At 69.1% G+C, this 52,939-nt stretch carries 62 protein-coding genes and 1 tRNA gene (2 of these 63 only partly in view); 19 read left to right on the top strand and 44 right to left on the bottom strand.

What is annotated here, in order from left to right:
• From AC1C2U_RS17445 to AC1C2U_RS17460, 4 genes are all read right to left on the bottom strand, one after another.
• Positions 1–102 carry the start of a carbohydrate ABC transporter permease gene (locus AC1C2U_RS17445; protein WP_495363032.1) on the bottom strand. Its footprint begins 807 nt before the window's first position, so the window shows 102 of its 909 coding nt (coding positions 1–102); the start codon lies at positions 100–102; its stop codon lies off the left edge, out of view.
• Positions 102–1,055, bottom strand: coding sequence for a carbohydrate ABC transporter permease (locus AC1C2U_RS17450; protein ID WP_495363033.1), 954 nt, complete (start codon positions 1,053–1,055; stop codon positions 102–104). The genes AC1C2U_RS17445 and AC1C2U_RS17450 overlap by 1 nt, the downstream gene beginning before the upstream one ends.
• A 63-nt stretch (positions 1,056–1,118) precedes the next feature.
• Positions 1,119–2,405, bottom strand: coding sequence for an ABC transporter substrate-binding protein (locus AC1C2U_RS17455; protein WP_495363034.1), 1,287 nt, complete (start codon positions 2,403–2,405; stop codon positions 1,119–1,121).
• An 80-nt stretch (positions 2,406–2,485) separates the two neighbouring features.
• Complete coding sequence (locus tag AC1C2U_RS17460) at positions 2,486–3,430, bottom strand: N-acetylmuramic acid 6-phosphate etherase (RefSeq protein ID WP_495363035.1); 945 nt, start codon at positions 3,428–3,430, stop codon at positions 2,486–2,488.
• Positions 3,431–3,667: 237 nt separating this feature from the next.
• Between AC1C2U_RS17460 and AC1C2U_RS17465 the strand changes: the two genes are divergently transcribed.
• Positions 3,668–4,549, top strand: coding sequence for a MurR/RpiR family transcriptional regulator (locus AC1C2U_RS17465; protein WP_495363036.1), 882 nt, complete (start codon positions 3,668–3,670; stop codon positions 4,547–4,549).
• Between the two features lie 91 nt (positions 4,550–4,640).
• Here the strand turns inward: AC1C2U_RS17465 and AC1C2U_RS17470 are convergent, their stop codons facing one another.
• Positions 4,641–5,894, bottom strand: coding sequence for a hypothetical protein (locus tag AC1C2U_RS17470; protein WP_495363037.1), 1,254 nt, complete (start codon positions 5,892–5,894; stop codon positions 4,641–4,643).
• A gap of 99 nt (positions 5,895–5,993) precedes the next feature.
• Between AC1C2U_RS17470 and AC1C2U_RS17475 the strand changes: the two genes are divergently transcribed.
• The 3 genes from AC1C2U_RS17475 to AC1C2U_RS17485 all read left to right on the top strand — a co-directional run bounded on the left by AC1C2U_RS17475 (position 5,994) and on the right by AC1C2U_RS17485 (position 8,972).
• Positions 5,994–6,545, top strand: a complete 552-nt coding sequence (locus tag AC1C2U_RS17475; RefSeq protein WP_495363038.1) for a hypothetical protein — start codon at positions 5,994–5,996, stop codon at positions 6,543–6,545.
• Positions 6,542–7,171 carry a DUF1684 domain-containing protein gene (locus AC1C2U_RS17480; protein WP_495363039.1) on the top strand — a complete coding sequence of 210 codons (630 nt, stop codon included), beginning with the start codon at positions 6,542–6,544 and terminating at the stop codon, positions 7,169–7,171. The genes AC1C2U_RS17475 and AC1C2U_RS17480 overlap by 4 nt, the downstream gene beginning before the upstream one ends.
• Positions 7,172–7,403: 232 nt before the next feature.
• Complete coding sequence (locus AC1C2U_RS17485) at positions 7,404–8,972, top strand: DEAD/DEAH box helicase (protein ID WP_495363040.1); 1,569 nt, start codon at positions 7,404–7,406, stop codon at positions 8,970–8,972.
• Positions 8,973–9,052: 80 nt separating this feature from the next.
• Here AC1C2U_RS17485 and AC1C2U_RS17490 read toward each other — a convergent pair whose 3' ends face one another.
• Positions 9,053–9,427: a YciI family protein gene (locus AC1C2U_RS17490; protein ID WP_495363041.1), complete on the bottom strand. Its 375-nt coding sequence runs from the start codon at positions 9,425–9,427 to the stop codon at positions 9,053–9,055.
• A 565-nt stretch (positions 9,428–9,992) separates the two neighbouring features.
• Here AC1C2U_RS17490 and AC1C2U_RS17495 point away from each other — a divergent pair.
• Positions 9,993–10,550, top strand: coding sequence for a beta/gamma crystallin family protein (locus tag AC1C2U_RS17495; RefSeq protein ID WP_495363042.1), 558 nt, complete (start codon positions 9,993–9,995; stop codon positions 10,548–10,550).
• Here the strand turns inward: AC1C2U_RS17495 and AC1C2U_RS17500 are convergent.
• From AC1C2U_RS17500 to AC1C2U_RS17540, 9 genes are all read right to left on the bottom strand, one after another.
• A complete protein-coding gene (locus AC1C2U_RS17500) occupies positions 10,547–11,047 on the bottom strand; it encodes a hypothetical protein (RefSeq protein WP_495363043.1) in 501 nt (166 codons plus the stop codon). The two genes, AC1C2U_RS17495 and AC1C2U_RS17500, sit on opposite strands and share 4 nt — an antisense overlap.
• Positions 11,044–11,682 (bottom strand): RNA polymerase sigma factor, encoded by a 639-nt coding sequence (locus AC1C2U_RS17505; protein ID WP_495363044.1) that lies wholly within the window; start codon positions 11,680–11,682, stop codon positions 11,044–11,046. Before AC1C2U_RS17505 ends, AC1C2U_RS17500 begins: the two co-directional genes overlap by 4 nt.
• Positions 11,683–11,876: 194 nt before the next feature.
• Positions 11,877–13,370, bottom strand: a complete 1,494-nt coding sequence (locus tag AC1C2U_RS17510) for an aldehyde dehydrogenase (NADP(+)) (RefSeq protein WP_495363045.1) — start codon at positions 13,368–13,370, stop codon at positions 11,877–11,879.
• 25 nt (positions 13,371–13,395) lie between these two features.
• Positions 13,396–14,397, bottom strand: coding sequence for a proline racemase family protein (locus AC1C2U_RS17515; protein WP_495363046.1), 1,002 nt, complete (start codon positions 14,395–14,397; stop codon positions 13,396–13,398).
• A 36-nt stretch (positions 14,398–14,433) separates the two neighbouring features.
• Positions 14,434–15,351: a dihydrodipicolinate synthase family protein gene (locus AC1C2U_RS17520; RefSeq protein ID WP_495363047.1), complete on the bottom strand. Its 918-nt coding sequence runs from the start codon at positions 15,349–15,351 to the stop codon at positions 14,434–14,436.
• The gene (locus tag AC1C2U_RS17525) at positions 15,348–16,958 is read right to left on the bottom strand and encodes an FAD-dependent oxidoreductase (protein WP_495363048.1); all 1,611 of its coding nucleotides are present in this window, start codon (positions 16,956–16,958) and stop codon (positions 15,348–15,350) included. Before AC1C2U_RS17525 ends, AC1C2U_RS17520 begins: the two co-directional genes overlap by 4 nt.
• Entirely contained in the window at positions 16,955–17,278 is a 324-nt protein-coding gene (locus tag AC1C2U_RS17530) for a (2Fe-2S)-binding protein (protein WP_495363049.1), read from the bottom strand. The genes AC1C2U_RS17525 and AC1C2U_RS17530 overlap by 4 nt, the downstream gene beginning before the upstream one ends.
• Positions 17,278–18,462 carry an NAD(P)/FAD-dependent oxidoreductase gene (locus tag AC1C2U_RS17535; RefSeq protein WP_495363050.1) on the bottom strand — a complete coding sequence of 395 codons (1,185 nt, stop codon included), beginning with the start codon at positions 18,460–18,462 and terminating at the stop codon, positions 17,278–17,280. Before AC1C2U_RS17535 ends, AC1C2U_RS17530 begins: the two co-directional genes overlap by 1 nt.
• Positions 18,463–18,620: 158 nt before the next feature.
• Positions 18,621–19,292: a GntR family transcriptional regulator gene (locus AC1C2U_RS17540; protein ID WP_495363051.1), complete on the bottom strand. Its 672-nt coding sequence runs from the start codon at positions 19,290–19,292 to the stop codon at positions 18,621–18,623.
• A 271-nt stretch (positions 19,293–19,563) separates the two neighbouring features.
• On the opposite strand from AC1C2U_RS17540, the gene AC1C2U_RS17545 reads away from it, so the two are divergent.
• On the top strand, positions 19,564–20,067 hold the full coding sequence (locus AC1C2U_RS17545; protein ID WP_495363052.1) for a GNAT family N-acetyltransferase: 504 nt from the start codon (positions 19,564–19,566) through the stop codon (positions 20,065–20,067).
• Positions 20,068–20,222: 155 nt separating this feature from the next.
• On the opposite strand, the gene AC1C2U_RS17550 is transcribed toward AC1C2U_RS17545, so the two are convergent.
• Positions 20,223–21,089, bottom strand: a complete 867-nt coding sequence (locus AC1C2U_RS17550; protein WP_495363053.1) for an EamA family transporter — start codon at positions 21,087–21,089, stop codon at positions 20,223–20,225.
• Between the two features lie 94 nt (positions 21,090–21,183).
• Here AC1C2U_RS17550 and AC1C2U_RS17555 point away from each other — a divergent pair, with 94 nt between their 5' ends.
• Both AC1C2U_RS17555 and AC1C2U_RS17560 read left to right on the top strand, forming a co-directional pair.
• Complete coding sequence (locus AC1C2U_RS17555; protein ID WP_495363054.1) at positions 21,184–21,885, top strand: CGNR zinc finger domain-containing protein; 702 nt, start codon at positions 21,184–21,186, stop codon at positions 21,883–21,885.
• Positions 21,882–22,907 carry an aldo/keto reductase gene (locus tag AC1C2U_RS17560; protein ID WP_495363055.1) on the top strand — a complete coding sequence of 342 codons (1,026 nt, stop codon included), beginning with the start codon at positions 21,882–21,884 and terminating at the stop codon, positions 22,905–22,907. Before AC1C2U_RS17555 ends, AC1C2U_RS17560 begins: the two co-directional genes overlap by 4 nt.
• A 165-nt stretch (positions 22,908–23,072) precedes the next feature.
• Here the strand turns inward: AC1C2U_RS17560 and AC1C2U_RS17565 are convergent, their stop codons facing one another.
• The gene (locus tag AC1C2U_RS17565) at positions 23,073–23,654 is read right to left on the bottom strand and encodes an NUDIX hydrolase family protein (protein ID WP_495363056.1); all 582 of its coding nucleotides are present in this window, start codon (positions 23,652–23,654) and stop codon (positions 23,073–23,075) included.
• Between the two features lie 35 nt (positions 23,655–23,689).
• On the opposite strand from AC1C2U_RS17565, the gene AC1C2U_RS17570 reads away from it, so the two are divergent.
• On the top strand, positions 23,690–24,343 hold the full coding sequence (locus tag AC1C2U_RS17570; protein ID WP_495363057.1) for an alpha/beta hydrolase: 654 nt from the start codon (positions 23,690–23,692) through the stop codon (positions 24,341–24,343).
• A 16-nt stretch (positions 24,344–24,359) separates the two neighbouring features.
• Here AC1C2U_RS17570 and AC1C2U_RS17575 read toward each other — a convergent pair whose 3' ends face one another.
• Positions 24,360–24,740, bottom strand: coding sequence for a DUF5997 family protein (locus AC1C2U_RS17575; protein WP_495353247.1), 381 nt, complete (start codon positions 24,738–24,740; stop codon positions 24,360–24,362).
• Positions 24,741–24,842: 102 nt separating this feature from the next.
• On the opposite strand from AC1C2U_RS17575, the gene AC1C2U_RS17580 reads away from it, so the two are divergent.
• Positions 24,843–25,613, top strand: coding sequence for a LysR family substrate-binding domain-containing protein (locus AC1C2U_RS17580; RefSeq protein ID WP_495363058.1), 771 nt, complete (start codon positions 24,843–24,845; stop codon positions 25,611–25,613).
• A complete protein-coding gene (locus tag AC1C2U_RS17585; protein ID WP_495363059.1) occupies positions 25,610–26,359 on the top strand; it encodes a glutamine amidotransferase in 750 nt (249 codons plus the stop codon). Before AC1C2U_RS17580 ends, AC1C2U_RS17585 begins: the two co-directional genes overlap by 4 nt.
• A 69-nt stretch (positions 26,360–26,428) precedes the next feature.
• Here the strand turns inward: AC1C2U_RS17585 and AC1C2U_RS17590 are convergent, their stop codons facing one another.
• From AC1C2U_RS17590 to AC1C2U_RS17610, 5 genes are all read right to left on the bottom strand, one after another.
• Positions 26,429–26,704, bottom strand: a complete 276-nt coding sequence (locus AC1C2U_RS17590; protein ID WP_056011036.1) for a GlsB/YeaQ/YmgE family stress response membrane protein — start codon at positions 26,702–26,704, stop codon at positions 26,429–26,431.
• A gap of 94 nt (positions 26,705–26,798) precedes the next feature.
• The gene (locus AC1C2U_RS17595) at positions 26,799–27,614 is read right to left on the bottom strand and encodes a YidC/Oxa1 family membrane protein insertase (RefSeq protein ID WP_495363060.1); all 816 of its coding nucleotides are present in this window, start codon (positions 27,612–27,614) and stop codon (positions 26,799–26,801) included.
• 104 nt (positions 27,615–27,718) lie between these two features.
• Complete coding sequence (locus tag AC1C2U_RS17600) at positions 27,719–28,012, bottom strand: DUF6412 domain-containing protein (RefSeq protein WP_495352857.1); 294 nt, start codon at positions 28,010–28,012, stop codon at positions 27,719–27,721.
• Positions 28,013–28,097: 85 nt separating this feature from the next.
• Positions 28,098–28,637 carry a GNAT family N-acetyltransferase gene (locus AC1C2U_RS17605; RefSeq protein WP_495363061.1) on the bottom strand — a complete coding sequence of 180 codons (540 nt, stop codon included), beginning with the start codon at positions 28,635–28,637 and terminating at the stop codon, positions 28,098–28,100.
• Between the two features lie 85 nt (positions 28,638–28,722).
• A complete protein-coding gene (locus AC1C2U_RS17610) occupies positions 28,723–29,361 on the bottom strand; it encodes a hypothetical protein (RefSeq protein ID WP_495363062.1) in 639 nt (212 codons plus the stop codon).
• A 113-nt stretch (positions 29,362–29,474) separates the two neighbouring features.
• Here AC1C2U_RS17610 and AC1C2U_RS17615 point away from each other — a divergent pair, with 113 nt between their 5' ends.
• Positions 29,475–30,554: a DNA polymerase IV gene (locus AC1C2U_RS17615; protein ID WP_495363063.1), complete on the top strand. Its 1,080-nt coding sequence runs from the start codon at positions 29,475–29,477 to the stop codon at positions 30,552–30,554.
• A gap of 21 nt (positions 30,555–30,575) precedes the next feature.
• Here the strand turns inward: AC1C2U_RS17615 and AC1C2U_RS17620 are convergent, their stop codons facing one another.
• The 3 genes from AC1C2U_RS17620 to AC1C2U_RS17630 form a co-directional block, all read right to left on the bottom strand.
• A complete protein-coding gene (locus tag AC1C2U_RS17620; RefSeq protein WP_495363064.1) occupies positions 30,576–31,052 on the bottom strand; it encodes a PIN domain-containing protein in 477 nt (158 codons plus the stop codon).
• The gene (locus AC1C2U_RS17625) at positions 31,045–31,239 is read right to left on the bottom strand and encodes a type II toxin-antitoxin system VapB family antitoxin (RefSeq protein WP_495363065.1); all 195 of its coding nucleotides are present in this window, start codon (positions 31,237–31,239) and stop codon (positions 31,045–31,047) included. The genes AC1C2U_RS17620 and AC1C2U_RS17625 overlap by 8 nt, the downstream gene beginning before the upstream one ends.
• A 109-nt stretch (positions 31,240–31,348) precedes the next feature.
• Positions 31,349–31,438 (bottom strand) — tRNA-Ser (locus AC1C2U_RS17630).
• 172 nt (positions 31,439–31,610) lie between these two features.
• On the opposite strand from AC1C2U_RS17630, the gene AC1C2U_RS17635 reads away from it, so the two are divergent.
• Positions 31,611–32,441, top strand: a complete 831-nt coding sequence (locus AC1C2U_RS17635) for an SGNH/GDSL hydrolase family protein (RefSeq protein WP_495363066.1) — start codon at positions 31,611–31,613, stop codon at positions 32,439–32,441.
• A gap of 9 nt (positions 32,442–32,450) precedes the next feature.
• Positions 32,451–33,815, top strand: a complete 1,365-nt coding sequence (gene radA, locus AC1C2U_RS17640) for a DNA repair protein RadA (protein ID WP_495363067.1) — start codon at positions 32,451–32,453, stop codon at positions 33,813–33,815.
• A gap of 79 nt (positions 33,816–33,894) precedes the next feature.
• Here radA and AC1C2U_RS17645 read toward each other — a convergent pair whose 3' ends face one another.
• A complete protein-coding gene (locus tag AC1C2U_RS17645) occupies positions 33,895–34,305 on the bottom strand; it encodes a dehydrogenase (RefSeq protein WP_495363068.1) in 411 nt (136 codons plus the stop codon).
• A gap of 299 nt (positions 34,306–34,604) precedes the next feature.
• Between AC1C2U_RS17645 and AC1C2U_RS17650 the strand changes: the two genes are divergently transcribed.
• Positions 34,605–34,931, top strand: coding sequence for a hypothetical protein (locus AC1C2U_RS17650; RefSeq protein ID WP_495363069.1), 327 nt, complete (start codon positions 34,605–34,607; stop codon positions 34,929–34,931).
• Between the two features lie 188 nt (positions 34,932–35,119).
• Here AC1C2U_RS17650 and AC1C2U_RS17655 read toward each other — a convergent pair whose 3' ends face one another.
• The 3 genes from AC1C2U_RS17655 to AC1C2U_RS17665 form a co-directional block, all read right to left on the bottom strand.
• A complete protein-coding gene (locus AC1C2U_RS17655) occupies positions 35,120–35,755 on the bottom strand; it encodes a hypothetical protein (RefSeq protein WP_495363070.1) in 636 nt (211 codons plus the stop codon).
• Positions 35,756–35,818: 63 nt separating this feature from the next.
• Positions 35,819–36,322: an amino-acid N-acetyltransferase gene (locus AC1C2U_RS17660; protein ID WP_495363071.1), complete on the bottom strand. Its 504-nt coding sequence runs from the start codon at positions 36,320–36,322 to the stop codon at positions 35,819–35,821.
• Between the two features lie 234 nt (positions 36,323–36,556).
• A complete protein-coding gene (locus AC1C2U_RS17665) occupies positions 36,557–39,085 on the bottom strand; it encodes an ATP-dependent Clp protease ATP-binding subunit (RefSeq protein ID WP_495363072.1) in 2,529 nt (842 codons plus the stop codon).
• Between the two features lie 221 nt (positions 39,086–39,306).
• Between AC1C2U_RS17665 and AC1C2U_RS17670 the strand changes: the two genes are divergently transcribed.
• From AC1C2U_RS17670 to AC1C2U_RS17680, 3 genes are read left to right on the top strand one after another with little or no spacing between them, the layout of a single operon-like run.
• Positions 39,307–39,969, top strand: a complete 663-nt coding sequence (locus AC1C2U_RS17670) for a hypothetical protein (RefSeq protein ID WP_495363073.1) — start codon at positions 39,307–39,309, stop codon at positions 39,967–39,969.
• A gap of 35 nt (positions 39,970–40,004) precedes the next feature.
• On the top strand, positions 40,005–40,622 hold the full coding sequence (locus AC1C2U_RS17675; RefSeq protein WP_495363074.1) for a hypothetical protein: 618 nt from the start codon (positions 40,005–40,007) through the stop codon (positions 40,620–40,622).
• Positions 40,622–40,870 carry a helix-turn-helix domain-containing protein gene (locus AC1C2U_RS17680; protein ID WP_495363075.1) on the top strand — a complete coding sequence of 83 codons (249 nt, stop codon included), beginning with the start codon at positions 40,622–40,624 and terminating at the stop codon, positions 40,868–40,870. The genes AC1C2U_RS17675 and AC1C2U_RS17680 overlap by 1 nt, the downstream gene beginning before the upstream one ends.
• On the opposite strand, the gene AC1C2U_RS17685 is transcribed toward AC1C2U_RS17680, so the two are convergent.
• Positions 40,863–41,345 carry a hypothetical protein gene (locus AC1C2U_RS17685; protein WP_495363076.1) on the bottom strand — a complete coding sequence of 161 codons (483 nt, stop codon included), beginning with the start codon at positions 41,343–41,345 and terminating at the stop codon, positions 40,863–40,865. The genes AC1C2U_RS17680 and AC1C2U_RS17685 overlap by 8 nt on opposite strands.
• 56 nt (positions 41,346–41,401) lie before the next feature.
• Between AC1C2U_RS17685 and AC1C2U_RS17690 the strand changes: the two genes are divergently transcribed.
• Positions 41,402–42,454 (top strand): pirin family protein, encoded by a 1,053-nt coding sequence (locus tag AC1C2U_RS17690; protein ID WP_495363077.1) that lies wholly within the window; start codon positions 41,402–41,404, stop codon positions 42,452–42,454.
• Positions 42,455–42,560: 106 nt separating this feature from the next.
• Here the strand turns inward: AC1C2U_RS17690 and cls are convergent, their stop codons facing one another.
• The 13 genes from cls to folE form a co-directional block, all read right to left on the bottom strand.
• Positions 42,561–44,027, bottom strand: a complete 1,467-nt coding sequence (cls, locus tag AC1C2U_RS17695; RefSeq protein WP_495363078.1) for a cardiolipin synthase — start codon at positions 44,025–44,027, stop codon at positions 42,561–42,563.
• 4 nt (positions 44,028–44,031) lie between these two features.
• Positions 44,032–44,208, bottom strand: a complete 177-nt coding sequence (locus AC1C2U_RS17700; protein ID WP_495363079.1) for a hypothetical protein — start codon at positions 44,206–44,208, stop codon at positions 44,032–44,034.
• A 139-nt stretch (positions 44,209–44,347) separates the two neighbouring features.
• The gene (locus tag AC1C2U_RS17705) at positions 44,348–44,497 is read right to left on the bottom strand and encodes a hypothetical protein (RefSeq protein ID WP_495363080.1); all 150 of its coding nucleotides are present in this window, start codon (positions 44,495–44,497) and stop codon (positions 44,348–44,350) included.
• 24 nt (positions 44,498–44,521) lie between these two features.
• Positions 44,522–46,069 carry a lysine--tRNA ligase gene (gene lysS, locus AC1C2U_RS17710; protein WP_495363081.1) on the bottom strand — a complete coding sequence of 516 codons (1,548 nt, stop codon included), beginning with the start codon at positions 46,067–46,069 and terminating at the stop codon, positions 44,522–44,524.
• An 83-nt stretch (positions 46,070–46,152) separates the two neighbouring features.
• Complete coding sequence (gene panC / locus AC1C2U_RS17715; RefSeq protein WP_495363082.1) at positions 46,153–47,019, bottom strand: pantoate--beta-alanine ligase; 867 nt, start codon at positions 47,017–47,019, stop codon at positions 46,153–46,155.
• A complete protein-coding gene (locus AC1C2U_RS17720) occupies positions 47,016–47,771 on the bottom strand; it encodes a Rossmann-like and DUF2520 domain-containing protein (protein WP_495363115.1) in 756 nt (251 codons plus the stop codon). Before AC1C2U_RS17720 ends, panC begins: the two co-directional genes overlap by 4 nt.
• Positions 47,764–49,749: a PH domain-containing protein gene (locus AC1C2U_RS17725; RefSeq protein WP_495363083.1), complete on the bottom strand. Its 1,986-nt coding sequence runs from the start codon at positions 49,747–49,749 to the stop codon at positions 47,764–47,766. Before AC1C2U_RS17725 ends, AC1C2U_RS17720 begins: the two co-directional genes overlap by 8 nt.
• Complete coding sequence (locus AC1C2U_RS17730; protein WP_495363084.1) at positions 49,746–50,348, bottom strand: PH domain-containing protein; 603 nt, start codon at positions 50,346–50,348, stop codon at positions 49,746–49,748. The genes AC1C2U_RS17725 and AC1C2U_RS17730 overlap by 4 nt, the downstream gene beginning before the upstream one ends.
• The gene (locus tag AC1C2U_RS17735; RefSeq protein WP_495363085.1) at positions 50,341–50,814 is read right to left on the bottom strand and encodes a DUF3180 domain-containing protein; all 474 of its coding nucleotides are present in this window, start codon (positions 50,812–50,814) and stop codon (positions 50,341–50,343) included. Before AC1C2U_RS17735 ends, AC1C2U_RS17730 begins: the two co-directional genes overlap by 8 nt.
• On the bottom strand, positions 50,811–51,296 hold the full coding sequence (folK, locus tag AC1C2U_RS17740) for a 2-amino-4-hydroxy-6-hydroxymethyldihydropteridine diphosphokinase (RefSeq protein WP_495363086.1): 486 nt from the start codon (positions 51,294–51,296) through the stop codon (positions 50,811–50,813). The genes AC1C2U_RS17735 and folK overlap by 4 nt, the downstream gene beginning before the upstream one ends.
• A complete protein-coding gene (folB, locus tag AC1C2U_RS17745) occupies positions 51,293–51,679 on the bottom strand; it encodes a dihydroneopterin aldolase (RefSeq protein ID WP_495363087.1) in 387 nt (128 codons plus the stop codon). Before folB ends, folK begins: the two co-directional genes overlap by 4 nt.
• On the bottom strand, positions 51,672–52,463 hold the full coding sequence (gene folP, locus AC1C2U_RS17750; RefSeq protein ID WP_495363116.1) for a dihydropteroate synthase: 792 nt from the start codon (positions 52,461–52,463) through the stop codon (positions 51,672–51,674). Before folP ends, folB begins: the two co-directional genes overlap by 8 nt.
• 79 nt (positions 52,464–52,542) lie before the next feature.
• Positions 52,543–52,939: the 3' portion of a GTP cyclohydrolase I gene (gene folE, locus AC1C2U_RS17755; protein WP_495363088.1), read on the bottom strand. It continues 224 nt past the right edge of the window; the window shows 397 of its 621 coding nt (coding positions 225–621); its start codon lies off the right edge, out of view; the stop codon is at positions 52,543–52,545.

Below are 52,939 nucleotides of genomic sequence, written 5' to 3' on the forward strand. Positions count from 1 at the left end.
GAACGTGACCGGCTTGCGGCGTCGCGACTCGCGGCCGCGCCCGTGACGAGTGGCGGCCGACTCTTCGGAGTCGGTCGCAGCACCGGAGGCGAGCGTCGTCATCAGTACAGCCGCCGTTCAGCACGGCGCATGAGCCAGGTGATGAGCATCGAGACTCCGAAGATGAAGAGGAAGAGCAGGGTCGCGATCGCCGAGGAGGTGCCGATCGCGTTGGAGGAGCCCGACTCGAACGCGGTGCGGTAGAAGAGCAGGCTCAGCACGTCGGTCGCGCCGGCCGGGCTGCCCTGGGAGCCGCCGAGGGCGTACGGAATCGGGAAGGCCTCCATGGCGCCGATGAAGGTCAACACGCTCACCGTGCCGATCGCGGGCACCAGCATGGGCAGGGTGATCGAACTGAACCGCTGCCAGGGGCCGGCGCCGTCGAGCGAGGCCGCCTCGTCGATCTCTTCCGGGATACCCCCGAGCGCCGCGCCGTAGAGCAGCACCGGGAAACCGATCCACTGCCACGCGGTCACGAGCACGACGACCCAGATCGCCGTCGCCGGGTCGCCCAGCCACGGTTGCGCGAGGTCGCCCGGGCCGATCGCTCGCAGCACCGAGTTCACCGGACCGAACAGCGGCGACAGCATGAGCGACCAGAGGTAGCCCACGACGAGGGGCGACACGAGGTAGGGCAGCGTGTACATCGTCTGGAAGAAGCGCTTGAATCGTCGCATCCGGTGCAGCAGGATCGCGAGCCCGAGACCGACGGTGTTCTGGAACACCATGGCCCCGATGAAGAGCATCAGGTTGTGCACGAAGGCGTTCGGGATGTCGGTGCTGTACGGGAGCTGCGTGAACAGGGTCACGTAGTTCTCGACCCCGACGAACCCCTCGCGCAGGATGCCGGTCCACCCGAAGAACGAATAGCTGAGGGCGGTGAGCAGCGGATAGAGGATGAAGACGGCGAAGAGGATGAGGGCTGGGAGGACGAAGACCATGCCCGCCCGTCGCGACAGGGTGATCCCCGTGCGCGTGGCGCGTCGCGGCGTCGCGCGTCGCGTGATGACGGACATGGTCTTCATTCCTCTTCGGGCTTCGGGGATGGGTGCTGGGCGACTGCTACTCGACCAGTTCGATCATTCGCCGGGCACGAACCACTGCGAGACACCCGTCTGCAGCGCGTTCGCGACGCCGGCGGGGTCGGTTTCGCCGAGGAACATCTTCTGCACCTGCTCGCCGAGCACCGCGGTGCCCTGGGGCTCGCCGTACCGGAAGTCGACGAGGAGGAGGTACGGCGCCTCGCCCTCCTGGTAGTTGTCCCACGCCTCCTTCATGACCTCGTCGGAGTACTCGACCCCGGGGATCGCCGAGAACTGGTTGAGCTCATCGGCGACGAGCTGACCGAACTCGGGAGTCGCGAGCCAGTTGAGCAACTCGAACGCGGCGTCCTGGTTCTTCGACTTCGAGTTGATCGCGAAGTTGCCGTCGGCGTACGCCGGGCTGACCGGCGCCTCCGAGACGGCGTTCGGGGGCAGCGGCACCTGGTACGAACCCAGTTCCAGGTCGGGTGCCTGCGTGCGGAAGGTGGCGATCTCGAACGAGCCGCCAGGGAACTGCGCCGCCTGCCCCGAGGTGAACTGGATCTGGCTGTCGGTGTAGCTGACGCCGACGACGTCGGGGGTCAGGTACTTCTGCATGTCGGAGACGATCTGCAGGGAGTCGACGTAGTCGGGGTCTTCGAACGTCGTCGAACCGTCGAGGATCTTCTCCTCGAAGGCCGTGCCGCCGTAGCGCGCAGAGCCGAAGATGTCCGAGAAGATCGGTAGCATCCAGGCGTCTTTCGCGCCGAGCGCCATCGGGGTCACGCCGGCCGCGAGCAGCGACTCGTTGAGCTCGATGAAGTCGTCCCACGTCTTCGGCACCTCGAGGTCGTGCTCCTCGAAGATCGCCTTGTTGTAGAACACCTGCAGGGTCTGTGTCGCAAGGGGCACAGCGTAGAGCTCGCCGTCGGCCTTGCCCTTCGCGCCCGCGAGCACGCTCGGCGCGATCTCGTCGACGCCGTCGACCTTGCCGTCGATCGCCTCGAGTTGGCCGGCCTCGATGTTCGGCTGGAGCTGCCCGTATGCGCGAACCATGGGCACGTCCGGCCCGTCGGAGCCGGCGAGGCCGGTCGTCAGGATCTGGTTGTACTCGGTGTTCTGGAACGCCTCGAACTCGACGGTGATGCCCGGGTGCGCCTCTTCGAAGACGTCGAAGATCGAGTTGTACGCCTCGACGTCTTCGGTGCGCCACGACCAGACCTTCAGTGTGACGTCTTCGCCGGCCGTCTCCGACCCGCCGCTCGGCGCGCTCGGCGCGCAGGCGCTGAGCACGAGGACCGAGCCGAGAGCCGCGGCAGCGAACGTCAGTGTGCGTCGCCTCATGTGTGTACTCCTTCGGTGTGGTGATGGGATTGCGGTGCGGTGATGCGGTGATACGTATGTGCGGTCGGTGTTCGCGGCCGTCAGCCGCGCTCGATCGGGCGAAGCGCTGCGACCGCGTCGCGCACGGAGTCGGCATTGCCGCCGAGCGCCGCGCGCGCCTCGACGATGTCGACGCCCGCGAGGCTCGCGACGATTGCGGTCTTCAGCTCGCCGTCGGCGTCGGCGAGCATTCGCGCCGCCGCATCCGGCTCGACGCCCGTGGCCTCGCCGAGGATGCGCACGGTGCGCCGGCGAAGCTTGTCGTTGGTGGCGACGACGGAGACCATGAGGTTCGACCAGGTGCGCCCGAGCGCGACCATGAGGGCCGTCGAGAAGCCGTTGAGCACGAGTTTCTCGGCGGTGCCCGCCTTCAGCCGGGTGGATCCGGTGATGACCTCTGCGCCGGTCTCGAGCACGATGTCGCGGTCGACGAGGCCACCGAATGCGGAGTTCGGGTTGCAGGAGACGAGCGCCGTGTACGCGCCGGCCCGCTTCGCTGCGGCGAGCGCGCCACCGACGTACGGGGTGTTCCCGGATGCCGCGAGGCCGATGACGAGGTCACGGTCGGTGATGCCCGCGGCCGCCGCCCGACCCTCATCTGCCGAGTCCTCGGCATCTTCGACCGCACGCACGAGGGCGGGTGCACCGCCTGCGATGTGAGCGACGACGACGCCGTCGTCGAGGTTGAAGGTCGGCAGGAGTTCGGCCGCGTCGAGCACGCCCAGCCGCCCGGAGGTGCCCGCACCGAAGTAGTGCACTGCGCCGCCGCGGCGCACCCGATCGGCGGCGTGATCGACGAGCATCGCGATCTCGGGCAGTACCTTCGCGACCGCGTCGACGGCGATCCGGTCGTGGACGTTCAGGAGTTGGAGAAGCTCTTCGATCGACGCGCCATCGAGGCCGATCGATTCATCGAGCCGCCCCTCGGTCGGGGAGGTGTCGATCGCGCCGGCTGCGGCGTCGGCGTGCGATGGGGAGAGTTCCATGGAACGAAGCGGTCCTTTTCAACCTGCGGATGAATCGTGTTTCCGACAGTATGGACAAAACTGTCAGTGAATGGAAGAGAGCTGGTCATTTTTTCCAATGATCGCGAGGAGCCCCGATGGATTGGGTTCGATCGGTAGTATTCCTAGCCAACCGAGTCCACCCGGTGCGGACGTCGACCGCGCGCCTGTCGTTGCGCCGACGTGTCACCGACGCCGCCTCCTCGGGAAAGGGACAGCATGACCAGCGACGTGTTCATCGCCCTCCGCCAGCGCATGCCGGCGCTCAGCAAATCCGAACGGCGCATCGCCGAGATGGTGATCGACGACCCCGCGATCGTCGTCGACTCGACGATCACGCGACTCGCCGAACTGTGCGGCACATCGCAAGCGAGCGTCGCGCGATTCTGCCGCGCGGCAGGCTTCGGCGGGTACAAGGAGTTCCGCATGGCGATCGCGGCCGCGCAGAGCCGTGAAGCCGCCGCCCAGGAGTTGTTCCGCGTCTCGGACGCCGAGATCGATCCCGACGACAGCGCCCTCGACCTCGTGACGAAGGTCGCCTACCAGGAGGTGCGTGCGATCGAGGAGACTGCCCGCAGCCTCGACCTCGTCGCGCTCGACGCGGCGGTGGCGGCGATCAGGGCGGCGCCGCGCATCGAGATCTTCGGCGCGGGCTCCAGCGGCCTCACCGGCGAAGACCTGCACCAGAAACTGCACCGGGTGGGCTTCACGAGCTACTGCTGGTCCGACGCACATCTCGCACTCACCTCGCTCGCGCTCGCTCGCCCGGGGTGGGTGGCCGTCGGCATCTCGCACTCGGGGCTCACCATCGAGACCAACCAGATGCTCGAGCTGGCACGGGCGGGCGGCGCGACGACCATCGCGATCACGAACTACCCCGCCTCGCCGCTCGGCACGAGCGCCGACCTCGTGCTCGCGACCTCGGCGCGCGAGTCCCGTTACCGCACCGGGGCGATGTCGAGCCGACTCGCCCAGATGGCCCTCGTCGACTTTCTGGTCGTGCGCCTACTGCAGGGCGATTTCGAACGCGCGAGTGAATCGCTGCGGCGCACCTACGACGCGGTGCAGGCGCACCGACTCGACGCGGGCCGCGGCGCCTGAACACTCACCTGGCGCGGCGCCTGAGCGCGCACCTGGCGCGACAGAACCCTCACCTGGTGCGACAGAACCCTCACCTGGTGCGCCAGAACCCTCACCTGGTGCGATAGAGCGCCAGGGCCTCGGCGTCGCTCGCCCGCGACGTCGCCCGGCGCGCCGCGTCGAGCGCCGCCACCGGGTCCGGCTCCTGATGGGCGATGACGAGCTGGCGTTCGGCCTCGGCGAGCCTGGTGCGGGCATCCGCGCCGACCGCGTGTCCGCCCCGATCGATCGCTGCACGGGCGACCCGCAACTGGCTCTCGGCGATGGCGATCGCACCGCCCAACGCCCCGCGGGCGCCGTCGAGTCGGCCCTGCGCGTTGCGGGCGGCAGCGCGTGCGACCTCAAGCCGGTCGCGACACGCCCGGAGCCGGTCGCGGTCGGTGAACGGGTCACCGGCCAGTTCGGCACGCTCGGCCATCGCAGCCGAGCCGTCCCCGATCGCCGAACCGAGCGCCTCGGCAGCGTCGGGATCCTCCTGGGCATCGCGCTCGCGCCGCGCCGCCACGAGCTCGCGGTCGAGTGCGGCGGCCTCGCGCGACGCATCCGATTGCGCGGCCGCGAGGGCCTGCTCGACGGCGTCGATCTCCGCTAGGTCGCGGGTCGCGCGTGCGAGTGCGTCCTCCGCGGATCCCAAGCGATCGGCCGCCGGCTCGGCACGTGCAAAGCTCGCCTCGGCCTCGTCGAGCGACACGGTCACCTCGGCGAGCGCGGCGTCGACCCGGGTCGCTGCACCTCGCCCGGCGGCGAGCGCCGACGGCGCGAACCTCGTGCCGAGTCGCTCGAGCATCTCCTCGGCCTCGAGACGACGGCGACCGAGCCGTTCGGCCTGCTCACGCAGCGCAGGCAGCTCCGTGTGCACCCCGCGTTCGCTGCGTCGACGGGATGCGAGAGAAGACTCCGCGTCATCGAGCACCCCGATCACAGAGTTGCAGAGTCCTTCGATTCGGCTGCTCCAGGTCCGTCGTTCGGCCGCAGTATCCGCCTCGGCGTCATCGAGGCGCTGCTGCAGGACGAACGCCTCCCGCAGCCAGCTCCGCGCCGAATCGAGCGCCGTGCGCATCGCGCGCGCCTGTTCCGAGCCGAACTGCGCCTCTGCGTAAGCGACTTCGCGTTCCGCATCGCGCACGGCGTTGTCTGCCTGCACGATGAGCACCTTCGCACGCACCTCAGCAGCGGCGCCCGCGGCGAGCGCCGTGCGCTCCCGGCGTGCACCGCTCCGGCGCAGCGCCACCACCCCAGCCACGAGCGCCGCGGCAGCGGCCCCGAAGACGAGGAGGGAGGGCAACCACCAGAGTCCGTCGGGCATGAGCGGGAGTCTAGGCGTTCGTGGTCCGAGTGAGCCGTGCAACGCCTCGAATCCGGCGCGGCACTTGGCAGGGGCATCCGAGCGCCCTACTCTCGGCTCATGCGGGTGCTGTTGAAACTCAAGCTCGATTGCACTCCGGATGCCGCATGGCGGGCGCTCCGGAGTCCGGCCGTGCTGCGCGAGGTCGTCGCGCCGTGGCTCGACTTCGACTCGCTCGAGCCGGGCGGCCTGCCGACGGTCTGGCCGGAGGGGCCGCACCGCTTGCGGGTGCTCGCCTTCCGCCGCTACCCGATCGGCGAGGAGCGCGTCGAGCTGAGCAGCCCCGGCGGCCTGCCCGTCGGCGTGCGGATGCTGCGCGACGGTGGCGGCGCCGAGACCGGGCCGTTCGCCGCGTTCGAGAGTTGGGATCATCGCATGGCCGTTTCGGCCCTTCCCGACGGTCGCACCCTCTACCGTGACCAATTGCTCGCGAGCGCCGGCGCCCTCGACGCGCTCGCCTGGTATCCGACGTGGGTGTTCTGGCAGTGGCGCGGTATGCGGTTGCGGCAGCTCGCGCCCGGCTGGCGCTACGACCCGCCGGGCACCGCGGATGCCGCGGCATCCGAGAGCGCCGCAGCGGCGGCGCACGCCCCCATGGGGGCGGCGGCATGACCGACTCGATCGGCGCGCTCCAGCTGGCCGACTGGCGGCGACGCGTTTTCGGGCTCTACTCGGGCGTGCGTCAGTTGAGCGTGCACTCCCCTGCGGCCGGCCACGAGCTGTGGAAGTCCGCGCGGGACGAGCTCTTCGCGGGGCATCCGCAATCGCCGTTGCTGCCCGACGACCGGGCCAGCTTCACGGGACTCACGGTGGCCAGGTACGACCCTGATTGGCGATTCGAACTGGAGGTTCGACGCGCCGCCGAGCCCGTGCGCATCGCCGTCGACAGCGCGACCGACGGCGTGATCCCGTTCTCGCTCGTCGGCGACGTGCGCATCCCCTACCTCGGCACCCTCGACGTGTGGCGGCTCACCGGCTACGGCGGCGGGCTCTTCGTGCCCGTCAAAGATCGGCTGGCCGGCACTCCCGGTGGCACCTATGGCGGCGGCCGATACCTGCTCGACGCGGTGAAGGGCGCCGACCTCGGGCCGGGGGCCGAGCCCGACTCCCTCGTCATCGACTTCAACTTCGCCTACAACCCGTCGTGCGCCTACGATCCGTCGTGGTCGTGCCCCCTCGCCCAGCCCAGCAACACCCTGCGCGAAGACGTGCCCGTCGGCGAGCGGATGCCCCTCTGACGGCGGTTGCACAGGGTCATCAGCTAGAGTGATCGATGGCGGCCGCGATGAACGCGCCGCTTGCGTCGTAGAAACGCTTCCGGGCACTGCACATCGTGCAGTGGCCCGTTGACTCTCATACGGCGAACGGATGCGCCGACCGGCGCCTTCGCCACAACACCCACCGCCGGGCCGAGAACCCTCCGCAAGCCGGAGCTCGAACCAGCGGTGTGCTCTGCCCTGAAAGGCACCAGTGACCGACATCACCTTCAGCACGCTCGGCGTGCCGGCCCCCCTCGTCGCGGCCCTCGCCGCCGACGGAAAGACCACCGCGTTCCCGATCCAGGTCGACACGCTTCCCGACACGCTCGCCGGACGAGACGTGCTCGGCCGCGGCAAGACCGGCTCGGGCAAGACCATCGCCTTCGCGCTGCCCATGATCGCGCGCCTCGGCACCACGCTCGCCGGCGGACGTCGCCGCCCGGGCCGCCCCCTCGCCCTCGTGCTCGCACCGACGCGTGAACTCGCCACCCAGATCGACGCGGTGCTCGCGCCGCTCGCCGCCGCCTACGACCTGAAGACCACGACGATCTTCGGCGGCATCAGCCAGAAGCGCCAGGTCGACGCGCTGCGCGCCGGCGTCGACATCGTCGTCGCCTGCCCCGGTCGCCTCGAAGACCTCATGAAGCAGGGCTTCGTCACGCTCGACGCGATCGAGATCACCGTGCTCGACGAGGCCGACCACATGGCCGACCTCGGCTTCCTGCCCGTCGTCACGCGCATCATGGACAAGACCCCTTCCGGCGGACAGCGTCTGCTGTTCTCCGCGACGCTCGACAACGGTGTGGACAAGCTCGTCAAGCGCTTCCTCCACAACGAGGTGCTGCACTCGGTCGACGAGGCCACCTCGCACGTCGCCGCGATGACCCACCACGTGTTCGAGGTCTCCGACGTCGACGCGAAGAACGAGCTCGTGCGCACCCTCGCCTCGGGCACCGGCCGTCGCTTGCTGTTCATGCGCACCAAGCACCACGCGAAGAAGCTCGCGAAGAAGCTCACCGAGCAGGGCATCCCCGCGGTCGACCTGCACGGCAACCTCTCGCAGCCGCAGCGCGACCGCAACCTCGCCGCGTTCTCCGACGGCTCCGCCAACGTCATGGTCGCCACGGATGTCGCGGCGCGCGGCGTGCACGTCGACGCCATCGAGCTCGTGATCCACGTCGACCCGCCCATGGAGCACAAGGCGTACCTGCACCGCTCGGGCCGCACCGCCCGCGCCGGCAGCGAGGGCGACGTCGTCACCATCAGCCTGCCTGCGCAGAAGCAAGACCTGAAGACGCTGCTCCGCAAGGCCGCGATCACCGTCACCCCGCAGCAGGTCACCGCGACCTCGCCCTCCGTGACCACCCTTGTCGGCGACGTCGCCCCCTTCGTGAAGCCGTCGCCTCGTGCGGCAGTGCAGCAGCAGGGCGGCGGCGGTCGGTCGCAGGGCGCCAACGCGCAGCGCAAGCGCACCGCTCGCGACGAGCGCGGCGCCGGCGAAGGCCGCACGAGTGCCGGTCAGGGCCGCGCTCGCGGTCGCGGCGGCAACGGTGACGGCCAGTCGGATGCCGCGGGCGCACCCCGCCGCGACCGCTCGGGCCGCCCGGCCGAGGCGCGTGCGAACGCTCCGAAGCAGGGCGGCGGCCAGGGCCGCGGCGCGCAGACGACCGGCGCGCAGCGCGGGTCATCCGCTCGCTCGGGCGCGAAGGCGCCGCTTCGTGTCGGCAGCCTCGTCTCGCCCTCGGCCAACTCGCGCGGCAACCGGCGCGCACAGGGCTGACGCCCGAACACTCAGCTGAACGGCCCCGACGAGCTCGCTCGTCGGGGCCGTTCGCGGTCGGTGGTGCAGCCGACCGTTTCTCAGTTCTGCGGCGCCTCCTGCAGGGCCCGCACTTCGATGCGGCCCTGCAGGGCCTTCGACGCCTGCGTCGCCCACTGCACGGCGGCCTCCTCGTCGTCGGCCTGGATCACCCAGAAGCCCCCGACGTATGACGCCGCCTCGACGAACGGCTCATCGAGCACCTGCGCCTGCTCGGCCGTCGCGTCGACCGTCTTGGCCGTCGACGGCGGCTGCAATCCGCCGGCGAAGAGGAACGCTCCAGCGTCCTTGAGCGCCGTGTTGAACTCGTCGACCGCGGCCATCACCGCCTCGAGCTCCGCCGGGTCGAAGTCCTGCATCGACGCCATCGTCGGCTCGTCTGCGGAGTCGTGCGGCACAGTCAGGAAGTACTGCATGAGAAGTCCTCTCCTTGGGGGCCGCCGTCCGCGTCCCGTTATTCAAGACGTCGAACGACGAAGGCGCCGATCGACATGAGCCCCGAATCGCTGCTCGCGACCGGCATCGGCAACCTCGGCCAGTGCGACGTTCAGTTCAGCGACTGGAACCGACCTCGCTCGCGCGGCAGCGGACTCCGCGCGGGTGAGCGACGAACGGGCCGGTGTCCCCCGACACCGGCCCGCCGCCCGCCGCCCGCCGTGAGGCGGTGCCGGCCCGAGTCCCCCTGCGGGCCGGCACCGCCTCGGCCGGCGCCGCAGCGTGCGATCACAGCACCGACGTGACCGCCCGACCGATCTCGCCGCCGACCATGAGCGCCGCGGTGACGACCGCCGCAAGTGCGCACGCGACGATCGTGGTGGTCATCGCTCTCGTTGCTCTCGTTCCTCGCATCCACAGCCTCCGTCCCTGACACGGGTATGTCCGGCTCACCGTCGCCGGTTCCATCGGCATTCGCGGAACTCCACGCCCGTGCCGGACATAACGGTGTGTGCGGCCGAGCGGCCGCGTGAGAAGAGGAACCCGATGAAGAAGATCCGTGCGATCGGCGCTGTACTCGCAGCGACGTTCGTGTTCGCGAGCCTTGCCGCGGTCTCGCCGGCCACGGCGGCACCACTCGATGCCGCCGACCGGAAGACCACCGCCCCGGTGCACTGCGCCGTCGAAGTGCAACCCGTCGATGCGCCGGTCGCCGACGCGACGCCCGTCTGCTTCGCCGAGCGCAAGGGCGTCGACCGATATCTCGACCTGATCACCGCGGCGAATGCCTCGTCACGCGGTGTGGCTGCAGCCTCGACCCGGCTCGGCACCGTCTATTCAGACAGCAACGGAGGCGGCTCGAGCCTCACCTTCTGGGGGTCGAGCGGATGCTACGGCGTTCTCTTCGGCTTCTCCAGCATGCCCTCGGGCTGGAGCAGCAATGTGAGCTCGGCCGGCGGCTCCAACGGGTGCTGGGTCTCCCTGTACACGACGACGGGGTACGGCGGATCCCGCCTGACCTGCACGCCATGGTGCGGCGGCGTCGGCACCCTGAACGACAAGGTCCGCTCTGTCGTCTTCCGCCCCACCGGCACGTTCGGTTAGTCAAGCGGTGCCAAGCCGAGCGCGGGGCAGATCGACGCGTTCGACGACGGCACGATCGCCGCGCTCCCGTCAGGCAGGACACAGGCCTGCAGCTCGTCGGGGACGCGGCCAGGGGGGTTGCTCGGAGCCGTCGGGTCGTACTCGGCGTCGAGCACCCCCTGCTGCCACATCAGCGAGCAGAGCTCGATCGCATCGGCGACCCGGCCCTCGCCGCTCGGCGAGGCGATCGTCGCCGACGGGCCCGGGTAGCTGCCATCGGCGTTGCGTTCCGCGGCCGTCATGCACAGCACGATCTCGGTGTTCGAGACATCGCCGGGCTGCAAGAGCACCGCACCGGCTGTAGCAGCCGCACCGATCACGAGCACGCCGATGCCGCTCCAGCTGAGCAGTCGAACGCGACGACGCTTGGTCTGGGCGGCCGGCTCGGCGCGCGCATGCTCGACGAGCAACGCGCGGATCGCGGCGTCCCGCTCGGGGCGCATCTCGGGCCCGCTCATCCGGTCACCCCCAGGTCTTCGACGGGTGCAGCGCTCGCAGCGCCCGCAGCGCTCGCAGCGCCGTGCTCTCGTGGCTCGCGAAGGTCGCCGAGTGCCTGCTGGAGCTTCGCGCGCGCCCGCGAGAGCCGCGACTTCACGGTGCCGACGGGCAGATCGAGCACACTCGCCACGGTCGCCATCGGGAGTTCGTCGACGAGGCACAGGTCGACGATGCGCCGATCGCTCGCGTTCAGCCGCTGGAGTGCGGCGGCGATGCCGCGCGACACGCGCTCACCGTCGAGTCGCTCACCGACCTCATGGCTCGGATCGGCTGAGAACTCGGCGGCCGGGAGTTTCGCGAGCAAGCGCCGGTAGCGTCTGCTCGACCGCTGGCTGTTGAGTGACACGTTCGTGGTCACGACGAGCAGCCATGGCAGGAGCGAACCGTCGACGAACCGCACCGCGTGTCGGCGCCGCCACGCCTCGAGGAAGACCATGGCGACGACGTCTTCCGATTCAGTGCGGTTGAGCGTGCGGGAATACGCCTTGCGGAAGATGCGCGCGCGATAGCGGTCGTAGACGACGCCGAACGAGGCCTCGGTGCCCGAGGTCGCCTCGAGCCAGAGCACCGCGTCCGATCGGGCATCGTCAACCATGGTCGAGCCAGCCTAACCGCGCCGCGCCGTATCGGCGCATGCACGCCGTCGTGCGCGCCGATGCCGCATCCCTTCGCGTCTCGCGTTCCGCCGGTGCCTTCCATGCCGCACGTTCCCCTTTCCATCGGCGAAGCCCGCCGCACAGAGAGGTATGTCCGGATGTCGACGGCGGGTTCCGTCGCGGCCGAGCCCGGCTAACCGACCGAGGCGCGCGACCCCCACGACGTCGACTGGCCCGCGGGCGAGAACGCCTGCGGCACGCCCCACGGGTTCGCGGTCTGCAGGGGCGCCGGCAGCAGCGCTTCAGCGGCACCCTGGTAGGCGACCGGGCGGAGGAACCGCGTGATCGCTGCGGTGCCGACCGAGGTCGAAGAGTCGTTCGTCGTCGCGGGCCACGGCCCGCCGTGCTGCATGGCCGGGGTGACCGCGACGCCCGTGGGCCAGCCGCCGAAGAGCACCCGGCCGGCGTGCTCGGTGAGCACGCGCACGAGCGCGCGGAGCGAGGCATCCGCTTCACCGGTCGCCGCGTGCACGGTGGCCGTGAGGTTGCCCTCGAAGAGTGTCGGCACGAGGTTCGCGAGGTCGGTGCCCGCATCGTGCTCGACGAGCACCGAGAGCGGCCCGAAGGCTTCGCCCAGCAGCACGTCGCGCCCGGCGACGAGGTCGTCGAGTGAGACGGCGATGATCGTCGGCGTGGCGCGTCCCTGCCCGTCGCCGTCGATCTCGATGCCGCCGGGCGCGATGACGCGCACGCCCTGGGCGGCCAGGATCTCGTCGCGGCGCGCGCGGTAGCCGGCGGCGATGCGCGGGTTCAGCAGGCGATGCGGGGCGACGGATGCTGCGGCATCCGCGATCTCGCCGTCGAGACCGTGACCGAACGGCACGAACACGAAGCCCGGCTTGGTGCAGAGCTGCCCGGCCGAGCCCGCGACGCTCGCGACGTAGCCCGCGGCGATCTCGCTGCCCCGCTCGTCGATCGCGCCCTGCGTGACGAAGACCGGGTTCACGCTGCCGAGCTCGCCGTAGAACGGGATGGGTGCCGGGCGTGCAGCCGCGATGTCGGCGAGCAAGCGTCCGGCGGGAATCGAGCCGGTGAACGAGCCGGCCTTCACGCGCGGGTCCTTCAGGATCGCGACGCCCTCGGCCTGGCCGGTGACGAGCTGGAACACTCCGTCGGGCATGCCCGCCGCTGCGAGCGCCGCCGCGACGACCTCGGCAGTGCGCCGTGAGAGCTCGGGGTGGCCGGAGTGGCCCTTCAGGATCACGGGGCAGCCGGCGGCGAGCGCCGCGGCGGTGTCACCGCCCGCGACCGAGAACGCGAAGGGGAAGTTCGAGGCGGCGAAGTTCACGATGGGGCCGACCGGCACGAGGTAGCGGCGCACGTCGGGGCGCGCACCGAGCACGAACTCGGGGTCGGCGGCGTCGATGCGCACGTCGAGGTAGCCGCCGTCGACGATCGTGTCGGCGAAGAGACGCAGCTGCACCGCAGTGCGCTTGAGCTCGCCGCGGAGGCGTGCCTCGGTGAGGCCCGTCTCGTCCATCGCGATGCCGACGAGCTCGTCGGCATTCGCTTCGAGTGCGTCGGCGACGGCGACGATGGCCGCAGCGCGATCGCGCGGGTTGGTATCGGCGAACGGAGCGGCTGCGGCGGCAGCGCCGGCCGCGATGGTCTCGAGGTCTTGCGTCATGAGGTCTCCTGAAGTGCGTCGGCGGTCAGAACTGGAAGCCGGTCGGGAAGGGGTCGGCGGGGTCGAGCGAGTACTGGGCAGTGCCCGTCACCCACGCACGACCCGTGATGGTCGGGATGACGGCGGGCCGACCGTCGACCTCGGTCTCGGCGATGAGCCGCCCGACGAAGCGGCTGCCGATGAACGACTCGTTCACGAAGTCGGTGTCGAGCGCGAGTTCACCGCGGGCCCAGAGCTCGGCCATGCGCGCCGAGGTGCCCGTGCCGCACGGCGAGCGGTCGAACCAGCCGGGGTGGATCGCCATGGCGTGGCGCGAGAGCGCGGCATCCGACCCCGGGGCGATGAATTCGACGTGGTGACAGTGATCGACACCATCGATGAACGGATGCCGCGGCGGCGCGATCTCGTTGATCGCCGTCATGATCGCGAGACCCGCCGTGATGATGTCCTGCTGACGGGATCGGTCGAACGGCAGGCCGACCGCGTCGAGGTCGACCATCGCGTAGAAGTTGCCGCCGAACGCCATCGAGTACGGCACGGTGCCGTACCCCGGCACCTCGATGCTGGTGTCGAGCGCATCGACGTAGCTCGGCACGTTCTCGATCGTGACCGAGTCGGCATGACCGTCGGTGACGGCGACCCGAGCGACGACGAGTCCAGCAGGGGTGTCGAGGCGGATCTCGGTCACGGGCTCGACGACCTCGACCATGCCCGTCTCGACGAGCACCGTGGCGACGCCGATCGTACCGTGGCCGCACATCGGGAGGCATCCGCTCACCTCGATGTAGACGACGCCCCAATCGCAGTCGGGGCGGGTGGAGGGTTGGAGGATCGCACCGCTCATGGCCGCGTGCCCACGCGGCTCGTTCATGAGGAACAGCCGCAGCTCGTCCATGTGCGCCATGAAGTGCAGGCGCTTCTCGTTCATCGTCTCGCCCGGAATCACGCCGACGCCGCCCGTGACGACGCGCGTCGGCATGCCCTCGGTGTGCGAGTCGACCGCAGAGATCAGCCGCTTCGAACGCATGTGTCCTCCTCCAACCCTGCTCGGCCCTCGCGAGGCCTAGCGGCTCGCGATGTAGTCGAGCGCCTTCTGCGTGTCGCGGCGCACGAGCGCCTCGTGCCCGGCCGAGAGCGGACCGCGCGGCGGGCGGGTCGTTCCACCGTAGCTCTGCCCGGCGACGTCGATCGACAGCTTGATGGCCTGCACGAATTCGGTCTTCGAGTCCCAGCGGAACACGGCGACGAGGTTCTTGTAGAGCTCGCGGGCGGCGTCGATCTGCCCGGACTTCACGAGGTCGTAGATCTCGACGGCCTCCTTCGGGAAGGCGTTCGGGTAGCCTGCGAACCACCCTGTCGCGCCCACGACGAGCGACTCGAAGAGCAGGTCGTCGGCGCCGGCGATGACGTCGATGTCGCAGAGTTCCTGAATCTCGAGCACGCGGCGGATGTCGGTCGTGAACTCCTTGATGGCCACGACGTTCTCGAGCTCGAAGAGCTCGGCGACGAGGTCGGGCGTCAGGTCGACCTTGGTGTCGATGGGGTTGTTGTAGAGCATGATCGGCAGGCCCACCTCGTTGAGGCGCGTGTAGTGCTCGATGACCTCGGCGCGGTTCGCGCGGTAGATGGTCGGCGGCAGAGCGAGCACGCCGTCGGCGCCGTCGGCCTTCGCGTACTCGGCCCACTTCACGGCCTGGTGCCAGCCGACGCCGTGCACGCCCGCGACGACGAGTCCGCGACCGGCCACGGTCTCCACCGCGACCTGGATCACCTTGCGGCGCTCGTCGTCGGTGAGGCTCGAGTACTCGCCGAGCGAGCCGTTGGGGCCGACGCCGCGGCATCCGTTCTCGATCAGGAAGTCGCAGTGAGCGGCGAACTTCTCGTAGTCGACGGCGAGGCCCGCGGGCGCTGATGCGTCTTCCTTGAAGGCGAGGGTTGTCGCGACGACGACACCGCCGAGGTCGAACTTCTGGGTGGTCATGGATGCCCTTCCTGGACGATGGGAGTGGAGTGGACGGAGAGGTCGGTGCGCTCACTCGGGCGTTCGCCCTCGGCGAGTTCGCCGAGGCGCACCGGCGAGGCGATGGGGCGGCGGTCGGTCGAGACGCGCTCCCGCTGTTCGACTAGGCCGGATGCGGCAGCCCCCTCCCGCTGGTCGAGTAGGCCGCCCGCGGCCACCCCCCGCTGGTCGAGTAGGCCGCCCGCGGCCACCCCCCGCTGGTCGAGTAGGCCGCCCGCGGCCGTATCGAGACCCCCAACCGAACCGGCTGCCCCCACGAGTTCCTCGACCGTGCGACCGCAGACGCGGCCCTGGCAGATGCCGAGCCCTGCGCGGGTCGTGAGCTTCATCGAGCGGAGCCCGCTGCCGCAGGTCGCCGTTGCGGTCTCGCGAAGACGCCCGTAGGGCAGCTCCTCGCACCGGCAGACGAGGGTGTCGTCGTCGAGCCACGCAGTCCAGCCCGGTCGGATGCCGTGCGCCGCCTCGAGGCGGGCTGCGAACCCCGTGAATATCGCGCGCGCACGAACAGCCCGTCGAACGGCGGCATCCGTCGGGGCGCCGCCCGCGGCGCAATGGCCCGCGAGCTCCCCTTCGGCGAGCGCAGCGTCGACCCCGCCGATGCCCGTGATCTCACCGGCGGCGTAGACACCGGCGACGCTCGACTGCTGTGACGCGTCGACCTCGACGAATCGTGCAGAGGAGATCGCGCAGCCCGCGGCGATCGGCAGCTCGAGGCGCGGAGTGAAGCCGTGACTGACGCACACGGCGTCGGCGGCGATGCGCCGCTCGGTGCCGGGTACGGGCTTCCAGCTCGCGTCGACCCGAGCGACCGTGACGGCCTCGACCCGGTCGAAGCCGTGCGCGGCGATCACCGCGCGACCGGTCGCGTACGGAATGCGGTGGCGCACGTGCGCGCCGACGTAGCCCGCGAGTTCGCCGCCCTTCTTGACGGCACCGAGGAGCTGCCACGGCTTCGGCAGCCACCCGCGCACGAGACCCGCGAGGCGGCTCGCCTCGTAGACGCCGAGCACCTTCGCACCGGTCGCGACGAGGGCGGCCGCGACGGGGAGCAGGAACGGACCGGCGCCCGCGATGACGACGCGCTGGCCGACGGCGACGCGCTCACCCTTCGCGAAGGCCTGCGCCGCCCCGGCGGTGAAGACCCCCGGCAGGTCCCATCCGGGGAAGGGCAGTGTGCGGTCGTGGGCGCCGGTGGCGAGCACGAGGGCATCGGGGCGGAACGTGCGGCCGGTGCGACCGGTGCCGTCGGGCGGGCCGACGAGCACGTGCACCGCCACGGGGGCGGCGGGGGCAGAAGCGTCCGTGGGCTCGATCGCCCAGACCTGGGCGCCCATCACGATCTCGCAGCCGGCATCGGCCTCGAGCGCGTGGCGCATCGCGGTGAATCGATGCCAGCCGTGGTGCAGCACGCGCTCGTTCGCCGAAGGGCGTTCGGCTGGCAGGTGCCGCCAGTACTGGCCTCCGAGTTCGTCGGCGGCGTCGAGCAGGGTCACGGATGCCCCGCGAGCCCGTGCAGCGAGCGCGGCGGCGAGTCCGGCCGGGCCGGCGCCCACGATGACGACGTTCACTCCGTCACCTCCGGAAGTTCGTAGTGCTGACTCTCGACGACGTCTCCGTCGACCGCCCGGCGCTGGCAGGCGCGCACGTCGCGCTCGCCGTTCACCGTCACGATGCAGTCGAAGCAGATACCGATGCCGCAGAAGAGGCCGCGCGGGCGGCCGTCGACCGAGGTGCGCCGCCACGCGAGCCGGCCACTCGCGAGCACGACGCCGGCGATCGTCTGCCCCGCGACGCCAGGCACAGCCGCGCCGTCGAGCGACATCGCGAGCGACGCGGCCGCCGAGGGACGGATCGGGTCGGAGGAGGCCGGCAGCAGTCGCGCGCCCATCACGCCACCACCTCGAGGTGGGGCGCGAGGGACGCGCGGTCGAGCCGGAACGGTGTCACATCGATCGGCGCCGGTCGACCCGCGAACTCGGCGACGAGCAGTTCGGCGGTCGCGAGCGAGAGTCCGATGCCCGCGCCCTCGTGGCCGCTCGCGTGCCAGAGACCGACCGCGCGATGATCGGCGCCGATCACGGGGAGGTGATCGGGCATGAATGGCCGGAACCCGCCGTAGCTGCGCATGATGCTCGCACCGGCGAGGAAGGGGAAGAGCCGCAGCGCCTTCGCGGCGATCTCCTGGAGCACGGAGACGCGCAACCGGTCGTCGAAGCCGATCTGCTCGCGGCTCGATCCGATGAGCACGGTGCCGGCGGCCGTCGATTCGACGACGCTCGAGGTCTGCAGTGCGGCGTCGCTCGACTGGGTCGCCCCGAAGTAGTCGCCGTCGTAGACCTTGTGGAAGACGCGGTGCGGCATGCGCGTCGTGACGAGCACGTTGCCACGGCGGGGCTTGACCGGCAGGTGCACGCCGAGGGAGGCGGAGACTTCACCCGACCACGGACCGGCGGCGACGATCACTGCGCCCGCCGGCACGTCGCCCGCCGTCGTCGTGACGCCGGCGACGCGGCCGCTCACGTCGCGCAGTGCGCCGGTCACGGTGACGAACGAGCGGATGTCTGCGCCATGGTTCCTAGCGGAGGCGAGAAGCGCCTCGGTGGCGATGACCGGCTGCACCTGTGCGTCTTCGGGGTAGTGCACGGCCGCGGTGATCGCAGGGTTCAGGTGCGGTTCGAGGGTGCGGGCCTCGTCGATCGTGATGGCACGCGCGTCGACACCGCCGGCACGCTGGGATGCCGCGAACGCGAGCATCGGCGCGGCGCCCCCGGCGGTGGTGGCGACGACCAGCCCGCCCTTCTGCTCGTATTCGATCGCCGGGAACGGCGAACGGAGCTCGTCGGCCAGTTCGGCGACGAGGCCCGGCCAGAGGAAGGCTGCGTACTGGGCGAGTGCGAGCTCAGCGCCGGGACCCTTGTCGGAGACGAGGAGGTTGCCTTCGCCCTTCGCGCTCGTGCCCGAAGCAGGGGCGTCGCGGTCGAGCACGGTGACGCGGAAGCCGGCCAGTGCGAACGCCCGCGCGCAGGCGGCACCGACGATGCCGGCTCCGACGACCGCGATGTCGCTGATCATGGCGCTGCTCCCTTCCCGTTGGATCGAATCCGTAATATGTCACACATTGCTGGCGTGAAGATGCACTGGGCTTGCCGCAGACCACCGCGTGCCGGGCACCGGCCACGGGACATCCGCTCGCGCTTCGCCCTCACCCTCGCCCCCAGCTCCCTCGGCCCCTACTCGGTCTCGGGGTTGCCCGCCCACCAGCCGAGCGTGTGATGGATGTGCCGGTGCATGAGCTCGCGCGCTCCGGCGGCATCCCCTGCCTCGAGCAGCTGCAGGAGCTCGAGGTGTTCGGCCGCCGACTCGTCGAGCCGATTGGTCTCGAGCATCGCCGAGAGCCCAACGAGTCTCGTGCGCGACCGGAGCTCGGCGACGGTCTCGACGAGCAGGCGATTGCCCAGCATGCGCGTGAGCGTCAGGTGGAAATGCACGTCGGCCTCGAGATAAGCGCGCAGGTCGCCCGTACGCGCGCCGACGACGATCTTCTCGGCGAGCTCGGTGAGCGCCGGCAACTCGCCGACCGGGAACCGTCGTGCGAGCTCTTCCATCGCCGGCGGCTCGAGCAACTGGCGCACCTCGACGATCTCGCGCAGCGCTTCGGGGCTCACCGTTGTGACCCGAAAACCCTTGTTGCGCACCGGTTCGACGAACCCACGCCCCTCGAGATCGAGCATCGCCTCGCGCGCCGGCGTCGCCGAGACATCGAACTGCGCTGCGAGCGTCGGCACGGTCAGCAGTGTGCCCGGCGCGAGCTCGCCGGAGATGATCGCCGCCGAGAGCGACTGCTCCACTTGCGCGCGCAGGCTCTGTTGCTGCTCGACCGGACGAATCGGGGTGACCCCCATGGCTGTTCCGACCTCTCTCATCGGTCGCGGGCGGCGGACTACCGCCTGTACGACCAGACCCCTTTGTGCTGTGTCATGCATCACGGGACGTGATGTTGTAGTGGGTGACATATTACGTGCACGGGTTCGGCGTTCGTCAAGCCCCGAAGCCCTGAACTCGTCAGACTTCACATGATCGAAACGAACGGCGGGATGCGCTCTCGACACGCCCGGCGTCGCGGCGCGGCGTCGTCGATTTCGTCGCACGGGCGCGCTGGCTTAGTCTCGGGACATGAGCACCGAAGTCGTTGCCGATGTCGTCGTCCGCCCCATCCGGGACTCCGATGTGGAGGCCCTCGGTCGCGTACACGCCACCTGCTGGCACGAGACCTACGACCACCTGATCAGCGCCGCTGCCTTCGAGCACCTCTCCCCCCGCCGCATGGCCGAGCTGTGGAACCACTACGCAGAGCGCGGCGAGGAGTACTCGCAGTTCGCTGCACTCGTCGACGGCGAGATCGTCGGCTTCGTCGGCTCGGGTCCCGCCCGAGACGAGAACCCGCCGCGCGAGCGCGAGCTCTTCTTCATCTACCTGCTCGACGCCTACCACGGCACCGGCATCGGCCAGAAGCTCTTCGACGCCGCCGTCGGCGATGACGCCGTCTACCTCTGGGTCGCTGCAGACAACCCGCGCGCCCACCGCTTCTACGCGCGCAACGGCTTCGTGGCCGATGGCGCGGAGCAGGTGCAGCCGTTCCTCGGCGAAGAGATCCACGAGGTCCGGCTCGTTCGCTGAGCAGGACCGATCGCGGCATCCGTCACCGGCAACGCCGTGATCGCGGCGCGAGCCACAAGCGACCGGCACAGACCAAGCTCACCCACCGTCATCGATCATCCCCAGAAGGCCGAGCACGATTGGGGGCGGCCGGTCCACCCGCCTTGTCTGAGGACTTACGGTTCCCGATGGAGGGCAACGGCGGCGATGACGAGTCCGATGCCGAGGAGTTCTGCGAGCGTGGGGATCTGTGCAAGGACGAGGATGCCGATGACGGTGGCGGTTGCAGGTAGCAGCGCGGTCTTGAGGGCGTAGCCGCCTCGAGCGAGGCGGCGCATTGCGAGCTGGTCGAGAACGTACGGGATTACGGACGAGGTGACTCCGACTCCAATCGCAGCGACAAGAGCGGTCGGGTTGGTGAAGGCAGGCAGGGCGTCTGCAATGCCGAACGGCAAGGCTGCGATGGCGGCGATGAGTATCGCCATTCCGAGCCCGTCGATGCTCGAGAGATGCTCCTGGCGCGAGACTCGGTGGCCGAGGATGATGTATCCCGCGAAGAGGATCATGTTGGCCAAGGCCAAGGCGAAGCCGGTCGGAGCTCCAGCGAAGCTCATCTCGCTGAGTGCGGCAACGCCGACGACTGCCAGTGCCACCGCGCCGAGGTTTCGCATACTGCGGAGCGCGATTGCGGCGAGCGTGATCGGTCCGACGAACTCGATCGCGGCCACAGTGCTGAGCGGCAGCGCATCGATCGCGAGGTAGAAGACAGCGTTCATTGCCGCCAGCAGCATGCCCCAGGCGACAACGGTCCACCGTTCCTGCGCCTTCGCGGCCGCCCACGCACGCCAGGGCCGTCTCCAGATCGCGAACACGACGGCGGCGGCGAAGATGCGCATCCACGCGACGCCGAGCGGTTCGATGTGAACGAACAGAAGGACCGCGAACGACGGGCCCAGATAGTGGAAGATCGCTGAGCCGACGAAGAACAGCTCGGGCCGCACTCGTTGCGCCAGGGGACGCGGCTCCGGTTCAGAGTGGACCATGCGCAACCTAACGCTCGTATTCAAGAACGCTCGTGATGTAGAGCAATCGCCATGCTAACGTGTCAAATACGAAACGAACGTTATGGAGGCGGCAATGGCGGTCGCAGTCGACCTGCACCCGGGCTCGTACCAGGGCACATACAAACTCATCGGTGGCACACCAGCGTTGGACTTCGCGAACCTCGTGAGCTATCGCAGTACAGAGCGCCGGCACGATTGGCTCGAACCGGACGAGAATGTGCATCACTGGGCGAAGGCGGCCGGCCTTCCTTCTCCTCGCACCTCCGATGTGGCCGCCCTTGCTGGTTTGCGAATGTTCCGCGAGGCACTCGCCGACGTTTTCCTCGCGGTCGCGGACGGCCGGACGCCCGATCCCGACGGTGTCACCCGGATCGGTGCTCGGGCGGCCGCTGCGTACTCCCGGAGACAACTGCGCTTCCCAGACGGAGCCGATGCGGCCGAGTGGACGAGTCCTTCACTCCTCGAAGGGCTCGCCATAGATGCCGCCGAACTGCTCACCTCGGCTGAACGCCTGGCCCGTGTCGCTGCCTGCCAAGAGTGCCGCTGGCTGTTTCTGGACAGCACTCGCAACCACAGCCGCCGCTGGTGCGACCCCGCCGACTGCGGCAATCGGGCACGTCAGCGCCGCCACTACCAGCATCGGCTCGCATCAGCACCGCGGCGATCCGCCGGTGACGTCGACGGTGGAAGCATCCCCGTCGTCGAGCGCGGGTCGACGGCGCGCCAGCAGCCCACCGACATCGCCACCCCCCAGCCGGAAGGAGCCGCCCGATGACCGCATCTCCCGACGAGGCCGCTGTCGCTCGCGTTCGCCTCGGCGATGGACTGTTCACGAGTCAGCTCGGCTTCGGAGCGATGGGCCTTGCCGAGGTCTACGGACCGGTCGATGAAGCCGAGGCACTGGCCACCCTCAATCATGTCGTCGACACAGGCGTCGACCTGATCGACACCGCCGACGTGTATGGAGCAGGCTCCAACGAGCGGCTGATCTCCCGCCTACTCCGGGACCGCCGCGCGGAGGTCACGCTGGCGACCAAGTTCGGGATCGTGTCGCGGAGCGACACCGACACGATGGTCTCCACGCGAAACGACGCGGCATATGCCCGGCAAGCATGCGACGCCAGTCTGAAACGACTGGGCACGGAGGTGATCGACTTGTATTACCTCCACCGCCGCCAGGTCTCGGTGCCGCTGGAGGAGATCGTCGGAGCCATGGCCGAACTCGTGACCGCCGGCAAGGTCCGGCACCTCGGCCTGTCAGAGGTCACCGCAGACGAGCTGCGCCAAGCCCACGCGATCCACCCCATCGCCGCAGTTCAAAGCGAATGGTCGCTGTGGAGCCGTGACGTGGAACGACACGTCGTCCCGGCTGCGGCCGAACTCGGCATCGGCTTCGTCCCATACGCGCCGCTGGGCCGAGGCTTCCTCACCGGCACCATCACCAGCGCCGCCGAACTCCACGGCGACTGGCGAGCCAGCATGGACCGGTTCCACGGGGACGCATTCGACGCCAACCAGACTCTCCTCGAAGCCGTACGCGGAATCGCCCACGAGAACGACGCCACACCGGCGCAAGTCGCCCTGGCCTGGTTGCGCCAACACGGCACCCGGCTCGGGCTCCCCGTCGTTCCGATCCCCGGAACCCGACGACCGGCGCGCGTCGACGAGAACCTCCGCTCCCTGACTCTGAGCCTGAACGCGGAGGCGATGTCGGCCCTCGATGTTCTCGCAGCCAGCGTTGTCGGACGCCGCTCCAACCAATCCGACCCTGATTGGGTCTCCGACACCCGCGAATAAACCGCGCAGACGACCAACGGGCAAGGCACCCCGATGGCGCAGAGCAAGTGCAGCCGTTCCCCGGCGAAGAGATCCACGAGGTACGGCTCGTCCGCTGAGCCTCCCGCCCCCTGAGCTCATCGAAGGGAGCGTGCTTCGGCAGGCTCAGCGAGCGATCGGTGCGCGCTAGCGCAGTGCGCCCACCGAGGCGAGTGCCTGCTTGACGAGCGAGCCCCTGCCGCCCTCCATCTCGGCGGCGACACCCTCGCTCACCGCCTCCTCGGGGGTCATCCACGTCACCTCGAGCGCATCCTGACGAGGCTCGCAGGTGCCCGTGACGGGCACGACGAAGGCGAGCGACACCGCGTGCTGGCGTTCATCGGTGAAGTACGAGATACCGGGCAGCGGGAAGTACTCGGCGACGCTGAAGGGCACCGAGCTCGCGGGCAACAACGGGAACGCCATCGGCCCCAAGTCTTTCTCGAGATGGCGGAACAGCGCGTCTCGAATCGTCTCGCCGTACATGACCCTTCCTGAGACGAGCGTGCGGGTCATCTCCCCCACCGCGTTCGCGCGCAATAGCACGCCGACCTCGGTGACCTGCCCCAGCCCGTCGACGCGCACCGGCACCGCCTCGACGTAGAGCAGCGGCAACCTGCCCCGCACCTCGGCGAGCTCGAGGTCGGTGAGCCACCCCGGATTCGCCGGCGGCCTGACGTCGGGGTCGTCGTCAGGATTCCAGTCCGGGTCGGGAGTGCGTACGCTCATGCCTTGATTCTGCCTCACACCACTAGCGTTGACCCATGGTTCCCGTGCAGATCGACGATGAGGCGGTGCTCTGGTCCGCATCCGCGGCCGATCGCGAGGGGCGTCCGCTCCTCGTGCTGCTGCACGGGTACAACTCCAACGAGGGCGACCTGTTCGGTCTCACGCCGTACCTGCCGCTCGCGCCGGCCATCGCCTCGCTCCGTGCGCCGACGTTCACGGGATACGGTCACGCGTGGTTCCCGCTCACCGATGAGGGTGTCGAGCTCTCGATCGAGGGGGCGGAGGCCGCGACGACGGCCGTCATCGATTGGCTCGACCGGGTGGCACCAGACGTCGCGTCGGTCGGCGTGCTCGGCTTCTCCCAGGGCGGCGCGATGGCGCTCGAGCTGCTTCGGCGCGCACCCGAGCGTTTCACGTTCGCGGTGAGCCTCGCGGGTTTCGCGCTGCCGGGCGACCGCGACGGCGATGAGCGGATGTCGGAGCTCGCCCCGCCCGTATTCTGGGGTCGCGGCACGGTCGATGAGGTGATCCCCGCGGCATCCGTGGCTCGAACGCAAGCCTGGCTGCCGACGCACGCAGATCTCGATGAGCGCATCTACGAAGGGCTCGGCCACTCGGTTTCCGAGCGCGAGCTCGCCGACGCTTCAGCCTTCCTCGCCGCCCGCTACCCGACTCCGCTGGTCGAGTAGCGAAGCGTATCGAGACCTAGACGCCCGAACCGCCGCTGCGGCGCTCGGCCCGCTCCTTGTCGCGATCGGCGACACGGATCTTCTCGGCGCGCACGGCGGCCTGCGTTGCACGTTCGGTGACGAGCCAGGCGGGCGGGGCCTCGAGCAACGCCTTGATCTGGGCGGTCGTGAGCGGTTCGGTGACCTCGCCACGGGCCAGGCCAGAGTTGGAGACGCCGAGCTTCGCCGCGACCACGGTGCGCGGGTGCGGGCCCTCGCGGCGCAGCACCTGCAGCCACTCGGGCGGGTCGGCCTGCAGCGCAGCCACTTCGTCGCGCGTGACGACCCCGGTGCGGAATTCCTCGGGCGCGGCCTCGAGGAGGATGCCGAGCTTCTTGGCTGCGGTCTCCGCTTTCATGGTCTGGGCGTTTCTCGACTGGGACTGGCTCACCTTCACACCGTAGCCCGTCGCGCGGCATCCGCCCACCCGAGCCGGCCGGGCGGCCATCGTCTACGCTGGATGCAGGCTGTGCGAGGCCGCTTGCGAACGGGGGCCGAGGTGACACTGACACTGCGATACGTCGCCGGCGTGAGCCCCTCGAAGTGGTTCAAGGTGTGGGGCGAACGCCGGCCCGACCTTCCGCTCGAGGCGCTCGTCGTCGAACAGCCCGAGCAGCTCACCGCGCTCCTCGCGGGCGAGGCCGACGTCGCATTCGTGCGACTCCCAGTCGAGACCGAGGGCCTGCACGCCGTCGCCCTCTGGGAGGAGCTCGCGGTCGTGGTGCTGCCGAAGGAGCATCCGCTCGCCGATGCCGATGAGCTCACCCTCGCCGACTTCGAGAATGAGACGCCCGCACCCGTGCAGCCAGATGCCGCGATGACCGTCGAACTCGTCGCCGCGGGCACCGGCCATGCGATCCTGCCGCAGTCCGTCGCCCGGCTGCATCGCCGCAAAGACGTCGTCGCGATTCCGGTGACGGATGCCCCGGCCACGCAGATCTCATTGGTCTGGCATCGCGACCGAGACGACACCGACATCCAGGAATTCGTCGCCGTCGTGCGTGGTCGCGGTGCGAAGAGCTCGCGCGGATCGGCCGACGACCCGCCCCCGATGAAGCCCGCGAAGGCGGCCAAGCTCGCCGCAGCCGAACGCCGAGCTGCTGCGGCCAAAGCGGCCGGCGGCGGCAAGGGCAAAGCCGGCGGCAAGGGCAAGGCCGGGGGCAAGGCCGGCCGGCCGGCGCCGCGCACCGGCGGGGGCGCGAAGCAGCGCAGCCGACGGAGAGGTCGATGACGCAAAGGCCGTTCCTCTTCCTCTCAGCACGCCCCGAGGTGGAGGCCGTCGGCCCGGAGTACGAGTCGGTGCGCCGCGCGATGGGCGTCGATGCCGGGAGCCTCGAACACGTGCGCCTCGACGTCGACCCGCTCGGCGATGTCGCGATCGACGACTACGTCGGCATCGTCGTGGGCGGCAGCCCATTCAACGTGACGACCCCTGAGGCGGGCAAGCACGAGGTGCAGCGCCGTGTCGAGTCCGATCTCGCCCGTCTCGCCGAAGAGGCGCTCAGGGCCGACTTCCCACTCCTGCTCACCTGCTACGGCATCGGGGTGCTGACCCGATTGCTCGGCGGCGAGGTCGGCACGGCACACGGCGAACAGGCTCAGGCCGTCGAGATCCAGCTCACCGCCGAAGGCGTGGCCGACCCGCTCGTCGGCGCGTTGCCCGAGCGGTTCGACGCGCTCGTCGGCCACAAGGAGGCCACCGAGCGACTGCCTGCAGATGCCCGGTTGCTCGCATCGTCAAACGGATGCCCCGTGCAGATCTACCGCGTGGGCGCGGGTGTCTACGCGACGCAGTTCCACCCCGAGGTGTCGACCGACGATTTCATCGCCCGCGCACAGGTCTACCGCCACCACGGCTACTTCCCGGCGAGCGAACTGCGCGAGGTCGGCGAACGGCTGGCCGCGGCATCCGTCATCGAACCGCATCGCATGCTGAGACGCTTCGCCGAGCTCGCCCTCGAACGCGCACGCGAATGAGCCGCGTGCCGTCGACCGGCCGGTTGAGGCCGGCCGACGAGCACGCGGCGTTCGTCGTGCCGAACGGTCTCAGGCTGCCGTGCTCTTGCTGCGGCCCCGAGTGATCAGGCCCCAGATCAACAGCACGATGATCGATCCGGCGATGGCGAGGAGCCAGGTGCCGAGATCCCAGAACTGATCCATGCCGATGCCGAAGATGGCACTGCCGATCCAGCCGCCGAGCAGAGCGCCGACAACGCCGAGCAGCAGGGTGACGAACCACCCGCCGCCTTGATTGCCAGGCAGGATCAGCTTGGCGATCGCCCCGGCGATGAGGCCGAGGATCAGGAACGCGAGGAAACTCATGTTGTGCTCCTTCGTTTGATTCCCCTACGAAACCACCGCTGGGCAGGCGGTGCAAGCCCTTACCCCGCGTGGCGTCGATGCAATACAGGGCCGATCAGGCGGTCTTCACCTCGGCGAGCGGGTGTCTGCGCCTGAGCAGGGTCCGCTGCACGAGCGTCCACGCCACCGTGACGAAGAGGTACAGGGCGGCCGCGAGCGGCACGAAGATCGCGATCACCGCGGTGATGAACTGCAGTGCTCCGAGGGCGCGGGCGAACCCCGGCCCGGCGAGCAGGGCAGCGGATGCCCCTGCGGCGTCGGTCTTCGCCGAGGCATCCGCTCGGCTCGTGCTGGCGACCCCGCCGCCGGGCGGGCGCGGCTGGAAGACGCGTCGGGTGATCTCGCCGACGACGGCGATGCCGACGATCACGACGCCGAAGACGAGCAGTGCGCCCGGCGTCAGCGTGCCGGTCGCGATCTGGCCGGCGAGGCTCGAGCCGAGCGGCACGCCGAAGAAGGTCTGCTCGAGCAGCGCGTTCGGGTGCCCGGCGATCGTCGGCAGGATGAAGAGCGCGTAGATCACGCCGACGATGGGCGCCTGCACGAGCATCGGCAGGCAACCGGCGAAGGGCGTGGTGCCCTCCTCGCCGTAGAGTGCCATCGTCTCGCGCTGCAGTCTCTCGGGGTTCTTCTTGTGCTTCTGCTGCAGCGCGGCGAGCTTCGGGGCAAGACGGGAACGCGTCTGTTCGGCCTTGGCCTGCGAGACGCCGACCGGGATGAGGGCGGCGCGCACGAGCAGGGTGACGAGCACGACGGCCGCCGCGGCACTCGCGATGCCGATGAGCGGTTCGAGGATGCCCGCGAGGGCCATGAGCACGGCGTGTGCGCCGTCGAGAATGGCGGCGATGGGCGGGAAGGCATAGAGGTCCATGAGAGTTCCTTGCGGTCGGAGGGATGTGTGAATCCGTCTGGCCGCGAGGAATCGGGTCGCCGAGCCGTCGCCCGCTGGGCGATGGTGGCGTCGGTCGAGTGTCGCTACGCGGCCGCGATGCCGCGTGTCGGCGCCCTCGGGCGAGCGCGCCCGGGTGCGTCGGGGTCGCTCTGCGCGAGGAGTCGCCACGGGTCGGCCGTCTGCCGGAACCGTGTGGCCGCGCCGCTCGCGTCGGCCGCGACGATCGCCGGCAACGCCTGACAGGCCACGACGACCACGGCGACGGCGGCCGCGCCGACGACACCGAGGAGCACGATCGACATCTGCGCGTTCGAGGCGAGCGCGATCTCGAGTGAAGCCTGCGCGACCCGGAAGAGGGCGACGACGAGTTCGATCATGTCTGCTCCCCTCGGTCGGCACGGCGACCGATGCCGGCGCGCTCGCGTGGGTCCACGCTAACACCGGAGGCAGGTGCCGTTCGGCTCACTCTTCGAGCAGCCGCTCGAAGAGCACGTGATCCTGCCACTCCCCCGCGATGCGCAGGTGTCGGCGGGAGAGCCCGAAGCGTTCGAACCCGTTGCGAGCGAGCACCGCCTGCGACGCGGCATTGTGCACGAGCGTGCCGGCCTGCACGCGGTGCAGGCCGATGCCGCGCGCCGCGTGCACGGCGAGACCGACCGCCGTTGTCGCGAGGCCGCGCCCGGCATAGCGGGCGTCGATCCAGTAGCCGAGGTGCGCATTCTGGAACGCGCCGCGCACGATGTCGGAGAGATTCATCCGGCCGACTATCTCGTCGCCGTCGACGATCACGAACGGCACGGCGAGACCCGCCTCGAGTCGGGTGAGCGATGCCTCGACGTCGCGCCGGTGCATCTCGGCGGTGAAGAAGTCGTCGGTGCGGGTGGGCTCCCAAGGCGCGAGGTGCTCACGGTTGCGCGTGTACGCCGCGGCGAGCGCGGGCCCGTCGCCGATCGCGAGTTCACGGAACACGAGGCCGTCGTCGAGTTCGACCGGTTGATGCACGCTGCGTTCCCTCCGCGGAATCCACGGTGACGGGTGCCGCGTGGTCGGCCACCCACGCTAGCATCGGGTGCGATTCGGGCACAGCTCACACCAGCACCGGGAACGTGGCGAGGATCACCCCGCCAGCGATCGCGACGACGGCACCGAGCCCGAGCAGGAACCATCCGGGCCAGCGCGAGGTGTTGCGCTCGGACATCGCCGTGAAGAACAGCACCATCGCGAACAACACCGTGAGGATCGAATAGTTGTCACCGCGCTGGTTGCTCTTGAGCGCGGCTTCGAACTTCTCGTCGGCGAGTTTCGCCGCCGCGACCGATTCCTCCTTCCCGATCGGAACATAGCTGGGTTCGGCGAACGGTGACTTGAGGTCCTCGCCGCCGGCCTGCCAGTCCTCGAACGCGACCGTGAACTCCGGAGTGAATCGAGCACGCACGTAGTCGGCGAGTGCGGTGTCGCCCGTCGCCGTCGCATCGACCCACTGGGTGTAGATGGCGAGGTCCACCGCCTGCGCGTCGCGCGACTCGCTCGCGAGGTCGACCGACTTGATTCGCGCGGCGGAAGCCTGGCTGAAGTCGATCGACATCTGCCCGCTCCACTTCGAGGACTCGAAGCCGCACCACGCCGTCAGGATCGCGGTGACCGACAGCAGGAAGACGGCGATGATCTCCCGCGCCTCCGCCCACCGCTGACGCGTCCGCGACTCGGCTGGCTGTTCGGTGGACATCGTGCTCCTCGTGGTTCGGACCAGGACCGGCTCACGGTATCGAAGCCCTCGACGTTCCGAATCACTCGGTTCGGGTGATTGGGGGCGCTGGCGTCACGAGGCAGACTGGTTCCGTGACCGGACACCGGAAGTCCTGGGTGCTGCACGTCGACCTCGACCAGTTCGTCGCGGCCGTCGAAGTGCTGCGACAGCCGGAGCTCGCGGGCAAGCCTGTGATCGTCGGCGGTCGAGGAGACCCGACCGAACGCGCCGTGGTCTCGACCGCGTCGTACGAGGCGCGCGAGTTCGGCGTTGGATCAGGGATGCCGCTGCGCATCGCCGCCCGCAAGGCACCCGATGCCGTAATCCTGCCGGTCGACGCAGAGGCCTACACCGCGGCATCCGCTGAGGTCATGGCGACGCTGCGCGCGCAGCCCGGCGCGACCGTGCAGGTGCTCGGTTGGGACGAGGCCTTCGTCGGCGTGCAGACAGAGGACCCAGAGACCTACGCCCGGATGTTGCAGCTGGCCGTGCTCGAACGAACTCGGCTTCACTGCAGTGTCGGCATCGGGGACACCCTGGTGCGGGCCAAGGTCGCGACGGGGTTCGGCAAGCCTCGCGGCGTGTTCCGGCTCACCGCCGACAACTGGCTCGAGGTGATGGGCGACCGCCCGACCGTCGACCTCTGGGGCGTCGGCTCGAAGATTTCCCGTCGCCTGGCCGGGCTCGGCATCGCCACCGTCGCCGAGCTGGCGGCGACTGCGCCCGACGACCTGGTCGCCGAGTTCGGGCCGAGGATGGGGCCCTGGTACGCCCAGCTCGGCCGCGGCGAGGGCGCCGACGTCGTCGACGACACACCGTGGGTCGCCCGCGGGCACAGCAGGGAGACGACGTTCCAGCAGGACCTGACCGAGCCCGCGCAGGTCGATGCGGCCGTGCGGGAGCTCGTCGCCCGGGTACTTGAAGACATCGCGGCCGAGGGCCGGCCGGTGATCGGGCTCACGCTCAAGGTGCGGTACGCGCCGTTCCTCACCAAGGTCTTCACCAAGAAGGTCCCGGAGACGTTCGACCGTGAGGCGGTACTCGCCCGCACGCTGGAACTCGTCGGTCGTCTCGAACCCGACCGGCCGATCCGACTGCTCGGGCTGCGCGCGGAGATGCCGATGCCCGACGACGCCCGCGAAGGGCACACGCCGACGCGCAGCGGCTGGTGAGCCGAACGTGTCGACGCCCGACTAGGACACTGTGCCGCGGGGCACGATCCATTCCTGCTTCAGCTCTGGGACGACGCTGGCGATGAGCTCGAAATCGCGGTCGAAGTGGATCACGGTTGCATCATTCGCAACTGCGTAGGCAGCGATGACGGTATCCAGCGCGCCGGCCGCCCGGACCAAACCGCCATGCCAGAGCCTGCCCTGAATCGCAAGCGTCATGGCGCTGGTGGGAGCTTCAGGACACTCGGTGAAAGCCGCAACTGCGTTCACGATATCGTCATGGTCGACCCCGTTACGCGCTGAAAACCCGTACTCCGCCACGGTTGGTGGGCAGATATGGATCGATGACGGACGGTGCGCAATGACGAGTGCTTCGAGCGCGGCCCGAACCGGCGGCTGAGTGGCGAGTCGCGCCCAGACCGAGTTATCGATGATGAAATGCGGATCCGACTCTGTCTGCTCAACCTCGACAAGAGGCTCGAGCAGATAGCTACCCATACTCGATGCGTTTCGGGTCGTCGTCGACGGGAAGGGAAGCCAGGACCCGGATGGCTTCGAGTTGGCGCTGACGGCCGACAGCATCCTCGAGGGCGAGGTTGATCGCCTCTCGGTTCGTCCGAACGTGGTACGTGGCCTTGGCTGCTTCCAGCAATGACGAATCGATGTCAACTGAGGTAACGGGCATCTCCACCTCCCTATATAAGAATCTCTACAACACTATATACCCGTACGCTGGAGCAGCAAAAAGAAACCCCTGACTTCCTTGTGATTACTGGGAAGTAGGGGTTTCTCTGTGGCGGTACCGGTGGGATTTGAACCCACGGTGGGCTTTCACCCACACAACTTTTCGAGAGTTGCACCTTCGGCCGCTCGGACACGGTACCGAGGACGATCTTAGACGACGCGCGCGTCAGTGCCAAAACGAGTGGATGCCTCAGCCGACGTGGCGGCAATCCCCACCGCCGTCGGGGTGAGACCGCCGCAAGACGCCTCATGCCCAGCTCGCGCCCAGCCCGCGCGCAGGCAACTCGAAGTCGAAGGTCATAGTTTCGGGTGATGACCGCAGAACTCCTCACGCCGGCGGTGGCTCCCATCACGAATCGCGCGTCAGGCGACTCGACGAGCGTGTGGCGCGGCATCCGTCTGTCTGCTGTCACGCTGCTCGGTGCAGGCGGAGTGCCTCGGTTCCGCGATCGGATGCTCGAGAACAAGGCCACGCTGAACGAGACGCTGCCGGTGCACTCGAAGTGGTGGCGCGACCACGCGAAGGTCGAGGGCGAGCTGCTCTACGTCGCCATCGGCGACAGTGCGGCACAGGGCATCGGCGCGTCGCAGCCTGACCGCAGCTACGTCGGCGTGGTCGCCGACGGTGTTCGCGAGATGACCGGGCGAAGCGTGCGCGTCGTGAATCTCAGCGTCTCGGGTGCGACGACGCGCCTCGCCGTGCGCGACCAGCTGCCGCGGTTCCGCGATCTGCGGCCCGACGTGGTCACGGTCTCGATCGGTGCGAATGACATCGCCGGCTGGAACCCTCAGGCGTTCGAGCGCAACATCCGCTCGATCTTCGCCGAGCTGCCCTCCGGCGCCGTCGTCGCCGACCTGCCGTGCTTCTACTTCCCGCACAACGAACGCAAGGTGGCCGAGGCGAATCGGATGCTTCGCGCTGCCGCCCTCGAGCACGGACTCGTCGTTGCGCCACTGCACGAGATCATGAAACGGCAAGGGCTCCGGGGCATCCTGACGCAGTTCGCGCGCGACATGTTCCACCCGAACGACCACGGGTACGCGGTATGGGCCGAGGCCTTCCGACCGGCTGTCGCCAGGGCGGCCGCGCACCTCGGCGTCGACACGCGCGCCGAAGCGCTCACTGTCGGCGGCCGCGGCTAGTCTCGGGGCATGGCCCGCTCCACCTCCACGTTCCGTTGCACCGAGTGCGGCTGGAGCACCGTCAAGTGGGTGGGCCGCTGCAGCGAGTGCCAGCAGTGGGGCACCGTCGTCGACGTGGCCGAAGCCACCGGCATCGTGCGTGCAGTGCAGGCGGTGCAACTCGGCGAGGCGCGCACCGCCCGCCCGATCACCGACGTGCAGACCGAAGACGCTGCGCACCGCCCGAGCGGCATCGGCGAGTTCGATCGGGTGCTCGGCGGCGGCATCGTCGCCGGCGCCGCGATCCTGCTCTCCGGCGAGCCTGGGGTGGGCAAGTCCACACTCCTGCTCGAGGTCGCGGCGCGCGTGGCGGCCACCGGCAGACGGGTGCTCTACGTCACCGCCGAAGAGTCGGTCGCGCAGGTGCGCCTTCGAGCTGGGCGCACGAAGGCCCTGCACGACGAGCTCTTCATCGCGGCAGAGACCGATCTCGCGACGATCCTCGGGCAGGTCGACGCCATCGCCCCCGAGCTCCTCATCGTCGACTCGGTGCAGACCGTGTCGTCATCCCTCTCCGATGGTCTGCCGGGGCAACCGAGCCAGGTGCGCGAGGTCGCATCGACACTCATCCGCGTCGCGAAAGAGCGGCGGCTGCCAGTGCTGCTCGTCGGCCACGTCACGAAAGACGGCTCGATCGCCGGCCCCCGCCTGCTCGAGCACCTCGTCGACGTCGTCTGCCAGTTCGAGGGCGATCGACAAACGGCCCTTCGCTTCGTGCGGGCCCTCAAGAACCGCTTCGGGCCGACCGACGAGGTGGGTTGCTTCGAGATGACCGGCGAGGGCATCTCCGAGGTGCCCGACCCGTCGGGCCTCTTCCTCTCGAGCGGGCGCAGTGCCGTGAGCGGCACGTGCGTCACCGTCGCACTCGAGGGGCGCCGTGCACTGCCGGTCGAAGTGCAGGCGCTCGTCGTGTCGACGAAGGCGCCGCAGCCTCGCCGCGTGGTCAACGGGGTCGATCCATCGCGGGTGGCCATGATCATCGCCGTGCTCGAGCGCCGAGCCGGCCTGAAGACTCTCGGCGATCATGACGTCTACGTCTCCACCGTCGGCGGCGTGCGGCTCGCCGAGCCCGGCGCCGACCTCGCGATCGCCGTCGCCATCGCCTCGGCCATGCGCGACCGTGCCGTGCCGCACGAGCTCGCCGCCTTCGGCGAGATCAGCCTCGCCGGCGAGGTGCGCCCGGTCACCGCGGCGAAGCAGCGGGGCGCCGAAGCACGACGCCTCGGCTACACGACCATCCTCGACGTCGAAGCCGGCAGCGTGCACGCCGCCGTGCAGCGCGCCATGATGGCCTCGACCGGCCCGCGCGAACGCGAGCTCGACGCCGCCTTCTAACGGCCTCACGCGATGCCGCAGGGCGCCGCAGCCGCACACCTGCAGACTCGAGCCGTGCGCGCCGACTCGGCGTACTCCCCTACGCCTCGAGCGCGCGCAGCAGTTCGCCGGGCGACGCTTGCATCGGGTGCGGGCCCGCGATGTCGAGGAACACCGTCGTGATCGTCGACTCGTACCGCTTGAGGAACGACCGCAGCCACGCAGGGCTCTGCAGGCCCACCGCGGGCGGCAGGTTCGCCGGCTTGTTCGCGGCATCGCTGAAGAGCAGCAGTGCGACATCGCCGGTCTTCGGATCGCGGTAGGTCCACACTTCGCCACCGTCGAGCGGCTTGTCGCGCGGCCCCGGCTTCACGAGCGGCACGACGGTGTTGCCGTGGCGCAGGGCCAGGGCGACCGCCGCGATATCTTGCCGTTCGAGCGCCTGCGCGAGCGCCTCCGAACGGAACTCCACGGGCTCCGCCGCCTGCTTCCGTTGTGCCTTGCCTGCCATCCCTCAAGGTTACCGAGCGGATGCCGCGCACCCGCCTCCGTCCGCGCAGGGCGCACTCCGCGGCATCCGCTCGCCCGTCTCTTCGACCACCCGACTGGGATGTGTATTTCGGAGGGAAGCAGCCTATGCTGTCTGTGCCGGACCGTGAGGGTCCGAGGTGTCGACGAAGACGACGGCGTTCTTGTTGACCCCACGGCGCCGGCGCATTCGCTCGTTTCCTGCCCCGCAGACCATGTCGCGGGGCGCGTAGCATCGAAGTAGACCCGCGCGGGCCGGCGCGCTCCATCTCGAGGAGCACCATGGCAAGCAGTCTTCCGAAGCCGATCCGTTACGACGGCGACACGTGGCTGTGCATCCGCAACGACGCTCTCACGCCGAAGGCGATCATCCGCCGGTACCGTGACGTGAAGCGCGGCGAGGTCTACCTCGTCGTCAAGTGGGCACTCGACCCGGCGGAGCAGCAACTCATGGCGTCGGCGCCGTCTCTCGACGCGGCCAACGAGCTCGTGCGCTTCGACCCGCCCACCGGCTCCGCACCGGCGTTCGCGGGCTACCCGCACTCTTCAGGCACCGGCCATCGGCCGGGGGCGGCGGGGCGCCCCCGCGAGAGCGCCGGGCAGACTTGATACAAGAGGGGGAACACCCGGCGCTCTCCACCAGCCGGGTGAGGCGGTGGTGCGCGCCCTTTCGGCCGGGAACGCCAGACGCGCACTCAACGAACCTAAGCTGCGAGCCACTGACTGCGCGGCCCCTCTTCACGGGTCAAATGACGAACACCGCGTCGCCGTCCGCACGAGTGACGAGCACGCGGGCATCAGTAGAGCAGGAACTGCTTCTGCTCGGCCGACTCGAAACCGTCGACCGACACCCCGAGGTGGTACGAAGCACCTTCGGCCGGCACCGTCTCGCGCGGTCCGGCGCACGTCTCGGGCGTCGAACGCGTGCGGTCCCAGACGATCGGCACGCTCGAGCTGACCGGCGTGCCGGGGGTCAACGAGACCTCGGCGTCGATCGCGTCGACCTGGCAGTCGGGCGAGGCCCAGTAAACCTCGGTGCCGCTCATGATCGTGAAGACCTGGGCGTTCGTGCCCGCGTTCAACACGCAGACGTTCTTGCCCGTGTTCGTGATCGTGACCGACAGCTGCGGCTGCTCTCCTGCTTCGTACGACGACTTGTCGGTCACGGCCTCGACGGTGATCTTCTCTGGCGCGCACGGGTCGCCGTCGGCCGCGGTCGGCTCGGTCGGAATGGAGGTCGTCTCCGGCGCAGTCGCCGGGTCGGCGCTCGACGAGGGTCCGCCGCCCGCGCCCTCTTCGCCTTGGCTCGCTCCCGGACGCACGATGATGAGCACGATCGCGATGATCACCGCGATGAGTCCGATCAGCACGATGAGTCGCCGGCGTCGGTACACGTGCGGCGATTGCCGCCCGGCCGGTGTGTTCGTCGACATGCACACAGGGTACGACCGGGATGCCGCTGCCCGCGGCATCCGCTCGGCGCGCCGAATCTCGTTTCAGAGAAGCTTCAGCATGCGGGTGTTGCCGAGGGTGTTCTGCTTCACGCGGGCGAGGTCGAGGAACTCGGCCACACCCTCGTCGTTCGAACGCACGAGCTCGGCGTAGACCTCGGGGTCAACGGTCTCGCGCCCCATGTCGACGAAGCCGTGGCGGCCGAAGAAGGTGGTCTCGAAGGTGAGGCAGAAGAGGCGGCTGAGGCCGAGCTCACGAGCTTCGTCTTCGAGCGTGGTGAGCAGGGCGTGGCCGACGCCGTGGGCGAGCCAACCGTCGTCGACGGCGAGTGTGCGCACCTCGCCGAGGTCCTCCCATATGACGTGCAGCGCGCCTGCGCCGATGAGCCGGCCGTCATCGGCCTCTGCCACGCGGAACTCCTGCACCGAGCCGTAGAGGTCGACACGCTCTTTCCCGAGCAGGATGCGTCGGGCGACGAGCGGCTCCACGAGGTCGATGATTCGCGGAACATCGCTCGTGCGGGCCCGCCGCACGCTGAACTCGGTCATCCCCTCATCGTATTCGCCCGACACCCTCTTCTCTTTTCAGGAGTTCTGCGGCGATATCGATCGGATCACCGGAGTTCTTCCTGAAAAGGGCTCGCTTCGGCGGGCGGTTCCTGAGAAAGGAACGCCTGCGGCGGGGTGGGTGGGGTGGGGTGGGGTGGGGTGGGCGGGGTGGGTGAGGGCGCGGACGACGAAGGGGCGGATGCCGCAGCATCCGCCCCTTCGTGTCGTGTCTGCTTACTCGCCCGACGCGGCCGCCAGGTCGGGGCTCACCGGACCGGTGCCGATCGCAGCGTTCGTGTTCACGCCGACGCCGACGGGCAGGGCCCGCTGAGTGGTGGTGAACAGGAACTCTCCGTCTGTGAAGTCGACGTGCACGTGGTCGCCCGCGTTGAGCTCGCCGTGCAGGATCCTCTCGGAGAGGCCGTCTTCGATCTCGTGCTGCACCGCGCGGCGGAGCGGGCGGGCACCGAGGGCCGGGTCGAACCCGACCTCGATGAGCCGCTCCTTGGCCGCCTGCGTGAGTTCGACGGTCATGTCGCGGTCGAGCATGCGCTCGCTGAGCCGCTTGATGAACAGGTCGACGATCTGCAGCAGCTCGGGCTTGGAGAGCTGCGGGAAGACGATGATCTCGTCGACGCGGTTCAGGAACTCGGGCTTGAAGTGCTTCTTCAGCTCTTCGTTCACCTTGCCGCGCATGAGGTCGTAGCCCGTGCGGGTGTCTCCCTCGATCGCGAAGCCCACGGGGCCACTCGAAATGTCTTTCGTGCCGAGGTTGGTGGTCATGATGATGACCGTGTTCTTGAAGTCGACGACGCGGCCCTGGCCATCGGTCAACCGGCCCTCTTCCAAGATCTGGAGGAGCGAGTTGAAGATGTCGGGGTGCGCCTTCTCGATCTCGTCGAACAGCACGACGCTGAAGGGCTTGCGGCGCACCTTCTCGGTGAGCTGGCCGCCCTCTTCGAAGCCGACGAATCCGGGAGGAGCACCGAAGAGGCGCGAGACGGTGTGCTTCTCACCGTATTCCGACATGTCGAGCGCGATCATCGCAGCCTCGTCGTCGAAGAGGAACTCGGCGAGCGCCTTGGCGAGCTCGGTCTTGCCGACGCCGGTGGGGCCGGCGAAGATGAACGAGCCAGAGGGGCGCTTGGGGTCTTTCAGGCCGGCACGCGTACGGCGGATGGTCTTGGCGAGGGCTGAGATGGCCTCTTCTTGACCGATGACGCGCTCGTGCAGCGCCTTCTCCATGAAGACGAGACGCGAGCTCTCTTCTTCGGTGAGCTTGAAAACGGGGATGCCGGTGGCCTGTGCGAGCACCTCGGCGATCAGGCCCTCGTCGACGACGGCGGTCGTCTTGACGTCGCCCGACTTCCACTGCTTCTCGAGGCGTAGCCGCTCGCCGAGGAGGTTCTTCTCCTCATCACGGAGGGAGGCGGCCTTCTCGAAGTCCTGCTCCTCGATCGCGGTCTCTTTCGCGGCGCGGACGACGGCGATCTTCTCGTCGAATTCGCGCAGCTCGGGCGGGCTCGAGAGGATCGAGAGACGCAGGCGTGCGCCGGCCTCGTCGATCAGGTCGATCGCCTTGTCGGGGAGGAAGCGGTCGGAGACGTAGCGGTCGGCGAGGTTCGCCGCCGACACGATGGCGCCATCGGTGATCGAGACCTTGTGGAACGCCTCGTACTTGTCGCGGAGTCCCTTGAGGATGTTGATCGTGTGGGGCAGCGACGGCTCTGCGACCTGGATCGGCTGGAAGCGGCGCTCGAGCGCAGCGTCTTTCTCGAAGTGCTTGCGGTACTCGTCGAGCGTGGTCGCACCGATGGTCTGCAGCTCGCCGCGGGCGAGCAGGGGCTTGAGGATCGACGCGGCGTCGATGGCACCTTCGGCTGCACCGGCACCCACGAGGGTGTGGATCTCGTCGATGAAGACGATGATGTCGCCGCGCGTGCGAATCTCTTTCGTGACCTTCTTCAGGCGCTCTTCGAAGTCACCGCGGTAGCGGGAGCCGGCGATGAGCGAGCCGAGGTCGAGCGAATAGACCTGCTTGTCTTTCAGCGTCTCTGGCACCTCGTTCTTCACGATCGCCTGGGCGAGGCCCTCGACGACGGCGGTCTTGCCGACGCCGGGCTCACCGATCAGCACGGGGTTGTTCTTCGAGCGACGCGAGAGGATCTGCATGACCCGCTCGATCTCTTTCTCACGCCCGATGACAGGGTCGAGCTTGCCGTCGCGCGCAGCCTGCGTGAGGTTGCGGCCGAACTGGTCGAGGATCTGCGAGCCGCCCTGCGGGGTGGTCTGCTCGTTCGCGCCGACCTGCACCTGCTCTTTGCCCTGGTAGCCCGAGAGCAGCTGGATGACCTGCTGACGCACGCGGTTGAGGTCGGCGCCGAGCTTGACGAGCACCTGGGCGGCGACACCTTCACCCTCGCGGATGAGCCCCAGCAGGATGTGCTCGGTGCCGATGTAGTTGTGACCCAGCTGCAGCGCTTCGCGCAGGCTCAACTCGAGCACCTTCTTGGCGCGCGGAGTGAACGGGATGTGCCCGGTCGGCTGCTGCTGACCCTGGCCGATGATGTCTTGCACCTGCTCGCGCACCGCGTCGAGCGAGATGCCGAGCGACTCGAGCGCCTTGGCTGCGACGCCTTCACCCTCGTGGATGAGCCCGAGCAGGATGTGCTCGGTGCCGATGTAGTTGTGGTTGAGCATCTTGGCCTCTTCTTGGGCCAGGACGACGACACGACGAGCTCGGTCGGTGAATCTCTCGAACATTTCTACTCCTCACGACCCCGCTGGGTAGGGGCGCCGATATGAAGAGCGTAACCAGCAGAGGGGGCCGCGAAGCCGTTGTTCGCCCTCGGCGCAGCGCTCGGGACGGGGTTGACGAACGATGACAGCGGCGGATGCCGCGGCTCGGCCGCTCTCGTTGACGCACGATGCTCGAAGCGCTACCGTATCGTTTATCGTTATTATCGATATTCGTTAGGGAGAACATGAGTGACACCAAGCCAGCGACCCGCTCTCGCCTCGAACGCCTCGACGGCTGGGGGCTTCGAGCCATCACAGGAGGTGCACTGCTGATCGGGCTCGCTGGACTCGTCGGGCTCGTCGTACGAGCAGTTCATCTGCTCACGTCCGATGCGCTCAACGTCGACGGGCTGCAACTCGCGAACGCCCAGTCGCCCGAATTCGCCGATGGAGTACCGGCGATCGTCAGCGCCCACTACGACTCGGTCACCCTCGTCATCGATGGACTGCCTGCCGGGCTGCGGTGGCTGATGGTCTCGCAGACTGCGGTCGCGGCGCTGTTGGGCATCGGCCTGTGCGTCATCGTCTTCATCCTCGGCATGCGCCTGCTCGAACGGCGCCCCTTCGCTCGGTCGGCGACCTGGTCGATCTTCTCCGCGGCGGTGCTCGTGATGGTGACGGGCATGTTCGCCCCTATCCTGCGGGCGATCTCCGACGCCGAGGTGGTGCAGTTCCTCGGTGACGCGGTCATCCGGAGCGCGGACACCGGTCTGGGTGCCGAGGGGCTCGTCTTCTTCGGCCTCACCATCGACCCCGCGCCCCTCGGCTGGGGACTCGCACTCGGGGTCGTTGCGACCGCATTTCAACTCGGCGAGCGCCTGCAGCGCGATACCGACGGACTCGTCTGATGTCCCCCGACCAACCCGAGACAGCAAGGAACGAAATGCACACGATCTCCGGCCGCTCGATGTCCCGAGCAGATCTCGCGAGCCTCTGGTTCTTCATGCTCGCGGGCACGACCATCGCCGTCTGGGCAGTCGTGGCATCCGTGCAGCGCATCATCGAGGTGGTGCCGAATCGAAACGTGTCTGTGACGGCCGAGTTCGCCGGAACCCCGGCGACGGCGCCGATCGGGCCCGATGGCACGCCGGTGCAGGTGTCGCTCGAGCAAGCAGTGGTGACCATTCCGTCTCTGCCGGGTGCATCGTGGGCATCGCTCATCATCCAGCAGCTGCTCGCCGCGGCGACGATCGGGATCGTCGTCATCTGCCTCCTGATGCTCTGCTGGGCGGTCATGCGGAACCAGGTCTTCACTCGCCGCAACACCATCCTCGTCACCGTGGCGGGCCTCTCTGGGGCCATCGGGTTCGCGGCTGTGCCGTTCTTCGGCAACATGGCGGCGAACGGTGCCTTCACCCGTCTCAGTGACGGTGACTTCGAGAACGTCGTGATGTCGGTCGACCTGTCGTCCCTCGTCTTCCTCACGTTCGTCGCGGCAATGGCCGCCACGGTCTTCGCAGTCGGCGAGCGCATGCAGCGCGACACCGAGGGGCTCGTCTGATGGCCCCTGCAGAGCCCGACGAGGCATCTGACATCCACTGCCGGCTCGACGAGCTGCTCGAGGCGCGCGGCATGACGCTCACGCGGCTCAGCGAACTCGTCGGCGTGAGCGTCGTGAACCTCAGCGTGCTGAAGAACGACCGTGCTCGCGCCATCCGCTTCTCGACCCTGCAGGCCATCTGCGACACACTCGACTGCGAAGTCGGAGAACTGCTCGTGCTCCGGCCGAAGCTGGCCGAGGCTACTTGATCGGAATCGTGATCTCGGTGTCGGCGACTTCGACGACGAGCGGTTCAGTCGTCGTCACGTACACCGGCGTCCAGAACAGCGTCGTGTGGGGCACGATGTCCATCGTGCAGACCTGACCTTCGGGCTGCTCGACGAGGTCGATCGCGACGCGGTTGCCCTCGCCTGCCTTCTCGAGCACACGGATCTCTTTGCCGATCACGGGGCACGTCGAACTGCCCGAGATGATGAGGGCGATCTGACCGCCATCGGCCCACCAGACAGCCACGGGCCCTTCTTCGGACGACGGAATATCTTCAGTGTCACCCGCCGGGTCGGTGCCTGCCTCGACGTCGACCGTGTCGGCGTCGGCCTCGCTCGGCACACCCGGGAAGTTCTCTGCAGCATTGCCCGACGGGTTGCACGCCGAAAGCAGGAACACCGACGAGAGCGCCAGAGCGAGGAGACCGGCACGACGAATGCGTATGGAGGGAGCCATACCGTCATGCTAACGGTCCCCCGGTTCTCGTGCTTGCGCCGCGTACTATTTCCAGCATGAGCAACCTGGAACGTGACCCCGTCGAACTGCTCTGCCCACCCGACGAGCCCACCGGCCCCGTCGTGCAGGTGCTCGCCCCGCGCGATGTGCCGCTCGGTGGCCCGCGGGCGATGAACGTTCGCCGCACGCTCCCCCAGCGCGGCCGCACCACGATCGGCGCCTGGTGCTTCGCCGATCACTACGGGCCCGACGAGGTGCAGGTCTCGGCCGGCATGGTCGTGCCGCCGCACCCGCACACCGGCCTGCAGACCGTCAGCTGGCTCTTCGAGGGCGAGATCGAGCACCGCGACTCCGCCGGCAGCCACACGCTGGTGCGCCCCGGCGCCGTGAACCTCATGACGGCCGGCCGCGGCATCTCGCATTCCGAGGTGTCGACGCCCGAGACCACCCGCCTGCACGGGGTGCAGCTCTGGGTCGCCCTTCCCGATGCCTCCCGGCATGTCGGCCCCTTCTTCGAACACGCCGACATCGCACCGGTCGTCGTGGGCGACGCCACGGTGCGGGTGTTCGTCGGCTCCCTGCCGGGCGGCGTCGCGCCCGAGGCATCCCTTCGGCAGGCTCAGGGCGGCGCCGTCACCGTCTTCTCGCCGTTGCTCGGCGCGCAACTCGACCTGCCGCCGTTCGGCACCGTCGAGTTCGAACTCGACCCCACGTTCGAGCATGGGGTGCTCGTCGATTCGGGTCCCGTCGAGATCAGCGCCACGGATGCCGCGATCGGCGAGTTCGCGACCGACACCGTCTCGACGACCGCCGCATGGAGCGAGCTCGTCTACCTCGAGGCCGGGCGTCGCCGCATCCGCCTATCCGCCGAGGCGCAACCCGTGCGCGTGATCCTTCTCGGCGGCGTGCCGTTCGGTGAAGAGCTCGTGATGTGGTGGAACTTCATCGGCCGCGATCACGACGAGATCGTCGAGTTCCGTCGGCAATGGCAAGCCGACGTCATCGGCCGCGACAACCCCGACGGGCGCTTCGGCACCGTCGCGGGCTACGACGGCCCGCCGCTGCCCGCGCCCGAGCTGCCGACGGTGCGACTGAAGCCGCGCCGTTGATCGTGGGTTGAGGAGCGGTCGACGGAGGAGGCCGCTTCTCAACATCCTTGCTCGAACACAAGGTTTCGAGACGGCGCTGGCGCGTCTCCCCAATCCACGGGTTGCGCTACTGCAGCGCCGAGGTCAGTCGCGCGAGGTTGTCGAGCACGGTCGATCGCAGCGGCTGCTTCATCCACGCCTCGAGCGTCAGCTCGTGGCTGTCGCGCCGATAGCCGTCTTCGATGGCGCGCATCTCGCGCACGAACGAGGCCCCGCGCACGAGCAGCGACACCTCCATGTTGAGTTCGAACGAACGGATGTCCATGTTGCTCGAGCCGATGACGGCGACGTCGTCGTCGATGGTGAAGTGCTTGGAGTGCAGAATGTACGGCGCCTTGTACATGTAGATCTTCACGCCTCCGCGGAGCAGCGCCTCGTAGTACGAGCGCTGCGCGTGATACACCAGCGCCTGGTCGCCGATCTCCGAGACGAAGAGCTCGACGTGGATGCCGCGCTGCGTCGCGCCGCTGATCGCGCGGAGCATCGCGTCGTCGGGCACGAAGTACGGGCTCGTGATGATGATGCGCTCCTCTGCTGCGTAGAGCAGCGCGAGGAAGAGCTTGAGGTTGTTCTCGTTCGGGAAGCCCGGCCCGCTCGGCACCACTTGGCAGTCGAGATCTTGCGCCTCGCCCGGCTGGTCGAGCGACTCCGCGAGGTCGCGCACCGGCTCCTCACCGGTTTCGAGGTACCAGTCGGTGGCGAAGATCGCATCGAGTCCGGCCACGATCGGCCCTTCGACGCGCGTCACGAGCTCTTTCCATTTCAGGCCGCGGCGGATGTTGCTGCGCTTGTTGTAGCTGCGGTCGATGACGTTCTGCGAGCCCATGAAGCCGACCTCGCCGTCGACGACGAGGATCTTGCGGTGATTGCGAAGGTCGGGCCGCTGGTACTTGCCCTTGAACGGCTGTACGGGCAGCATGAGCTGCCACCGCACCCCCATCGCGGTCAGACGCTTGAGCGTCTTGCGGTAGCCCTTCACCCGGAACGACGCCACATGATCGAGCAGCACGCGAACGTCGACGCCACGAGCGACCGCTTCGCCGAGCGCGTCGAAGAACGGCGCCGTCGTGGTGTCGTAGGCGAAGATGTAGAACTCGACATGCACATAGCGTTTCGCGTCGTGCACGGCCGCGGTCATCGCGTCGAGGGAGCCCTGGTAGTGGCCGATGAGGCTCGCGCTGTTCGAGCCGATGAGGGGCATCGAGCCGAGGTTGCGGTTGAGGCGCACGACGCCTTCGAACCACGCGGGCCAGTCACCGGGATCACTCACCCGCTCGACACCGTGCGTCGATTCGCGGATGTAGCGGTCGACCTCGGCCTGCTTGCGGCGCCGGTGCTTCGGCAGCTTCGGATTGCCGATGAGCAGGTAGCCCAGCACCCCGATGTACGGGATGAAGAAGATCGCGAGGAGCCACGCCATGCCCGCGGTCGGGCGGCGGTTGCGGGGCACCACGATGATCGCGGTGATGCGGATGACGACGTCGATGACGATGACGACGCCGGCGACGAGCAGCGTCGTCTGCTCCCCGGTCATGCGTTCAGGCTGCCGGTCGCTGTTGGGCGAGCTTCGCCCGCTCCTCCGCTTCGATGCGGGCGTACGCCTTGCGCTCGTTGCGGTCGGAGTGGATGATCGCGCGCATCACGAACCAGAAGATGAGCCCGATGAGCACGGTCGGCGCGAGCGACCAGATCGCATTCGCCCAGAATTCGTCCATAGAGCTACAAGGATACGGGGCTTTGCCCGGTTTCGCCGCATGGCGGCTCTGCATCAGGGCGCGCCGCGGTCAGCGGATGCCGCGGCATGGCGTATTTCTGGCGAGCGGATGCCGCGGCATCCGCTCGCCCGAAGGCAGGTCAGCCGCCGGTGATGAGGCCCCAGATGCCCGAGCCGACGAGGTAGAGGCCGATCGCGCCGACGACGATCCAGATTCCGAGGCGCGTGTTGGAGGGGCGCTTGGGGTCTTGCTCGGGTTCGAGCTCGCCCTTCGGGAGGAAATCGTTCATCTGGGGCATCCGCTCACTCGAAGCTCACTTGACCAACGGGAAGAGGATCGTCTCGCGGACGCCGAGGCCGGTGAGCGCCATGAGCAACCGGTCGATGCCCATGCCCATGCCACCCGACGGCGGCATGCCGAACTCGAGCGCGCGCAGGAACTCCTCGTCGAGGCGCATCGCCTCCGGGTCGCCCGCCGCGGCGAGCTGGGCCTGCGCCACGAAGCGCTCACGCTGCACGACCGGGTCGACGAGCTCGGAGTAACCGGTCGCGAGCTCGAAGCCGCGGATATAGAGATCCCACTTCTCGACGACGCCAGGGATCGAGCGGTGCTCGCGCACGAGCGGTGAGGTGTCGAGCGGGAAGTCCATGACGAAGGTCGGGCGCTCGAGACCGGACTTCACGTGGTGCTCCCACAGCTCTTCGACGTACTTGCCGGGCAGCGGGTGGTCGACCTCGACCCCGGCCTCGTCGGCGAGCTGCTTCAGGCGCTCCATCGGCGTCGACGCCGTGATCGTCTCGCCGACCGCCTCGGAAAGCGAGTCGTACATCGAGATGCGCGGCCAGTCGCCGCCGAGATCGAACTCGGTGCCGTCGACCGAGGTCACGAGGTGTGAACCCGCTGTGGCGAGCGCGGCGTCTTGGATGAGCTGCTGCGTGAGGTCGGCCATCGTGGTGTAGTCGCCGTACGCCTCGTAGGCCTCGAGCATCGCGAACTCGGGGCTGTGCGTCGAGTCGGCGCCCTCGTTGCGGAAGTTGCGGTTGATCTCGTACACTCGCTCGATGCCGCCGACGACGGCGCGCTTCAGGTACAGTTCGGGCGCGATGCGCAGGTAGAGCTCGGTGTCGAACGCGTTGGAGTGCGTCACGAACGGGCGAGCGGATGCCCCGCCGTGCATGACCTGCAGCATGGGGGTCTCGACCTCGATGAACGCGCGGGCATCGAGCGTTCGACGGACGCTCGCGTTGACCTTCGCGCGGTCGATGACGTTCTTGCGGGCCTGTTCGCGCGAGATGAGGTCGAGGTAGCGGCTGCGCACCCGCATCTCTTCGGAGAGCTCGTTGTGCAGGTTCGGCAACGGCAGGATCGCCTTCGAGGCGATGCGCCACTCTTTCACCATGATCGAGAGCTCGCCGCGCCGACTCGTGATGACCTCGCCTGCGACGAAGACGTGATCGCCGAGGTCGACGAGCTCTTTCCACTCGGCGAGCGACTCCTCGCCCACCTCGGCGAGGGAGACCATCGCCTGGATGCGGCTGCCGTCGCCCGACTGCAGCGTGGCGAAACAGAGCTTGCCGGTGTTGCGGGAGTGCACGATGCGCCCCGCGACACCGACCTGCTCGCCGCTCGCCTGATCGACGCCGAGGCCGACGAAGCGGTCGCGCACCTCGGGAATCGTGGTCGTGATCGGGAGGCGCACCGGATACGCACCGAAGGCCGGGTCGTCGGATGCCGCGATCAGCCGCTCGCGCTTGGCGAGCCGCACGGCCTTCTGCTCGGAGATCTCATCGGCGCTGATCTGGTCGGCGCTGATCTCCTCGGCAGTGGGCTCGGGCGTGGCATCCGTGTGGTTGTCGGCCATCGTTCTCTCTCGTCGCGCGAAAAGGTGCGTGCACCAGCCTACTTGGGCGCTCCTGCGGGCTGAGCCCGTCGAGACGCCGGCCGTCAGCCGAGCGTGATCGTCGCGTTGTCGATGAGCCGAGTGGCGCCGATGCGGGCGGCGACGAGCACGACAGCCTCGCCCCTCGCCTCATCGGCGACCGGCAGGAAGGTCTCGGGATCGACGACGACGAGATAGTCGAGCGTGACCTCGTCATGGTCGCCGAACGCGGCGGCTGCCTCGGCGAGCACCTCGGAGAGACCGTCAGGGGCCGCGTCCTGCGCCGCCTTGAGCGCCTCGGAGAGGGTGAGGGCCGATGTGCGCTGCGCCGGGTCGAGGTAGCGATTGCGGCTCGAGAGGGCGAGCCCGTCGGATTCGCGGACGGTCGGCACCACCTCGATGTCGGTCGGCACGTCGAGATCGCGCACCATGCTGCGCACGAGGAACACCTGCTGGGCGTCTTTCTGGCCGAAGACCGCGATGTCGGGCCGGGCGATGTTCAGCAGCTTGCTGACGACGGTGAGCATGCCGTCGAAATGGCCAGGGCGCGACGCGCCCTCATAGAGCGAACCCACCCGTCCGGCGGTGAGCTTCGTTCCGACCTCGCCGCGCGGGTACATCTCGTCGACCGTCGGAGCGAACACGAACTCCACGCCGAGGGCCGCGAGCGAGGCGGCATCCGCGTCGAGGTTGCGTGGGTAGCGGTCGAGATCTTCGCCAGGGCCGAACTGCAGCGGATTCACGAAGATCGACACCACGACGACCTCGGCGAGCTCGCGCGCACGCTCGACGAGCGCGAGGTGACCGTCGTGCAGGGCGCCCATGGTCGGCACGAGGGCGACGGATGCCCCGGCCGCGCGTCGCTCGGAGAGGAGCCCGCGCAGCTCGGCGATCGTCGGCACCACACGCGTGCCTGCAGCGACCTCGGTCACGCGCCACCTCCAAGAGGCCAATCGGTACCGGCCCCGTCGATCGTATCGGCACCCTCGGCGTACGCGCCGCTGTCGTGCCTCGCGAGCGCGTTCTCGACGGAGGAGCGCACGAGCGGCGCGAGCACGGCACCCGGGCGGGCGACGCCGATGCCGTCGAGGAGCCCGCTCGCCTGGTCGACGATCGCACGCGAGAACGACACCGCGGTGTCGATCGCCTCCCCGTAGGCGGCGCGGTCGCGCTCGGCGACGATGAAGGGTTCGCCGCCCATCTCGACGACGAGCGCCTGTCCGATCGGCAGCACCGGCGCCGGAGCGGTGACCGCGAACCACGTGCCCGGCAGCCGACCGAGATCGACGCTCGTGCCGGTGAAGCTCATGGCGGGATGCACGGCGAGCGGGATGGCCCCCGCGAGTCGCGCGGGATCGAGCACTTCGGTGCCGAAGCGTGCGACGGTGTGCAGCACGAGTTGCCCGGGCTGCCAGACCCCGGCGTCGGCGAGACCCGCGACGAGTGCGCCGAGCTCGTCTTCGGGCACGGCGAGCAGCACGAGTTCGCTGCGCTCCACGATCTCGGGGATCGTCAGTATCGGAACCGACGGCAGCATCGCCGCGGCGCGCTCCCGGCTCGAGTCGGAGACGGCGGAGATGCCCGTGAGGGCGTGGCCCGCACCCGCGAGCGCTGACGCGAGCACCGCGCCGACGCGCCCGGCGCCGATGGTGCCGACACCGAGCCGGCCCGGACGATCAGTCAACACGATCTGGTTCCGTTCCGACGGAATCTGTTCTCTGAGCGTGCCGAAGGGAGGGCGAACCTGGCTGCGCTTCGGCGGAATCTGTTCCCTGAGCGTGCCGAAGGGAGGGCGAACCTGGCTGCGCTCCGACGGAATCTGTTCCCTGAGCGTGCCGAAGGGAGGGCGAACCTGGCTGAGCTTCGACGGAATCTGTTCCCTGAGCGTGCCGAAGGGAGGGCGAACCTGGCTGCGCTTCGGCGGGCTCAGCGAGCGCAGCCGATGCAGCAGATGCAGCGAACGGGACCGCGCCCCAGTGGTGCGAGGTGTCGCTCGCCGCACGCTCGACCGCTTCGTGCGAGAGGCGCTCGAAGAGCGCCGTCGCCTCGGAACGGTCGACGACGGGCAGCAGCGCCGTGACCGGGCCGGTGACGGTGTGCAGGCGAAGGGTTGCGAGGTCGAGTGCGCGCGCGATCGGGCCGACCGACACCGCGAGCGACTGCATGCGCGCGAGCGGCACGAGGCTGAGGCTGCGCACGAGCGCGCCCCGCCGGATCACCGCGACGCCGGAGGCGGATGCCAATCCGATTCGCCGCCACGAGAACGGCCGCAGCCATGCTGCGCGCTTCGGCGTGCTCGAGAAGCCGCCGGCGCCGCCCCGGCCGATCAGGCCGGCGTCGACGAGCGGCTCGACGTCGGCTGCGGCATCCGGAAGCAGCAGGGCCAGCACCCGGTGCACGTCGACCGCCATGCCGACCGGCAGCACGATGGTGCGCTGCGCGGCATCGCCGGAGGCGGAGATCGATTGTCCGGCGACGTTGATGCGCACCGACCACCAACCGAACGGCCGCCAGAACACCCACTGCGTCGCTTCGATCGCGTGGACGCGCCCCGGGGGGATCGTCTGGTTCGCGGTGGAGAGCAGCCCGTGACCGATACGCACGCCATCGGGCGTGCCCGCGATCGAGTAGCGGAGCGACTTCGTTATGCGGGTCCACATGTAGCTCACGAGACCGATCCCCGCTGGCACGAAGCTGAAGAGCACCCACATCTGGCCCGTCGTCACGCCCACCACGATGATCGCGACGAGGATGATCGCCCACAGCGTCGAACCGCCGAGCAGGGTCGATCCGATGACGCGCCCGATCGGCAGGTGCACGACCGACTCGGGCGGCGCGAGCTCGGGGTCCAGCTCGGGCGCGAGGAACTCGCCGACGCGCTGGGTGACGATCGCACCTGCGCGGGAGGTCACGGGCTGGTGCGCGCCGCTCGGGTCGACTCCTGACGCGACGCCCGTGTCGGTGCCCGGGACGACGGCTGGGCCTGCGCCCCCGTCACGATCGGGGCCGGCCGCGACCTGGCCGGATACCGCGGCCCGGGCGGCGGCAGGGCCCTGTTCCCGTTCGGCGCGGGCACCAGACGCCAGCCGAAGTATGTCGGCCCGCAGGGCGTCGGCCAGCGCCGAGCCGAGATAGGCGAGCTGCACGTTCGCCGATTGGCCGGCGACCGAGACCTCGAGCTTCGCGGTACCGAAGAGTCGTGCGAACAACGGCCGGTTGACGTTGATGCCCTGGATGCGATCGAGCCTGGCGCTTCGATGAGAGCGGAAGAAGATGCCACTCTTCACCTCGACCGCCTCGCGCGTCACCCGGAACGTGTGCATGCGCCACGACAGCCAGAAGGCCGCCACGACGGCGATGATCACGACGGTGAGGCCGAGGATCGCCCAGCCCACAAGCCCGTTGGAGACGATGCCGCCGACCGGGTCGTTCGCCCAGTCCTGTCGCCACCCGCCGTACTCCGCGTCGAGCCCCTCGCCCGCCTCGGGTGCGACGACCGATATCCAGATGTCGACGACCCGCTCGCGGAGGTTCGCGATCAGGAATCCGATCACGGCGATGAACACGAGACCGCCGCGCAGCAGCGGGCTCGCCGGATGCAGGCGGTGCCACTCGCCGTCGGCGAGGTTCACCACACCCTGCGGGCGCTCGATTCGGCTCACAGCCCCGCCCGGCGCGACTCGGCGAGGGCGACCAGCTCGTCGCGAAGGCGGTCTGCCTCTTCCATCGGCAACCCCGGTACGGTGACCGCGGTCGACGCGGCGGCCGTCACGAACTTGAGGTCGGCGAGCCCGAGCCACCGCGCGACCGGGCCACGGGTGATGTCGACCAGCTGCATGCGCCCGTAGGGCACAGCCACCTGTCGCTGGAACATGATGCCTCGCCGGAACAGCAGGTCGTCGGCTCGCAGCCGATACTCGATCGAGCGCACCCGACGCGGCTCGAACGCGATGCCGATGATCGAGGCCACGGCGATCGCGATCGCGATCCAGAGCGCCCACTGCTGCTGCCAGAGGAAGTACACGACGAGGAGGGCGCCGACGAAGATCACCATGCCGATGATCGAGCCGATCACCTCGACGACGAGGTACTTCGGTGAGACACGCTGCCAGCCGGTATCGGATGCCGCGTCAGCCGCCGACCCGCCAGACCTCGTCTCGTCGGGCTCGGTGCCGGGCAGTTCATGACCCGTCTCGTCGGGCTCGGTGCCGGGCAGTTCATGACCCGTTTCGTCGGGCCGGGTGCCGGGCAGTTCAGGCATGAGCGGGTTCTTCCTTCTCGGTCTCGGTGTCGTCGGGCGGAAGCGTGCAGAAGTGCTCGGCGATGAGCCCACCGGCCATGAGCAGGGCCGCACCGATCGCCGTGGCAAGAGCGAGCCAGATCGTCGATGGAGCCGGCACCACGCTGCGGGTCAGGAGGAAGAGAGTGATGCCGAGGCCGAAGCCGAAGACGAGCGCTCCGCTCAGGCTGCACGCCTTCGCGAGCACCGCGGTGCGCATCGCCCGGAACGGGTCGAGGTGCTTCGTCGCCTTGCCCTTCACTGCCCGCCTGATGGGCAAGGCGAGGGCGACGACGAGGATCGCGACACCCGTCAGCGTGATCGGCAGCGAAATGGGGGGCACGAGCGCCTTCGCCCCGGAGGAGACGGTCGCGAGGTCGACGAGGTAGCCGGCGACGAGGCCGGCGAGCACGAACGCGATGATCGTGGAGACGTGCGTGCGCTTCATCGGCGCGTCACCTCGTCGGATGCCGCAGCGCGAAGGGCATCGATCGGCCCGCGCCCGGCCAGCACGGCGTCGGGCTCCACATCGAGCCACGGCGCCAGTACGAAGGCCCGCTGCCACGCGCGCGGATGCGGCAGCACGAGTCGCTCGTCGGCGATCACGGTGCCGTCGACGTCGATGAGGTCGAGGTCGAGGGTGCGATCGCCCCAGTGCTCGGAACGCACCCGCCCGTGCTCGTGCTCGATTTGCTGCAGCACGTCGAGCAGGGCGTGCGGGTCGATGCTCGTCTCGACGACGACCACGCCGTTGAGGTATTGCGGCGCATCGTCGTCGACGCCCGCGTCTTTGATCGCGGGTGTCTCGTAGACCGGCGACACGGCCACGAGCACGAGGCCGTCGGTCTCGGCGATCTCACGCGTGGCGGCCGCGATCGTCGCCTCACGATCGCCGAGGTTCGCCCCGAAGGCGATGACGGCGCGCGTCATGACCGCGCCCGAACGATGGTGACCGCGACATCCGCGAAGGGAACGCTGATGGGTGCATGCGGCTTGTGCACCGTGACTTCGACCTCGTCGACGGTCGCGAAGCCGAGCGCAACGACGGCGACGCGTTCGGCGACCGTCTCGATGAGGTCGACCGGGTCGCGTTCGACGGCGGCGACGACCGCTTCGGCGAGTTCGCCGTAATGCACGGTGCGGTCGAGGTCATCGGCGGATGCCGCGGCGGCCAGGTCGACCGAGACCGTGACGTCGATCACGAACTCCTGGCCGTCGGCGCGTTCGAAGTCGAACACGCCGTGGTGCGCGCGCACGCGAAGCCCGGTGAGGGTGATGCGGTCGCCCTGGTCGCGTTTGCTCAGTTCAGGCACGTCGACCACTCTGCCACGCTCCGAGGACGTCGAGGGCGCGGCGCGTGCCCTGCACGTCGTGCACCCGCACCCCCCAGGCGCCTGCTTCGGCGGAGAGCACACTCACGACGGCGGTCGGCAGGTCACGGTCGGTGACGGATGCCTCGGCCGGCAGCATCGCGCCGAGGAATCGCTTGCGCGAAGCGCCCACGAGGATCGGCAGCCCGAGCCCGGCGAGCACGTCGAGTCGCCCGAGCAGCTGCCAGTTCTGCTCACCGCGCTTTGCGAAGCCGAGTCCGGGGTCGAGGATGAGCTTCTCGGGAACGACGCCCGCCGCCACGAGTGCGTCGACCCGCTGGGCGAGTTCGTCGCGCACTTCGAGAGCGACGTCGTCGTAGTCGGCGAAGTCGTCCATGCGGTCGGCGTGGCCGCGCCAGTGCATCGCGACGTACGCCGCCCCTGTCTCGGCGGCGATCGCGCCCATCGCGGTGTCGGCGAGGCCCGCGGAGACGTCGTTGATGATCTCGGCGCCCGCTTCGACGGCCGCGAGCGCGGTGGCCGCACGCATTGTGTCGACGCTCAGGCGGATGCCGCGGCCGGCGAGCTCTCGGATGACCGGTACCACCCGGCGCAACTCCTCTTCGGGTTCGACGCGAGCCGCGCCGGGGCGCGTCGACTCACCGCCGACGTCGAGGATGTCGGCGCCCTCGGCGACGAGCTCGAGCCCGTGCGCGATCGCCGCGTCGGCATCGAACCAGCGACCGCCGTCACTGAACGAGTCGGGGGTGACGTTGACGACCCCCATGACCAAGGTGGGCTCCCTGAGCCCGTCGAACGGAGGCTTCTCGCGGAGCGCTTCGACGGGCTCAGGGAGCGAACGCTCGTCAGGCATTCGCCTGCGCACCGATCAGCGCGATGATCTCACTGCGGGCAGCGGGCTCGGAGAGCGCGCCGCGACTCGCGATCGTCACCGTGGAGCTGCGTTCCTGCCGGGAACCCCGGGTCGTCACGCAACGGTGCTGCGCGTCGAGCACGACGAGCACGCCCTTGGGGTCGAGGCCGGCCACCAGAGTGTCGGCGATCTCCTCGGTGAGCCGCTCCTGCAACTGGGGACGGCGGGCGAGCGTGTCGACGACCGCGGGAATCCGACCGAGCCCGACGACCCGGTCACCGGGCAGGTAGGCCACGTGCGCCGTACCGACGAACGGCAACAGGTGGTGCTCGCACACCGAACGGAACGCGAGGTCGCGGAGGATGACGGCTTCGCTCGTCGCGGGCACG

It is taken from the genome of Agromyces sp. Y575 (genome assembly GCF_059445445.1).

What these genes read in the sequence shown, in the direction of transcription:
- AC1C2U_RS17450 (WP_495363033.1), bottom strand. Translation starts at nt 1,055, where the DNA reads ATGTCCGTCATCACGCGACGCGCGACGCCGCGACGCGCCACGCGCACG.
- AC1C2U_RS17455 (WP_495363034.1), bottom strand. Translation starts at nt 2,405, where the DNA reads ATGAGGCGACGCACACTGACGTTCGCTGCCGCGGCTCTCGGCTCGGTC.
- AC1C2U_RS17460 (WP_495363035.1), bottom strand. Translation starts at nt 3,430, where the DNA reads ATGGAACTCTCCCCATCGCACGCCGACGCCGCAGCCGGCGCGATCGAC.
- AC1C2U_RS17465 (WP_495363036.1), top strand. Translation starts at nt 3,668, where the DNA reads ATGACCAGCGACGTGTTCATCGCCCTCCGCCAGCGCATGCCGGCGCTC.
- AC1C2U_RS17470 (WP_495363037.1), bottom strand. Translation starts at nt 5,894, where the DNA reads ATGCCCGACGGACTCTGGTGGTTGCCCTCCCTCCTCGTCTTCGGGGCC.
- AC1C2U_RS17475 (WP_495363038.1), top strand. Translation starts at nt 5,994, where the DNA reads ATGCGGGTGCTGTTGAAACTCAAGCTCGATTGCACTCCGGATGCCGCA.
- AC1C2U_RS17480 (WP_495363039.1), top strand. Translation starts at nt 6,542, where the DNA reads ATGACCGACTCGATCGGCGCGCTCCAGCTGGCCGACTGGCGGCGACGC.
- AC1C2U_RS17490 (WP_495363041.1), bottom strand. Translation starts at nt 9,427, where the DNA reads ATGCAGTACTTCCTGACTGTGCCGCACGACTCCGCAGACGAGCCGACG.
- AC1C2U_RS17495 (WP_495363042.1), top strand. Translation starts at nt 9,993, where the DNA reads ATGAAGAAGATCCGTGCGATCGGCGCTGTACTCGCAGCGACGTTCGTG.
- AC1C2U_RS17500 (WP_495363043.1), bottom strand. Translation starts at nt 11,047, where the DNA reads ATGAGCGGGCCCGAGATGCGCCCCGAGCGGGACGCCGCGATCCGCGCG.
- AC1C2U_RS17505 (WP_495363044.1), bottom strand. Translation starts at nt 11,682, where the DNA reads ATGGTTGACGATGCCCGATCGGACGCGGTGCTCTGGCTCGAGGCGACC.
- AC1C2U_RS17510 (WP_495363045.1), bottom strand. Translation starts at nt 13,370, where the DNA reads ATGACGCAAGACCTCGAGACCATCGCGGCCGGCGCTGCCGCCGCAGCC.
- AC1C2U_RS17515 (WP_495363046.1), bottom strand. Translation starts at nt 14,397, where the DNA reads ATGCGTTCGAAGCGGCTGATCTCTGCGGTCGACTCGCACACCGAGGGC.
- AC1C2U_RS17520 (WP_495363047.1), bottom strand. Translation starts at nt 15,351, where the DNA reads ATGACCACCCAGAAGTTCGACCTCGGCGGTGTCGTCGTCGCGACAACC.
- AC1C2U_RS17530 (WP_495363049.1), bottom strand. Translation starts at nt 17,278, where the DNA reads ATGGGCGCGCGACTGCTGCCGGCCTCCTCCGACCCGATCCGTCCCTCG.
- AC1C2U_RS17535 (WP_495363050.1), bottom strand. Translation starts at nt 18,462, where the DNA reads ATGATCAGCGACATCGCGGTCGTCGGAGCCGGCATCGTCGGTGCCGCC.
- AC1C2U_RS17540 (WP_495363051.1), bottom strand. Translation starts at nt 19,292, where the DNA reads ATGGGGGTCACCCCGATTCGTCCGGTCGAGCAGCAACAGAGCCTGCGC.
- AC1C2U_RS17545 (WP_495363052.1), top strand. Translation starts at nt 19,564, where the DNA reads ATGAGCACCGAAGTCGTTGCCGATGTCGTCGTCCGCCCCATCCGGGAC.
- AC1C2U_RS17550 (WP_495363053.1), bottom strand. Translation starts at nt 21,089, where the DNA reads ATGGTCCACTCTGAACCGGAGCCGCGTCCCCTGGCGCAACGAGTGCGG.
- AC1C2U_RS17555 (WP_495363054.1), top strand. Translation starts at nt 21,184, where the DNA reads ATGGCGGTCGCAGTCGACCTGCACCCGGGCTCGTACCAGGGCACATAC.
- AC1C2U_RS17560 (WP_495363055.1), top strand. Translation starts at nt 21,882, where the DNA reads ATGACCGCATCTCCCGACGAGGCCGCTGTCGCTCGCGTTCGCCTCGGC.
- AC1C2U_RS17565 (WP_495363056.1), bottom strand. Translation starts at nt 23,654, where the DNA reads ATGAGCGTACGCACTCCCGACCCGGACTGGAATCCTGACGACGACCCC.
- AC1C2U_RS17570 (WP_495363057.1), top strand. Translation starts at nt 23,690, where the DNA reads ATGGTTCCCGTGCAGATCGACGATGAGGCGGTGCTCTGGTCCGCATCC.
- AC1C2U_RS17575 (WP_495353247.1), bottom strand. Translation starts at nt 24,740, where the DNA reads ATGAAAGCGGAGACCGCAGCCAAGAAGCTCGGCATCCTCCTCGAGGCC.
- AC1C2U_RS17580 (WP_495363058.1), top strand. Translation starts at nt 24,843, where the DNA reads ATGCAGGCTGTGCGAGGCCGCTTGCGAACGGGGGCCGAGGTGACACTG.
- AC1C2U_RS17585 (WP_495363059.1), top strand. Translation starts at nt 25,610, where the DNA reads ATGACGCAAAGGCCGTTCCTCTTCCTCTCAGCACGCCCCGAGGTGGAG.
- AC1C2U_RS17590 (WP_056011036.1), bottom strand. Translation starts at nt 26,704, where the DNA reads ATGAGTTTCCTCGCGTTCCTGATCCTCGGCCTCATCGCCGGGGCGATC.
- AC1C2U_RS17595 (WP_495363060.1), bottom strand. Translation starts at nt 27,614, where the DNA reads ATGGACCTCTATGCCTTCCCGCCCATCGCCGCCATTCTCGACGGCGCA.
- AC1C2U_RS17600 (WP_495352857.1), bottom strand. Translation starts at nt 28,012, where the DNA reads ATGATCGAACTCGTCGTCGCCCTCTTCCGGGTCGCGCAGGCTTCACTC.
- AC1C2U_RS17610 (WP_495363062.1), bottom strand. Translation starts at nt 29,361, where the DNA reads ATGTCCACCGAACAGCCAGCCGAGTCGCGGACGCGTCAGCGGTGGGCG.
- AC1C2U_RS17620 (WP_495363064.1), bottom strand. Translation starts at nt 31,052, where the DNA reads ATGGGTAGCTATCTGCTCGAGCCTCTTGTCGAGGTTGAGCAGACAGAG.
- AC1C2U_RS17625 (WP_495363065.1), bottom strand. Translation starts at nt 31,239, where the DNA reads ATGCCCGTTACCTCAGTTGACATCGATTCGTCATTGCTGGAAGCAGCC.
- AC1C2U_RS17635 (WP_495363066.1), top strand. Translation starts at nt 31,611, where the DNA reads ATGACCGCAGAACTCCTCACGCCGGCGGTGGCTCCCATCACGAATCGC.
- radA (WP_495363067.1), top strand. Translation starts at nt 32,451, where the DNA reads ATGGCCCGCTCCACCTCCACGTTCCGTTGCACCGAGTGCGGCTGGAGC.
- AC1C2U_RS17645 (WP_495363068.1), bottom strand. Translation starts at nt 34,305, where the DNA reads ATGGCAGGCAAGGCACAACGGAAGCAGGCGGCGGAGCCCGTGGAGTTC.
- AC1C2U_RS17650 (WP_495363069.1), top strand. Translation starts at nt 34,605, where the DNA reads ATGGCAAGCAGTCTTCCGAAGCCGATCCGTTACGACGGCGACACGTGG.
- AC1C2U_RS17655 (WP_495363070.1), bottom strand. Translation starts at nt 35,755, where the DNA reads ATGTCGACGAACACACCGGCCGGGCGGCAATCGCCGCACGTGTACCGA.
- AC1C2U_RS17660 (WP_495363071.1), bottom strand. Translation starts at nt 36,322, where the DNA reads ATGACCGAGTTCAGCGTGCGGCGGGCCCGCACGAGCGATGTTCCGCGA.
- AC1C2U_RS17665 (WP_495363072.1), bottom strand. Translation starts at nt 39,085, where the DNA reads ATGTTCGAGAGATTCACCGACCGAGCTCGTCGTGTCGTCGTCCTGGCC.
- AC1C2U_RS17670 (WP_495363073.1), top strand. Translation starts at nt 39,307, where the DNA reads ATGAGTGACACCAAGCCAGCGACCCGCTCTCGCCTCGAACGCCTCGAC.
- AC1C2U_RS17675 (WP_495363074.1), top strand. Translation starts at nt 40,005, where the DNA reads ATGCACACGATCTCCGGCCGCTCGATGTCCCGAGCAGATCTCGCGAGC.
- AC1C2U_RS17680 (WP_495363075.1), top strand. Translation starts at nt 40,622, where the DNA reads ATGGCCCCTGCAGAGCCCGACGAGGCATCTGACATCCACTGCCGGCTC.
- AC1C2U_RS17685 (WP_495363076.1), bottom strand. Translation starts at nt 41,345, where the DNA reads ATGGCTCCCTCCATACGCATTCGTCGTGCCGGTCTCCTCGCTCTGGCG.
- AC1C2U_RS17690 (WP_495363077.1), top strand. Translation starts at nt 41,402, where the DNA reads ATGAGCAACCTGGAACGTGACCCCGTCGAACTGCTCTGCCCACCCGAC.
- cls (WP_495363078.1), bottom strand. Translation starts at nt 44,027, where the DNA reads ATGACCGGGGAGCAGACGACGCTGCTCGTCGCCGGCGTCGTCATCGTC.
- AC1C2U_RS17700 (WP_495363079.1), bottom strand. Translation starts at nt 44,208, where the DNA reads ATGGACGAATTCTGGGCGAATGCGATCTGGTCGCTCGCGCCGACCGTG.
- AC1C2U_RS17705 (WP_495363080.1), bottom strand. Translation starts at nt 44,497, where the DNA reads ATGAACGATTTCCTCCCGAAGGGCGAGCTCGAACCCGAGCAAGACCCC.
- lysS (WP_495363081.1), bottom strand. Translation starts at nt 46,069, where the DNA reads ATGGCCGACAACCACACGGATGCCACGCCCGAGCCCACTGCCGAGGAG.
- AC1C2U_RS17730 (WP_495363084.1), bottom strand. Translation starts at nt 50,348, where the DNA reads ATGCCTGAACTGCCCGGCACCCGGCCCGACGAAACGGGTCATGAACTG.
- AC1C2U_RS17735 (WP_495363085.1), bottom strand. Translation starts at nt 50,814, where the DNA reads ATGAAGCGCACGCACGTCTCCACGATCATCGCGTTCGTGCTCGCCGGC.
- folK (WP_495363086.1), bottom strand. Translation starts at nt 51,296, where the DNA reads ATGACGCGCGCCGTCATCGCCTTCGGGGCGAACCTCGGCGATCGTGAG.
- folP (WP_495363116.1), bottom strand. Translation starts at nt 52,463, where the DNA reads ATGGGGGTCGTCAACGTCACCCCCGACTCGTTCAGTGACGGCGGTCGC.